Origin of the sequence: Campylobacter sp. CNRCH_2014_2849, assembly GCF_025772845.1 — a bacterium.
Classification (GTDB): Bacteria; Campylobacterota; Campylobacteria; order Campylobacterales; family Campylobacteraceae; genus Campylobacter_D; species Campylobacter_D lari_D.
On record NZ_JAKMSW010000011.1, the window covers coordinates 1 to 40847 of the forward strand.

Here is a 40847-nt window from a genome sequence, read left to right on the forward strand (position 1 = left end):
AGGCAATGTAGTTAATATGGGTAATATTAATGCTAATAATGTATTACTTATAGGGAATAAGGTTTTATTATATGGAACTTTTGATATTGAAAATAAAACTTTTAATCAAATTGCAGCTTTAGATAAAGATAAAAAAACAAATATATATTTAGTTGGGAATGAAACTCATGCTGATATTGCTACCTTAAATAATATAGATAAGTTGCATATAACTGCTAAAGATGAAGGTTCTTTATATTTAGGTGCTACGGGATATTATTACAATCCATCTTCGTTTAAGGATTTTAATTATGAACAACAAGATTATGATAATGCTTTAAATGAAACTGGAAACAAAATAGAAGTAAAGCATAATAATAAAAAATTTTTAAATAATAAATTTATAGGTATAAGTTCTGATGTGGATTGGTGGCATTTTGCTAAAGGATGGAATGAAAATAAAGATAGTTTTAACAAAAATATCGAATATAGACTTACTAATAATATAAATTTTAAAGGCAATCAAGGCAAAGGCGAAGAAGGAAAAGATTGGCAAAACTATGCTAATTATTGTATAGATGGTCTTAATTGTACTTCTATGATGATTGGTGATAATAAAAATCCTTTTACTAAAACATTTGATGGCCAAGGATTTACTTTAAAAAATATTAATATAGAGGATAACAATAAAAATTATGTTGGTATTTTTGGAAATTTAAGTAATGGGGCTAATATAAAGAATTTCAATGTAGATTATATGAATGGTAATGTTAAGGCAAATACGACAAATTCTATTCTTTATGCAGGTGGTGTTGTCGGACTTATAGAGCAAGATGCTAAAGTTGAAGACATTGTTTTAAAAAATATCAATGAAATTATAGGCAATGGTAAAGATTATGCTTATGTTGGAGGTTTTGTTGGGGATATTGTTGATGTAGCTAATATTGATTCTCTACCTATGATAAAAAAGGGCAAAAAATATGAATTACCATCAATACAAAGTAGTAAATTTAAAAATATTACAATTTTAAATATAAACGGTATTCAGGCAGAAGGAATACAAACTTCAAGAGTAGGCGGATTTAGTGGAGCTGTTTATTCCTCTCTATTGAGTCAAAATTCTAGATATGATTTTAATAATATTTTTTTAAATCATATTGGTTATATAGGTGCAGTAACGGATAAAGCAAGTGCTAAATCAGGAGGATTTGTCGGAGAGATTATAAATGTATATAAAGAAAATAACACTCCAACTTATAATAGCTTTACAGATATTTCTTTAAATGATATAGGATTGATTCAATCTTATAACAAAGGAACATATGATCATTATTTAGATAGCTCTCATGATTTTGAGCAGGATGATTCTTTTGCTAGTGGATTTGCTGCAAGTGCTAGTGGAGGGAATTATTTTACTGGTATAACTTTAAATAATATAAAAACAATTCAAAGTATATCCAAAGACAAAGCTGAACTTAGCTATGCGTCAGGTTTTATATCGCATTCTGGTTCAAATTATTTCAACGACATAATTTTAAATGATATACAAAATATTATTTCTGAAGGAACGGGGCATAATAAAAATGGAGCAACAATAGCAACTGGTTTTGTGAGTTTTTATAATCCTAGTTATTTTTATGATATATATGCTTTTTTTAATTCAAAATCACAAATTCAATCAATTGCACCTAAAAATGAAGAAAAGACTATAGTTGGTTATTTTGATATCGGAGGAAAAGATAAAGATGATAAAAGCCATCATAATATCCATGTGTGGATGCCTAAAGATATTTTAAATGGAAAACACTCTCCTGATAAAAAATCTTCTATTGATATAAAAGAATACAGCGATCAAACGCAAGCTTATAAAGAATATAAACAAAAATTGTTAGAATACTCTAGTAAGCAATTTTTAAAAGACAATCATAATTATCTTACTTTTGCTTTAAATGAGAAAAAAGATGAACTTAAAGAAGCTTTAGAATTAGATTTAAATGCTATTTTAAACAAAGAAGCTATGCTTTTCAAAGATGATTCTTTTCAAAGTAGTATTGAAAATTATGCTATTAATGATATTGCAAGTCAATATTATAAATTTTATATTAGCTCGCTAGATGATATGCTTAAAGAAAAAGATTATAAACAGATGAGTGAAGATGAGAAAATTGATTTTGTGTCTAAGTATTTTTTAAAAGATAATGAAAACAATAAAGAAGAAGCTTTGAAGATAGTTCAGAGTTTGGAATTTATAGATGCTTATCAAGAAAATGGTTTAAAGGGTGCTAATAAAGAAAAAATTTATCAAAATGAAACTTTTGAAAAATTGTTAGATAATACTGCTAATGTGATTTCTAAAAAAGATTTTATATTCGCTTTATTAAAGAAAGATTTGAAAGATTTTCTTGATAAATCTATAATACTAACAAATCAACTACAAGAAATAAAAACAAAAATTCAAGAAAATGAAAGAGAATATAATGCTTTAGCTAGTAGTGAAAATATTGATTTCAAAAAAATCAATATTTTGGCAGAAAATATTAGCAAATTAAATCAGCAACAAAAAGATATTGTTTCTCAATTGGATATTAGCCCTATAAAAAATAAAATAGAATATACTATCTCAAAAGGAGGTTTTGAAATAATAGGAGATGTTAAGCAAGATATATATACGCCAAAATTAGCACAGCTTGCATTGCAACACGCGAAAAAAGAAATTCCGTGGACAGAACTTCAACCAAGCACTCCAGTGAAAAAAGAAAAATCTAAAAAAGATTTACCTTTTATAGAAAATAATATTTATTTATCAACTAGCGATAATTTGAAATCAGATGGTGGACTTGTGATAAAAAAAATTAGAAAAGAAAAAGATGTAGATAAGGCTGTCACGAGAAAAAGAGCAGTAACTTGCATAGTTAATGATGGATTTAAAACTATGAATCCTTGTGTAGTAAGTGATATATAAAATATAAATACTAGGTTATCCTAGTATTTATAGTTGTAGATATTATTGAAATTTACTATTGATCAATTCTTAAATTACAATTAATCTAAATCAAGTGTTATTATAAATTAAGGTAAAATCATGAAAAAACTCTCTCTTTGTATTATAGCAATTAGCTCTTTAGTCTATGCTAATAATGGAAGTATTATCATAGCTAAAAATGATATAGAAAAGGTTATAGAATTATCCCCTGATAGAAACCTCCCTCAAAACAAAGCTATCAAAGAAAATCTAAAAACCAAAGATGATTATAAAAAAGCTCAAGAAGCTAAAAAAGACTTTGAAGAAAAAAAGAAAGCCTTAAAAGAAAAACTAAATCAAGAAGATGAAACTAATGAGGAAACTAACAATCAAACTAATAATAACACTACCAACCCAAATAACCAAATTAACACTAACACAAACAATGACAAAACTAACACTAACTCTAGTATAAATAATCAAACAAACAATAATTTTAATTCAACTAATAATAGCTTTAATACCAATAATGCTTCAAACAATCATAGTTTTAATAACAACACTACCAAATTAAACAATCAAACCAATACCAACAATAATACAAGTAATCCAAATAATCAAACAAACAATAGTTCTAATAACAACTCTACTAACTCAAGTAATCAAACTAATACTACCACTACTAAACAAGTAATAACCAAATACAAATTTGTTATCACTAATGAAAACACTAGCTTTGAAAAGCTAGGTATTAAAGAAGAAGATTTACAAATACTCATTAGCGAGTTTAGCACTAGAAAATTTAGTTTGCAAGATTTACAAGATATATCTAATATTATTGCTTATTATTTCCAAGTTAATGGCTATCCTGCTGCAACAGCTTATGTACCCCAACAAGAATTTGAAGATAGTGTGCAAATAAACATAGCCTTAGGAACATTAGGTAAGTATATAATAAAGAATAAAACTACTATAAAAGATTATTTCATAGAAAGTAAGCTTAATGAAAGAATCAAAGGTAAAATCATCTCTACTAAATTAATAGAAGATAGTGTATATAAAGTCAATGAAATGTATGGAGTACAAACCCTAGCAGGCTTACAAGCAGGAGAGAATGTAGGAGAAACTGATATAGTTATAGAAGTAGTTCCTGATACTAAGGCTAATGTATTATTATATGCTGATAATTATGGTATTAAAAGTGCAGGGGATATTAGAGCTGGTATTAGTATGGGATTTAATTCTATACTTAATATGGGAGATTATTATAATTTTTACTTACAATCAAGCAATGAAAAACAAATTAACTATGGAGCAAGTTATACTTTCTTTTTAGGAAATTTAAAAATTACTCCAAGTGTATCAAAAGGAAATTATTCTTTAGGTGGAGATTATCAAGAAGTTGGCTTTAGTGGAATTTCAAAAAGTATAGGTATAGACTTTTCTTATCCTGTATGGATTAATACTAATTCATCTTTATACTTTACTTCTAGTATTTATCATAAAACTTTAAATGATAAAGCTTTCGCTTATACACCATTTTCATATATAGCAAATAAAAATTCTAATGTAGGTAGTATAGGTTTAGAAGGTTTATTTAGAGGATTTGAGAATAATACCTTAAGTTATAGTGCTAAGATAAGTATAGGTAAGGTTAATGATGATGGACTTTTTATAGAAGATAATTATTTTAAAAATGAAAGTAAAGGCTTTGGTTGGTTTAGAAAACTCAATGCTAGTTTGAATAATTATTATAGTATTAATGAGTATATTACTCATACTTTAAATATAAACTATCAAAAGGTATTAGGAAATTTTGAATTAGATTCTTCTGAGAGTTCATCTTTAGGTGGAGCTTATGGAGTAAGAGCTTATGATAATGGAGAGGGAGATGGAGATAATACCATAGTAGCTAACTTTGGTATAAGAATAAATATACCAAATACTAATTTTTATTTTACTCCCTTTTATGATATAGGTTATGCTTGGTATGAAAAAGCTTCAGGGGATAGATTAGCAGATGAGCATTTTTTAGATGCTGTAGGCTTACAAATACTTTATAATAAAGCTAATGAGTATTATATAAAGCTTGATGCAGCAAGAGCAGTTCATCAGTATAAATATGATGATGAACATAGAATGAAATTGTATTTAAGTGGTGGGGTGTATTTTTAACTACACCGCTTTTATAATTAAACACCAAAGAAAATTTCAGGTTTTAATCTAAGCATTAAACAATATGCAGCCAAACTAGCTTGCTCTCTTGTGTAATTTCTATTGCCTTGTATATGAACGCATTCTTGTAAAAAGGTTCCATCTTTATACATAGCTCCTATGTAGATGGTGCCTGCTTTGGTGTTTTTATCATTCTCTTCTCCAGCTACCCCACTAAGCGCTAAAGCAAAATCACAATTTGTGGTTTTGAAAACCCCTTTTAACATAAAATAAATACAACGATCAGAATATTCTCCAACACTTTCTAAAGTATCATTGCTCACCCCAAGCCAAGAATTTTTCAAACGATTAGAATAAGTGATCAAAGAACCCTCAAACACATTAGAAATTCCTGAATTTTCAGCAAATTTTGAAGCACAAAGTCCTGCGGTACAACTTTCTGCAAAGGAAATTTTTAAGTTTTTTTCTAAAAGTTTTTTGGCTATAAATTTAATAGGATCATTTCCTAAAAATACTTTTCCTGCAAAAAGTTTGAAAACCCCTTTTAAAAAGCCTTCTAGTTTTCCATATTGACTAGCGCTTGCTCTAATGCAAATGAGATTATCTAATAATGCACTTGAACAAGTTTGAATTTCAAAAGAAGTAGTAAGTGTGCTAAGTAAGATATTTGCACTCATTTCATCTATATCTAAAAGACAAAAATACGCATAGTCAAGTTCAGGATTTTGCAAAATCAAAGGTAATTTTTGCTCTATATTTATATTTAATAAATTAATATGGCATTGCTCAAAAGAACTTAAAAAGGAATTTTTTTCACGCAAAGCTTTTGAAGGTACTAGGGTATCATTTTCTAAGATTAAAACATCATCATTTAAGGTTGCTATGATTTTAGCTATGGTTGCATAGTATTCGCTAATGCTAAAAATGGTTATATAGCTATATTCTTTAGAAAGTTTTTCAAGTAAAAAAGGAAGTTCTTTATCAGGTTTGTTTATAAATTTTAACTCATGAAGCTCTAAAAACTGCTTTTTGTATTCTTCTTGTATATAACGCATATAATTTTCATTAATAATAATTTCATTGCCTATAATGATGATGAGATGTTTCATGATTTTCCTTTTTTTATTGCGATTATAACAAAAAAATAAGTGCAAATTAAAAGTATTTTAAGTAGAATTTACTATTTTTAAATTTTTCAAGGTGGATTATATGGATTATAAAGATACGCTATTGCTTCCAAATACGACTTTTGCAATGCGTGCAAATTTAGCAGAGCTTGAGCCTAAGCGTTTTAGCAAGTGGTTTGAAAACAACTATGCTTATGAAAAAATGAAACAAAAAAGACAAGGAATAAGCGAGAGTTTTACTTTACATGATGGCCCTCCTTATGCTAATGGACATTTGCATATTGGCCATGCTTTAAATAAAATTTTAAAAGATATCATCATCAAAATGCATTATTTTCAAGGTAAAAAAGTGCGTTTTACTCCTGGTTGGGATTGTCATGGTTTACCGATAGAACAGCAAGTTGAAGTTAAACTTAAAGATAAAAAGCAAAGTTTAAGCAAAAAAGAAATTCGTGAGTTTTGCAGAGAGCATGCGAGAGAATTTGTAAATATCCAAAGAGATGAATTTAAGTCTTTGGGTGTGATTGCTGATTGGGATGAGCCATACTTGACTATGAAAAATGCTTTTGAGGCAGATATTTACAAAGCTTTATGTAAAATCGCTAAAAAAGGACTTTTGCTAGAAAGAAGTAAGCCTGTTTTTTGGAGCTGGGCTGCTAAGAGTGCATTAGCAGAAGCTGAAGTAGAGTATGAAGACAAAGAAGATTATTCTATTTTTGTAGCTTTTGAGCTTGATAAAACTTCCCTTGAAAAGCTAGGTGTAAAAAAAGCTAAAGCAGTCATTTGGACTACCACGCCTTGGACTTTACCGGCAAATCAAGCTATATCTTTAAATCCAAATGAAAAATATGTTATCACTGAAGAAGGTTATATTTTTGCTAAAGCCTTGCTTGAAAATATGATTAATAAAAACTTCACTCAAGGAAAAATTCAAAAAGAACTTTTAGGTTCTGAATTTGAAAATTTAAGTGCTATTAATCCACTTAATCAAAGAAAATCCACTCTTATTTTAGGCGATCATGTTTTAATGGAAGGTGGAACAGGGCTTGTACATACTGCACCAGGTCATGGTGAGGATGATTATTATGTGTGCTTAAAATATGGCATTGAAGTGATTATGCCAGTAGATGATGGTGGGTGTTATGATGAAACACTAAGAGCTAAAGGGCTTTTGCCAGAGCATTTATTAAATGAGTTTATAGGACTTCATATTTTTAAAGCAAATGAGCGTATTTTAGAATTGCTTGGCGAAGCTTTGCTTGAAAGTTCTAAATTTATACATTCTTATCCATTTTGTTGGAGAACACATAAACCGGTTATTTATAGAGCCACAAAACAATGGTTTATCTTAATGGATGAGAAAAAATTAGATGGAAAATCTTTAAGAGAACTAGCACTAGAGCAATTAAATAATGTGAAATTTTACCCAGAAAGTGGGGTAAAAAGACTTAGTTCTATGATAGAAAATCGCCCTGATTGGTGTATATCAAGACAAAGAGATTGGGGTGTGCCTATCGCATTTTTTAGAGATAAAAACACCAAAGAAGTGATTTTTGATGATGATGTTTTAGATCATTTGGTGGGAATTTTTGAAGTAAATGGAGCTGATGCGTGGTGGGATTTAGAAATAAAAGATTTATTACCGCCAAATAGCAAATATGATCCAAATAATTTAGAAAAAGTTTATGATATTTTAGATGTTTGGTTTGATAGTGGTAGCACTTGGGAAGCAGTATTAAACTCAGCAAGATATGATGCAGGAGAATATCAAGCTTCAATGTATCTTGAAGGAAGTGACCAGCACCGTGGATGGTTTCAAAGCTCACTTTTAATTTCTACTGCTATCAATCACAAAACCCCATATAAAAACATACTTACTCATGGCTTTACCGTAGATGAAAAGGGTCAAAAAATGAGTAAATCTAAGGGTAATGTGATTTTACCTCAAAATGTAGCTAAAAATTATGGGGTAGAAATTTTAAGACTTTGGATAATGCTTAGTGATTATTCAACGGACTTAAAAATTTCAGATAATATCTTAAAACAAGTAAGCGAGCAGTATAGAAAGATAAGAAATACTATAAGATTTTTACTTGCAAATACTAATGATATGGAATTTTTAGAAACAAAAAATTTCACACTTTTAGATAAGTGGATTTTAATGCGTGCAAAAGTTGCTTTTGAAGCATGTGAAGCTGCTTTTGAAAAATATGAATTTGCAAAAGGCTTTAGTGTGCTTTTAAATTTCTTAAGTGCGGATTTAAGTGGAATTTACTTAGATGTGTGCAAAGACAGATTATATTGTAATGCAAAAGATGACACAAAGAGAGTAAGCGCGCAAAGTGCCATGGTGTTAATAGCTAGAAAACTTTTTGCGCTTTTAGCTCCAAGTTTAACTTACACTATAGATGAAGCTTTAGAACATGCAAATGTGGCCATTAAAGAAAATGCTAAAGATGTTTTTGATTTGGTATTAAAAAATGGCTTTGATTATGAGTATAAAATCGAAGATGATTTATTTATAAAATCAAGAGAAAAATTCTTTGAACTTGTTGATGTATTAAAAAAAGACAAAATCATCAAATCAACCTTAGAGTTAAGCTTGCAAACAAGTGCAAATGAGCTTTTGAGTGAAGATATTGAAGAAGTAGCTGATTGGTTTATGGTAAGCTCAGTAGAAAGCTTAGATGATAAAGAAACTTTGAGTGAGTTTAAAATAGATGATCATAGTTTTAAAATAGTGCGTTCTTTATTGCACAAGTGTCCAAGATGTTGGAAATTTTTAGCAAAAGAAGAAGAATGTTTATGTCCAAGATGTAATAGTGTGGAAAAAGCAAAAAATGTTTGAGCAAGCTTTACCTTTTAGCGTGGTAGTGATTACTTTATTGAGCTTTTTATTTATCACGCTTTTTTTGTTTTATTTGGTTAAAAAATTTAAGGATAAATAATGGTAACTTTAAAAGAAGCTTTGAAATTTTCAAATGAAGAATTAGAAAATCTAAAAAAAGAATTAAATGAAAAAGCACATCAGCAAAAGCATTTAGGTGCTTATGTAGAGCAGTTTTTAAATAAAGACTTAAGCACTTCAGGTACTGGCGTACCAGTAGCTATAAAAGATAATATTAGTGTAAAAGATTGGGAATTAACTTGTGGTTCTAAAATTTTACAAGGCTATGTGGCTCCTTATGATGCAAGCGCTATTGTAAATTTACGCAAAAATAATTTTACTCCATTTGGAAGATGTAATATGGATGAGTTTGCTATGGGAAGTACAAGTGCAACTTCTTTTTATGGTAAGACTTTAAATCCGCTTGATAATACTAAAGTTCCAGGTGGAAGTAGTGGGGGGAGTGCTGCTGCGGTTGCTGCAGGGATAGCTTTAGCATGTTTGGGTTCAGATACAGGTGGTTCAGTAAGGCAACCTGCTGCTTTTTGTGGTTGTGTTGGGTTTAAGCCAAGTTATGGAAGAGTTAGCAGGTATGGTTTAGCAGCGTATTCTTCAAGCCTTGATCAAATAGGAGTTTTAACGCAAAATGTTGAAGATGCTGCAATTTTATATGATGCTATTGCAGGCTATGATGAAAAAGATAGCACAAGTGCAAACATAGCTTTTGAACCAACTACGCCAAAGCTAAATGCAAATAAAAAGCTAAAAATAGCTGTGATTAAAAACTATATAGAACAAACTAATGATGATGTAAAACAAGCCTTATTAAAAACTATAGATATGTTAAAAGCAAATGGCCATGAGATTGTTTATAAAGACTTAATGGATTCTACATTTGATGTTGCGGCTTATTATATCATAGCAGCAGCTGAAGCAAGTGCAAATTTAAGCCGTTATGATGGTGTAAGATATGGTAGAAGAAGTGAAAAATGTGACAATCTTAGCCAAATGTATGTAAATAGCAGAAGTGAAGGTTTTGGTGAGGAAGTAAAAAGAAGAATTTTACTAGGAACCTTTGTTTTAAGTAGTGGCTATTATGATGCATACTACATCAAAGCACAAAAGGCTAGAAGATTTATCAAGCAAAAATATGAAGAAATTTTAAACGATTGTGATTTGATTTTTATGCCAGTTGCTCCAAGCGTTGCTTTTGGTTTTAACGATATAAAAACTCCAGTGCAAATGTATTTAGAAGATGTATTTACTATTTCAGTGAATTTAGCAGGACTTGGTGGCATTAGTGTGCCAGTAGGAAAAAATGAAAATGGACTTAGTATTTCTGCTCAACTTATATGTAAAGCTTATGATGAGCAAACTTTATTAGATGGTGCTTTGAGCTTGGAAGAAATTATCAAAAACAAATAAAGGAAAAATTATGAAAATCATAAAACGCGCTTTGACTTTTGAAGATGTTTTACTAGTCCCTCAATATTCTGAGGTTTTACCTAAAGAAGTAGATATTAAAACAAGACTTACAAAAAATATCACCTTAAATATGCCTTTGATTTCAGCTGCTATGGATACAGTTACTGAACATAGAGCAGCTATTATGATGGCAAGGCTTGGTGGCATAGGGGTAATCCATAAAAATATGGACATAGCTTCACAAGTTAGAGAGATAAAAAGAGTTAAAAAAAGTGAAAGTGGCGTGATTATGGATCCTATTTATATAGGGCCTAAAGCAAGTGTTAAAGAAGCGCTAGAACTCATGGCTGAATATAGAATTTCAGGCGTTCCTGTGGTAGATGAGAATAAAATTTTAATAGGAATTTTAACTAATCGCGATTTAAGATTTGAAACTAACTTTGATAATTTAGTAGAAAATGTAATGACAAAAATGCCTTTAATCACTGCTAAAAAAGGCTCTACTTTAGATGATGCAGAAAGGATTTTCTCTACTAATAAAGTAGAAAAACTTCCAATCGTAGATGAAAATAATCGCTTAGAAGGTTTAATCACTATAAAAGATTTGAAAAAACGCAAAGAATATCCAAATTCAAATAAAGATGCTTATGGAAGATTAAGAGTGGCTGCAGCCGTGGGTGTGGGTCAGCTTGATCGCGTAAAGGCTTTAGTAGAAGCTGAAGTTGATGTTATAGTAATGGATAGTGCGCATGGACATTCTAAAGGGATTATTGATACATTAAAAGCAATTAAGGCTGAATTTAATGTAGATGTGATAGTAGGAAATGTTGCAAGTGCTAAAGCAGTTAAAGATCTATGTGAAGCAGGTGCAGACGCTGTTAAGATAGGTATAGGACCTGGTAGTATTTGTACCACTCGTATTGTTTCAGGTGTGGGTGTACCTCAAATTTCAGCTATAGATGAATGCGCAATAGAAGCGAGTAAATACAGCGTGCCAGTAATCGCTGATGGGGGTATAAAATACTCAGGCGATATTGCAAAAGCTATCGCAGCAGGAGCAAGTAGTGTGATGATAGGTTCACTTTTGGCAGGAACTGATGAGAGTCCAGGTGAGTTATTTACTTATCAAGGAAGACAATATAAGAGTTATCGTGGCATGGGAAGCTTAGGTGCTATGCAAAAAGGTAGTTCAGATAGATATTTCCAAGAAGGTACAGCTCAAGATAAACTTGTACCTGAAGGTATTGAAGGTAGGGTGCCTTATGTAGGAAGTATAAAAAGTGTAGTACATCAACTTTTAGGTGGGCTTAGATCTTCTATGGGTTATGTAGGTGCAGTAGATATCAAAGCTTTCCAAGAAAGAGCTGAATTTGTAGAAATCACCGTAGCAGGATTAAAAGAAAGCCATGTGCATGATGTAACTATCACTGCTGAAGCACCAAATTATAAGGTGAGTAATTAATGGAATTTGAAGATCATATCAAACAAGCCGAGCTTTCTTTGGAAAAACTTAATGATAAAGATTTGGACCTTAAAACTTGCGTAGAAATTTATAAAGAAGGTTTAAAAAGTATCAAGCAAGCAAGAACTATGCTTGAAAATGCTAAATTAGAAATCGAGCAAGTAGATGAGTAGTGTTGTAGCTTTACAATTTCCCACTTTGGCTTTGAGTGAATCAAGGCTTGATTATTATCTAAAAGCTGCCAAGGAAAGTGGTGCGAATTTGGTGGTTTTGGGTGAGTATGTTTTAAATAGCTTTTTTAGTGAGCTAAAAACTATGCCAAAAAGCATGATCAAAGAACAAAGTCAAAGCAAAAAAGCAAGCTTGATAAAACTTGCTAAAAAATATGATTTAAATATTATTGCACCTTTCATAAGTGTTGAAAATGATGGTTTAAAAAAACTATGCTTAAAAGTAGGTCCACAAAATGTAAAAGTGTATGAGCAACAAATTTTAATGCCTTATGCACACTGGAATGAAGAAAAATTTTTTAACAATAAAAAAGCTGATAAGCTTAAACTTTTTACTTTCACACATGAGGGCTTAAAATGTGCTTTGCTTTTTGGTTTTGAGGCACATTTTGATATCTTTTGGCAAATGATCATGAAAAAAAAGATAGACTTAGTCATCATTCCCACAGCTAGCACCTTTGAAAGTAATCAAAGATGGCTAGAACTTTTAAAAACAAGAGCCTTTTTAAACTCAACAAGCATTTTAAGGGTTAATCGTATAGGTAATTTAAAGCAAGAAAATGAGTGGAAATTTTATGGAGATAGCTTTTTTATTAATGCTTTTGGGGAAGTACAAGAGCAACTTGGCGATCAAGAAGAAATGCTTGTAGTAGAAGTTAGTAAAGCAAATGAAGCTAGAAATTTATGGGGTTTTGATAAGCTTATAAAAAATTACGAAGAATAAAATTTATTTTAGTTTTTTAGAAAGTAAAAACAATGAGTAGATTTTATCTCTAAGGGCTTTTTATATTTTATTTTTAGTAAATAAATGATAGAATTTTGCCTTAAATTTTCAAAAAATTTGAGGCAAGAATGCAAAAAATTCATTTTATAGGTATAGGCGGTATTGGAATTTCAGCTTTGGCGAGATTTTTAAAAGAACAAGACTTTAAGATTAGTGGTTCTGATATCAAAGAAAGTAAAATCACAAAAGAATTAGAAAAAGAAGGTATAAATATAAAAATTCCTCATCATAAAGACAATGTTAAAGATGTGGATTTAGTGGTGTATTCAGCTGCTATCAAAGAAGATAATGAGGAATTAATCAGTGCAAAAAAACAAAACATCACAACGCTTTCAAGAAAAGAAGCCCTGCCTATGATTTTAAAAGACAAAAGAGTTTTTGCGGTTGCGGGAGCCCATGGTAAAAGCACAACTTCAAGCATTTTAGCAAGCTTGATAGAAGCTTCTGTTATTATTGGTGCAGTGTTGAAAGAAAGTGGCACCAATATGCTTTATAAAGAAAGCGAAAATCTCATTTTTGAAGCTGATGAGAGTGACAGTTCTTTTTTGAACTCAAATCCTTATTTAGCTATAGTGACTAATGTTGAAGCAGAACATTTAGATCATTATGGAAATGATCTTTCAAAATTATACAAAGCTTATGAAGACTTTTTGCGTTTGTCTAAAATTCAAGTGATTAATGCTGAAGATGAGTTTTTGTCAAGTTTAAATTTAAATAATGCAAAAAAGCTTTACCCAAGCAAAGATATCACAAATATTTATATGAAAGTAGAAAATTTTAAGCCAAAAACCTATTTTACACTTAAAGATTTAGGTGAATTTAGCGTTTTTGGTATGGGTGAGCATGTGGCGATGGACGCTGCTTTGGCTATTTTGGCTGCGAGTGAATTTATAAATATAGAAGAGCTAAAAACTAAGCTTTTAAAATATCAAGGGATTAAAAAAAGATTTGACATTTTATTTGCAAATGAAAATATGGCTTTGATTGATGATTATGGGCACCATCCAACAGAAATCAAAACAACACTTAAAGCAGCAAATGAGTATGCAAGGCTAGCTGGATATAAAAAAATCATAGCTATTTTTGAGCCTCACCGCTACACGCGTTTAAGTGCAAATATAGAGTATTTTAGCGAGGTTTTAGCAAATGTTGATGAGCTCTATATTTTACCTGTGTATGCAGCAGGGGAAGCTAAAATAGATATTAATATGCAAAAATACTTTCCAAAAGCTAAATTTATAAAAGAAATTAAAAGAGAAGAAAATGCTATTTATCTTGATGATGAGTTGATTGAAAATGGCTTGGTAATTGGTTTTGGTGCAGGAGATATAAGCACAAAGCTTAGGGGCAAGTATGTTTAAGATTTTTTTATATGTCTTAGCTTTTTTTGCGATTTTACTTTTTTTCATTTTTTTGCGTAAAAAAATAGGTAAGATTAGTAATTATCTTTTGATTTTAATGTTGATTTTGATGATTGCCTTTGCGATTAAATTTGAGTTAAGTGCCACAAGAAGTGGTATTTTGAAAAAAGAAACGCTCAATGCATTTTTACAAGGACAAAGTCTAATTTGCAAAGATGTTAATGTCACTAAAGAGTATTTTAACTTTGAACATGGAACGCAAAGTTTTATTTCAAATGGTAAAAATAAACAATTTAAAGCCTATATTTTTGATATAAAAGATTGCAAGGTAGATAAATAATGCAAGAGCAATTTTTTAAAAAGCTAGATTTAGATGGTTATATAGAAGACTTTAGGGGACTTTTTGCAAGAGATAAAGAAATTTTTTTACAAGGTGATAGCAAGCTTCATTATAAAAGAATCAATGAACTTTCGCTGATTGATTTTAATCCTCCGCCTATGATAGAAGAGCTAAATAGTGCTTTAACTCATCTTAGCAAGCAAGGAATTTTACATTTAAGCCAAAGCTTTGAATTTATTAAAATCTGTATGTATTTTAGATACTTAAAGGGCTTAAAAATTGAAGAAAGTTTAAAAGAATGGCTTTTAAAAATAGAAATTCCACAAGCTATTTTAGAACTTTTTGAGTATTTTGATGAAAAGGGTGAGATTAAAGAAAGTGTTGATGAAAGACTTGTTAATCTAAATTTAGCTCTAAAAATGAAAAAAGAAAGCTTGGTAGCTGAGTTTAAAAAACTCACCTATACTAAAAATCTTAGTGCGTATTTAATTGATACTCAAATCCATCTTATCAATGGTATGGAAGCCTTGCTTTTGCGCGGTGGGTTTAATCATGTCTTAAAAGCAAAAATCATAGGTAGAAGTAGTGGTGGTGGATTTTATGTGGTGCCTTTGAGTGTAGAAAAAATCCAAAGTCAAATAGATGAAATCAAAGATGCTAAAGAAGAAATTTTTTATGAGTATGCTAAAAAAATCAGCTTGATTTTTTATAAAAATTTGATGTTTTTGAAATTTATCAATAATGCTTTTGATTTATTTGATCATTATAGCGCTAGAGTTTTGATGGCTAAAAAACATGATTATGAGTTTGTTTTAGCTGATAGTTCTAATAATTTAAGCTTATATAACTTCGCACATCCGGCTTTAAAAAATGCAAAAAGTGTTAATATAGAGTTTAATAAAAAAGTTTTAATCATCACGGGTGTAAATGCAGGTGGTAAGTCTATGCTTTTAAAAGGAATTTTAAGTGCAGCTTTACTTGCAAAGCATTTACTTCCTATGAGAATTAATGCACAAAAAAGCCAAATAGGCAATTTCAAAGAATTTGATGCGATTTTAGAAGATCCACAAAATGTAAAAAATGATATTTCTACTTTTGCAGGAAGAATGTTGCATTTTTCTAAGCTTTTAGGTAAGAAAAATGTTTTATTAGGGGTTGATGAGATAGAGCTTGGAACAGATTTTGAAGAAGCTGCGTGTTTATATACTGAGCTTATTTCTAAGCTTTTAGAACAAGATAATAAAATCATCATTACAACCCACCACAAACGCCTTGCTATGCTTTTAGCTAAAAATTCACAAGTTGAACTCATCGCTGCTTTGTATGATGAGGAATTATCACGCCCAAAATATGAGTTTTTAAAAGGCACTATAGGCAAATCTTATGCATTTGAAACGGCTTTAAGATATGGCATAAGTGCAAATTTAGTGCAAAATGCTAAAAAGCTTTATGGAGAAGATAAAGAAAATTTAGAAGAAATGGTAAGTAAAAATATCAATCTTGAACTTTCTTTACGCAAGAAAAATGAAGAGCTTGAAAAAAAAGAAGTCAAAGTAGATGAAATTTTACTTTCACTTAAAGATCAAAAAGAAAAAAATGAGCAAGAATTTAAAAAGCTTATTTCTAATTTAGAATTTAAATACCACAAAGCCATAGAAGAAGCTAAAAAAACGATAAATCTAAAAGATATTAAAGAAAAACAAAGAAGTTTAAACAAAGCCAATGAACTTAAAAAAAGCATTGTTTTACCAAGTATGGAGCAAAATGAAGAACTTAGAGTTGGGGATTTTGTAAAATATGAAAAAATCAAAGGTAAAATCACTGCAATTTCAAAAAACGATGCGATGATTCAAAGCGATGGTTTGAGTTTGCGTGTGCCATTAAAGCTTCTTAAAAAAAGCAATCAAAACCCTACACAAAAGGTAAAACCAAGTGTCAATATAACCCGTCCAAGTGCTTTAAATATGACTTTAGATTTACACGGCTTAAGAAGTGATGAGGCGCTTGAAAGATTAGATAAATTTATCTCTGATGCTTTGATAGTGGGTTTTGATGAGGTGATAGTTTATCATGGTATAGGCACAGGAAAACTAGCTTTTGCGGTAAAAGAGTTTTTAAAAGCCCACAAAAGTGTAAAAAGCTTTAATGATGCTCCGATTAATCAAGGTGGTTTTGGTGCTAAGGTGGTTAAGCTTTAAGTAAAATTATAGTAAAACCTTTAAACAATAATGAGGTTTAATAATGAAACAAGTGATGATTTTAAGCGGGGCAGGTTTGTCTGCTCCAAGTGGTATAAAGACTTTTAGAGCTAGTGGTGGGCTTTGGGAAGAGCATGATGTGATGGAAGTTTGCTCTGCAACTGGCTTTAGAAAAAATCCTAAAAAAGTTTTGGAATTTTACAATAAAAGAAGAAAAGAACTAGCTAGTGTTAAGCCAAATCACGCACATGAAATCATCGCTTTATTAAAACAAAAATTTCCAAAACAAATTAGCATTTTAACGCAAAATGTAGATGATTTATTAGAGCGAGCAGGTTGTGAAGAAGTGGTGCATTTGCATGGCTTTTTACCTGAGCTTAGGTGTTTAGAGTGTGAAAATATTTTTAACATAGACTATGAAAGTAGTGATGATAAAATTTGTCCTAAATGTCAAAGCAAAAGTGTAAGGCACAATATCGTGATGTTTGAAGAAATGGCACCAAATTATAAAATTTTATATGAAAAATTACAAAATTGTGATTTATTTGTATGTATAGGCACAAGCGGGCAGGTTTTACCCGTGGGAGAGTATGCAAGAGTATGTAAGCAAAGTATATTAAACAATCTTGATGAGGATAAATATTTAGAAAGTAATTTTACTAAAGTTTATATAGAAGATGTTTGCACAGCCATTGATAAAATCAAAACCGATATAGAAAATTTCTTGGAAGCAAAATGTTAGAAGTAATCTTACAAGGCATAGTTTTAGGTATGGGTGTGTCTGTGCCTTTTGGACCTGTGAATATTTTGATCTTAAATACTGCTTTGTCTTCTTTTAAAAATGCTTTTTGCGTTGGGCTCGGTGCTTTAAGTGCTGATATACTTTTTTTGATTTTGATTAATCTTGGGCTTTTAAGCTTTGCAAATAATGAATTTTTTTATAAAATACTAGCGGTTTTTGGTTTTTTCTTTTTGAGTTTTATGGTATTTTTAATGCTAAGAAAAACAAGAAAAGTCGATCTTAACAAGGTAAATAAAACACATCCTTTAAAAGGTTTTAGCAAAGGATTTTTCTTAAATGTTACAAATCCTTATGTTATAGGCTTTTGGGTGAGTGTAGCAGGGCTTAGCATGCAGAGTAAAAACTCTTTTGCCTTGCTTTTTGGTTTGGTGGGTTTTATTGTGTTTTGGATTTTTACTCTATCGTTTTTTGTGTCTAAATTCAAAGCACTTGTAAAAAACAAACATATATTTTACATTAATCTTTTTTCAGCATTTATTTTAGAGTATTTTGCTCTTTCTGTGCTGTATAAAGCTTTTATAGGATAGAACATGCAAGTAGTTGAAATTTTTAAAGAATTGAGCAAATTTAAATCCATCACCCCAGATGATGATGGAGCATTAAATTATATTGCAGTGGAGTTAAGTGATTTTGAAGCTTTTTTTATAGAAAAAGAAGGTGTGAAAAATCTTTTGCTGACTAAAAAATTTAGTGATGATGGCGAGCATTTAGCTTTTGGCGGGCATGTAGATGTAGTGCCTGCAGGAGAGGGTTGGAGCAGTGATCCTTTTGAGCCTTTAGAAAAAGATGGATTTATTTATGCAAGAGGCGCACAAGATATGAAAAGTGGCGTGGCTGCTTTTATGTGTGCAGTTAAGGAGGTAGAAAATTTCAAAGGAAGAATTTCACTGATTTTAACAAGCGATGAAGAAGGCGAGGCTAAATTTGGCACGCTTGAAGTGCTTAAATTTATGCAAGAAAAAGATATGCTACCTGATTTTGCTGTGGTTGCTGAGCCAACCTGTGATAAAAAATTTGGAGATAGTATTAAAATAGGGCGTCGTGGTTCTATCAATGCAAAATTACTCATCAAAGGTAAGCAAGGCCATGTGGCATACCCGCAAAAATGCATTAATCCTGTGCATAATTTTGCTTTTGCTTTGAAATTTTTAGCAGGTTTTGATCTTGATCCAGGCGATGAGGTATTTGCACCATCTAAAATCGTTATTACTGATATACGCGGTGGTATGGAAGTGTGTAATGTAACCCCAAATGATTTAAAATTGATGTTTAATGTAAGAAATTCTCCACAAACTAGCTTAGAAGATGTAAAAGCTTATGTAGAAAAGACTTGTGAAGGACTTGATTATGAGTTGAGCATAAATCAAAGTTCAAAGCCTTTTTTAACACAAAGTGACTCTAAAATCGTACAAAAACTAAATGAGAGTGTGCAAAAAATCACTCAAGTAGTGCCAGAACTTAACACCAAAGGTGGTACAAGTGATGCGAGATATTTTGCTGAGTTTGGTGTGAAGGTGGTAGAATTTGGCGTGTGTAATGATAGAATTCATGCAATTGATGAAAGAGTGAGTATAGAAGAGCTTGAAAAATTGTATTTAGTTTTTAAAGATTTATTAGAGAATTTTAACTAGGAAAAGCATGGATGTAATAGGAATTTAGAGTAGCCTCTCATTTAAGAGTATCTTGCAGCTACCGGCAAGTTAGCCCTCTAAACTTCTAAAATTATATCATTAATTTTTTAAAATGGAGTAATAGGAAGTAAAATGTCTTTTGAGCTTGATGTAAGTAGCTATGAAAAAATAGAAAAGCTATTTATCAATTTTAAATTAAAATGTGATTTTAAATTTAGAACGATAAAAGGGATTAATGTTTTGCATTTTGGATATTTGTGGGGAGCTTGCAAAGAAGCACAAAAGATTTTAGAAAAAAATCAAAAATGTGAAGATTTGTTTGAGCTAATTATGAAAATTTATTCCAAAAGACGCAAAAATCATCAAGCAAATTTTTTACTTTTACAATGTTATGAAAATGCTCTAAGAAGTACTTTAGCAGTAAAAATAGTAAATTTGTATAATAAGTTAGATGATGATTGGTTTAAATCTAGCGAAGAGGTTTTTAATCCTGCTTTAAAAAGTCTTTTAAAAAAAGTTAAAAAGAGATGTCAAAAAATAGATGAATATAATAGCACTTGGCAAATTTTTGATGATTTTTGTCTGATTGATTTAGAAGAGATATTAATAGATCATTGGAGTGAATTTGCTTATATATTTAAAGATAAAAAAATATATAAAAATCAAGTCTTACCAAGTTTTGGCACCAAAGAATACCTTAAAACAAAACTAAGCCAAATAAGAAAAGCTAGAAATGAAACCTATTATAATAAACCTACAAAAATAAAATTTAAAAAAGATTTGGAAATTTTACTTTTGAGATTTGGTTATAATTTAGAAGATGCTATTGATATTGGAGAGATAAAAGAAGCTATTATTTTAAGATTTAATTATAATAATGTAAGTGAGTAAGTATTTTAAGTAAAATAAGTAAAGGTTTTAAATGATTATCAATGGGCAAAAGCTTGAGTTAAAAGAGCTTAGATTTATGGATTATGTTAAAGAAAAGCAATTAAAAATAGAATTTATTGCCTTAGAATTAAACGGAGAAATTATCCCAAGGGATAAATTTGAAAATTTGATTTTAAAAGAAAATGATAAAGTAGAGATTGTTACTTTTGTAGGTGGTGGTTGATGAGAATTAAATTTAATGGTAGTATGATAGACACGCATTTTAAAAACACTTTGGAATTTTTTCAAAGTGTGAGTAAAAATGAAAATGATGTATGGATAGTCAATGGTTTTGCAACAAAAGAAAGTTTGGAGCTAAAAGAAAATGATGAGCTTTTTTGTATAGAAAAAAATACTTTACCACCATATGAAGCTCTTGATGCGATGATGAGGGCAAGACATACTCCAAAACTTCATGATAAGCTTAAAAAGGCAAGTGTGGCAGTGTGTGGACTTGGTGGACTTGGCTCGCATATAGCTATAAATTTAGCAAGAAGTGGGGTTGGTAGGCTTCATTTGATTGATTTTGATGTGGTTGAGCCAAGTAATCTTAACCGTCAAGCTTATATGGTGGAAGATTTAGGTAAATTTAAGGCTGAAGCTTTAAAAGATCAAATCGCTAAAATTAATCCTTTTATAGAAGTATTTGCACAAGTTTTAAAAATAGAAAAAGAAAATATAGCCAAACTTTTTGCAGATGATGATATAGTTTGTGAAGCCTTTGATAGTGCAAAATACAAAGCCCTTTTAGCGCAAAATTTTCACCAATACTATCCTCAAAAAACATTAATTTGTGCTTCTGGCTTAGCAGGATATGGCGATAGCAACAGCATACAAACAAGAAAAATTGCAAAAAACTTTTATGTTTGTGGTGATTTAAAAAACGAGGCAAAGGTAGGCAATGGACTTATGGCACCGCGTGTAAATATTTGTGCAGGACATCAAGCAAATTTAGTTTTAGAACTTTTAGTGAGCGAGTAATGGAAAAATTAAAAATAGGAAAATATGAGTTTAATTCCAGGTTTATTTTAGGTTCTGGAAAATTTTCTTTTGAGCTTATAAAATCAGCCATTGAAGAAGCAAAAGTGGAGATTATCACCTTAGCTTTGCGTAGGGTAAATGATAAAGGTGTAGAAAATATACTTGATTTTATCCCAAAGCACATTAAGCTTTTGCCTAATACTTCAGGTGCAAGAAATGCTAATGAGGCATTGCGTATAGCAAGACTTGCAAGAGAGCTTGGTTGTGGAGATATGATTAAAGTTGAAGTAATTAGCGATAGTAAATATTTATTACCGGATAATTATGAAAGTGTAAAAGCAGTAGAACTTTTAGCAAATGAGGGTTTTACACCTTTAGTTTATATGTATCCTGATTTATATGCAGCGCGTGCTATGGCTAATGCAGGAGCTGCTGCTATAATGCCTCTTGGAGCTCCTATAGGAAGCAATAAAGGCTTAAAAACTAAAGAATTTATACAAATTTTACTTAATGAAATTAGCTTACCTGTTATAGTAGATGCAGGCATAGGAAATCCCGCACAAGCTTGTGAAGCCATGCAAATGGGAGTAAGTGCAGTGATGGCAAATACTGCTATAGCTCAAGCTAAAGATGTAGCAAAAATGGCAAAGGCTTTTGCTTTGGCTATAGAGGCAGGACATAATGCGTATTTAGCAGGTATAGCAAATGAAAGCATGCCAAGTGCAAGCTCGCCTTTGAGTGGTTTTTTAAGAGATTAAAATGCAAAAATATCCTCATATGCAAAGTATTGAAAGTGAAATTTTAACCAAGGTTTTAAAAGAAGTTGAAATTTTTGATGAAAGTAAATTTAGCGCTTTTGATGTAAAACAAGCTTTAGTTAAAGATTATCTTAACATAGAAGATTTGAAAGCTTTGCTTTCAAGCGCAGCAGAAGATTTTATAGAAGATTTAGCACAAAAATCAAGCAAGATTACTCAAAAATATTTTGGAAATTCCATTTCGCTTTTTACACCTTTATATCTTTCTAATTTTTGCAATAGCAAATGCACTTATTGTGGGTTTCAAAAAGGAAATAACATTAAAAGAGCTAAGCTAAATGAGGCTGAAATTCACAAAGAAATGCAAGAGATTAAAAAAAGCGGCTTGGAAGAAATTTTACTCTTAACAGGTGAGGGTAGGGAATATGCTAGCGTAGAATATCTTGCCAAAGCTTGTGAGATAGCAAAAGAGTATTTTAAGGTTGTTGGAATTGAAGTTTATCCTATGAATGTAGATGAGTATACATTGCTTCATGAAAAGGGTTGTGAATATGTAAGTGTTTATCAAGAAACTTATAATCAAAAAACTTATTCTAAAATTCATATTGAAGGTGAAAAAAGTGTATTTGAGTATCGTTTTCATGCACAAGAGCGAGCGTTAAAAGCAGGTATGAGAGGGATTGCTTTTGGAGCTTTACTTGGCGTGGATGATTTTAGAAAAGATGCTTTTGCTACGGCTTTACATGCGTATTTTTTACAGCAAAAATACCCTCATGCTGAAATAGCTTTATCTATCCCTAGATTAAGACCTATTATCAATAATAAAAAAATTCATCCAAAAGATGTAAGTGAAACAAGGCTTTTGCAGGTTTTATGTGCTTATAGATTATTTTTACCTTTTGCAAGTATTACGATTTCTACGCGTGAAAGAGCAGGATTTAGAGACGGGGTTATTAAACTTGGAGCTACTAAAATGAGTGCAGGTGTAAGCGTGGGGGTAGGTGAGCACCAAGGTAATAAAAAAGGTGATGATCAGTTTCAAATTAGTGATATGCGTAGTGTTGATGAGGTTTTAGCTATGTTAAAAAATGCAAATTTACAAGCTATAATGAGCGATAGTATTTATGTGGGATAAAAAAATCATTGCTATTAGCGATAGTCAAAATACCCAAGGAGATTTTTTAAATTTTATTGAAAAACTAAGTCAAAGTAGTATTGATGCTTTAGTGCTTAGAGAAAAACATTTGGATGAGTTAGAATATACTAAATTAGCCAAAGAAGTATTAAAAATTTTTAATAAAACTCAAAAAATTTGCTTTTTGCATTATCATTATGAAGCTTGTTTAAAATTAAATCATCAATTTTTTCATGCTCCCTTAATAATTTTACAAAATTACCCACAAAGTTATAAAAAATTTGAGCTTTTGGGTACTTCTATCCATTCTAAAGAAGAATTAGATTTAGCTTATAAGTTTAAAGTAAATCATGCTTTTTTCGGACATGTATTTGAAAGCTCATGTAAGGCTGATTTAACACCAAAGGGTATAAAAAATTTAAAAGATTTGTTAGAAGTTTCAAAAATACCCATTTATGCTATAGGTGGGATAAATATCCAAACTATAAATCATTTAAAAGATTTAAATTTAGCAGGCGTATGTATAAGAGAAGCTTTGTATAAAAGTAAAGATGTAAAAAACTATGTTTTAAAGTGTAAAGATCTTTTAGTCCAAAAGGACTAAAAGATTATAGCCAGAAAAAGTATGCAATTACTGCAAGTGCGATTGAGCAAAAGATATTTAATATAATCCCAACTTTTACCATTTCTTGTTGTTTAATATGTCCTGTACCAAAAACTATAGCATTTGGTGGTGTAGCAACTGGTAGCATGAAAGCACAAGAAGCACCAATAGCAATGATTAAAGCAAGTCCTAAAGCAGGAACGCCTAAAGTATCTGCTATAGAGATAAATAAAGGCACAAGTAAGGCTGCTGAAGCAGTATTTGAGGTAAATTCAGTTAAAAATACTATAAAAAATGCCACAATTAAACCTATAATAAATAAATGTCCATTTTCTATAAATGAAATGATAGTATCAGCCATTACTTTACTAGCGCCAGAATCTCTTAATACTACACTTAAAGTGATACCTCCACCAAAGAGCATTAATACACCCCAATCGGTATTTTTTTGTATATTTTTCCAATCAATTACTTTAAAAGCACATACTAAAACAGCAGCCAATAAAGCAATAATTGCATCAAGATTTGCTATTTTGTGTCCAAAAATACTTGTGATGATAGGACTGATATTACCACTAAAAATCCAAGATAGTGCAACGACTAAAAAGATTATTAAAGTGATGATTCTAGGTCTTGTAAGTTCTATATTTTCAGTATGTAAATCAACTTGTAGATTAAATTTAGGTTTAAACATAAAGTATAAAATTAAAATCATTGCAGGTAGGAAAATTAAAACAATAGGAATTCCGTATTTTAACCATTGTGCAAAAGTAATGTGTAATTGAGTGGCAACGATTGCATTTGGTGGAGTTCCTACTATGGTGCCTATACCACCTATACTCGCACTAAAAGCTATACCTAAAAGGATGAAAACATAAGTATTTCTATCTTTTTGCGGATCAAGTGAAGCTAACATACCTATAGCAAGCGGAAGCATCATAGCTGCTGTTGCGGTATTACTCATCCACATGGATAAAAATGCAGTAGTGATAAAAATATACAAACTAGAAAGGCCTAAATGCCCTTTTGCTAATGTTAAAATTTTATGTGCAATAAGTTTGTCTAATTTTTGATGATGCATAGCTGCGGCCAAAGCAAAACCACCAAAAAATAAAAAGATATTAGAATCAGCAAAACCTGTTAAAGCTTTAGCGGTGGGTAGTAATCCCAAAATAGCAGCTAAAACAGGTACTAAAATAGCTGTAATAGTAACATGCAAAGCCTCACTAAGCCATAAAACGGCAATAAAAATTAACAAAGATAAACCTTGGTTTACTTTAGTTTCACCAAAAGGGGAAAAATAAAGCAAAGCGATAAATAACACTAAATCAGCAACGACTATAAGTGTTTTTGTATTTGAACTCATTTAACAACTCCTTTAAAATATTGCAGTTTTGTAACATATTCTAAATGAATTTTCTTTTAAATATCAATTTTTGTATAAAATTTTTTCAATAAAATTATTCTTGTGTGAAAAAAAGTAAGTTTTAGTAAAATTTATTTGTTTTTGGTATAATTTTTGCTAATTAAAAATCATAAAATAATAAAGATGATTCTAAGGAAAAAAGATGTTAAAAAAAGTATTTGTATTTGTTTTAGCTTTATTTTTTAGTGCATGTGCTGTAAATTCTAAAAATCAAAGTGTTGCAAAAGTTAATGAGCTTATAAAAATTCAAGCACAATGTTATAATCCTTCTGATTCTAAAGCATATGAAGCAAAAATTAAAGGCCTTGTGTATATTAGTGATGTGGGACTTAAGTATTGCACAAATAAAAGAACAATTGATAAAAGTGCTTCCTTAAAAAAAGTTTATATTCATAGGGTATATGATTTAAATGAGAATTTAAAATATTCTTCTTCTAATGGAAGTAATTATTACATCAATGAAAATTTCAACTATTATTTTTATGTGTTTTTAAAAGAAGAATTAGAAAATAGAGGTATAGTTGTAGTAGAAGATACACAAGATTCTCCTTATGTTTTAAGAGTAGATTTAAGTTTTAATGATTTTTATTCTAAATTTGATTCTAATTCTTTATTTTCAATTATTGCTAGTCAATTGACACTAAAAGATATTAATACCAATAAAACTATTAATATTAAAACCAAACAAGAAGTTAAAGGTTTTTATAATATCAAAGATCTACCTTTTTTCACTCAGCTTCTTATAAAACAAGTGGCTAATAAATCTGCAGATATTATCAGCTCTTTGTGAGGTGTTTTAATTGCCATGGATTTTCCTTTGCGAGTTTTTGTCCAGCTTGCAAGGAAGAGCTTTTAGAATATTCTTTAGGTATAAGAGAACTTGAGGGAAATTTTAAAGTTTATTATTTTTATCAATATGAGCAAATTAAGCATTTGATTTATTTTAAACACAAATTTCAAGGCTATTTTGTTTTAAATGCTTTAGCAAAATTGAGTTTTGCTAAATTTGAGGATTTTTTTCAACCATCTTGTAAAATTAATGCTATAGCTTTAGATGATAAAACATATAAAAATTACTCTCATACTGCTATTTTAACTAAATACTTAAATACTAAATTTATAAAACCTATGTATCACACCTTGCAAGCTAGTTCAGAATTTAAATATAGTGGTAAAAGTTTGAAATTTCGTAAAGATAATAAAAGATCTTATAAGCTTTTAAAGCGTCCAAAATATCCTGTAGTTTTAGTAGATGATGTGATAACTACTGGATTAAGTTTATTAGAGGCAAAAGAGCTTTTAGAAAAAAATAATATTGAAGTGCTTTTTGCTTTAGTTTTGGCTAATGCAAAATTTGATACAATATAGGCATTAATTTTAAGGATTTTTATGGAAAATATTTTTACTAAAGATTCAGATATTGAAAATATAGATATAGAAAGTTCTATAAAAAGTAGTTATTTAGATTATTCTATGAGTGTTATTATAGGCCGCGCCTTGCCTGATGCTAGAGATGGGCTTAAACCTGTTCATAGAAGAATTTTATATGCTATGAATGATTTAGGTGTTGGAAGTCGTAGTGCATACAAAAAATCAGCGCGTATAGTGGGTGATGTAATCGGTAAATATCATCCACATGGTGATACAGCTGTATATGATGCTTTAGTAAGAATGGCGCAAGATTTTTCTATGCGTTATCCAAGCGTAGATGGACAAGGAAACTTCGGTTCTATTGATGGTGATGGCGCTGCTGCGATGCGTTATACTGAAGCTAGGATGACGATTTTAGCTGAAGAGCTTTTGCGCGATATAGAAAAAGATACGGTTGATTTTATACCAAATTATGATGATTCTATGAGTGAGCCCGATGTTTTACCTGCTAGGGTCCCAAATTTATTGCTTAATGGTTCAAGTGGTATTGCAGTAGGTATGGCTACTAATATTCCTCCGCATAGCTTAAATGAGCTTATTGATGGTTTGCTTTATTTAATTGATAATAAAAACGCAAGTTTAGAAGAAATAATGCAATTTATTAAAGGACCTGATTTTCCAACCGGCGGTATTATCTTTGGTAAAAAAGGTATTATAGAAGCATACCGCACAGGTCGTGGTAGGGTAAAAGTAAGAGCAAAGACCCATATAGAAAAAAGAGCTAATAAAGATATTATCGTTATAGATGAACTTCCTTATCAAACTAACAAAGCAAGATTAATAGAGCAAATCGCTGAACTTGCCAAAGAAAAACAAATCGAAGGTATTGCTGAAGTTAGAGATGAGAGTGATAGAGAAGGAATTCGCGTGGTAATTGAGCTAAAACGCGATGCTATGAGTGAGATTGTGTTAAATAATCTTTTTAAATCTACCACTATGGAAAGTACTTTTGGTGTGATTATGCTTGCTATACATAATAAAGAGCCAAAAGTTTTTTCTTTAATTGAGCTTTTAAATTTATTCTTAAATCATAGAAAAACTGTAATTATTAGAAGAACTATTTATGAGTTGCAAAAAGCTAGAGCTAGAGCACATATTTTAGAAGGTTTAAAAATTGCACTAGATAATATTGATGAAGTGATAGCTTTGATTAAAAACTCTCCTGATAACCCAACGGCTAAAAATTTATTAATGCAAAAATTTGGTCTAAGCGAGCTTCAATCTAATGCTATTTTAGATATGAAATTAGGCCGTTTAACAGGTCTTGAGAGAGAAAAAATTGATAATGAATTAAGGGAATTATTAGCAGAAATAGAGAGGCTTGATCAAATTTTAAAAAGCGAAACTTTGCTTGAAAATTTAATCAAAGATGAGTTAAAAGAAATCAGAACAAAATTTGATGTACCAAGAATTACTCAAATTGAAGAAGACTATGATGATATTGATATAGAAGATTTAATACCAAATGAAAATATGGTAGTTACTATCACTCATCGTGGCTATATTAAGCGTGTTCCAAGTAAGCAATATGAAAAACAAAAACGCGGTGGTAAAGGCAAGGTTGCAGTTACAACTTATGATGATGATTTTATAGAAAGTTTCTTTACGGCAAATACACATGATACCTTGATGTTTGTTACTGATCGCGGACAGCTTTATTGGCTTAAGGTTTATAAAATTCCTGAAGGAAGTAGAACCGCTAAAGGCAAAGCCGTGGTTAATCTCATTAATTTACAAGCAGATGAAAAAATCATGGCAATTATTCCAACCACTGATTTTGATGAAAGTAAATCATTATGTTTCTTTACTAAAAATGGTATCGTAAAACGCACAAATTTAAGTGAATATCAAAACATTAGAAGCGTGGGTGTAAAAGCGATTAATCTAGATGAAAATGATGAACTTGTTACTGCAATTATCGTAGCAAGGGATGAAAATGAAACTCAAGAACAAAATTATGAAGAAAATTTAGAAAATGAAATGCTTGAACCTAATGAAGAGCTTGATAATACTATCGTTGGTAAAATGCTTTTTGCGGTTACTAAAAAAGGTATGTGTATTAAATTCCCACTTGCTAAAGTTAGAGAGATTGGCCGTGTAAGTAGAGGGGTAACTGCGATTAAATTTAAAGAAAAAGATGATGAGGTTGTGGGTGCTGTTGTTATAGAAAATGACGCTCAAGAAATCTTAAGCGTAAGTGCAAAAGGTATAGGTAAGCGTACTGATGCTGGAGAATATAGACTTCAAAGTAGAGGTGGTAAGGGTGTTATTTGTATGAAACTTACTGCCAAAACAAAAGATTTAATCGGTATAGTCATAGTTGATGAAAGTATGGATTTAATGGCATTAACAAGTAGTGGTAAGATGATACGCGTTGATATGCAAAGCATTAGAAAAGCAGGTAGAAATACAAGTGGTGTAATTGTTGTTAATGTTGAAAATGATGAGGTTGTAAGCATTGCTAAGTGTCCTAAAGAAGAAGATGAGGAGTTAGATGCTGAAACTAATATGGATTTAAATTTAGAATAGTAAAATTATTGGAATGCTTTTTGCTGTTTTAATAAAATCAAATAAATTGAAGGTGTAAAAAATGAAAAAAGTTATTTTTATGTTTTGTTTAGCTTTGGGTTTTAGTGCTTGTGCACTAGATCAAAGAGGTGTGAATCCAAATCAGACTCAAGCAGCAAATTCTGATGTTGTGGTTCAAAAAGTTGATAAAGATGATGTGCGTAACATCATTAGAGAAGAAAAAATGCTTGCAAATGATACAAGCACAGACAATGATCTAACTTTTACAGCGGTGGGTGAGGGTATTGCTCCTTTAAATACGGTTTCAGTTGGTCAAGCTTTGGCTTTAGCTAAAAGAGCGGCAATTACCGATGCTTATAGACAATTAGCAAGTAAGTTGTATGGTGTCAGAGTTAATGGTAAAGATACAGTAAAAGATGCAATGCTTAAAAGCTCAACTATTACAGCACAGGTAAATGGTTTGATTAAAAATGCAAGTGTTGTAGATCAAGACTTTAAAGATGGTCTTTATAGAGTAAATGTAGAACTTAAAATCGATGCTGACAAGTGGAAAGAATTGTTTGCTTATTAATCCTCATAATTTTTAATGCTACTGCCCAAGATGAATTTATATTTTGGGCAGAACTCTCTAATAAAAATTTTATCCTTTATCATCAAAATGAAACTATTTCTATGGCTATGACTAAAAGCAAAAAAAAGAATTTAGAATATGCTTGTGAGTTAGTTTATACACCAAGTGATTTAAAATCTTTAATACGCAATGATTTTGGTATGGTGGCTGAAGAAAAGATGACAAAGTTAGATAAATTTAACTTTTTAAATAATCATAAAAATGATTTAATTGATTGCTTTTTTAATTCAAAAATAGATGTAAAAGATTTTGTAAAAAGTGAACAAGCAAGCGCACAAAGTGAAACTTATGTGAGAATTTTGCCACTAAGATTTATAGTTGAATTTCATGATAATAGTGCCTTTGTATATTATCTTAAATAAATACAAAGCTTGCTTTTATAAAAATCAAGTTAAAATACTTAAAAAAATATTAAGAGTAAAAGATGTATAAAAGTATCCCTCGTTATTTATTATTTAAATATCTGCGTTTTGATAAAGATCAACCCTTTATTATGCTTTCAAAAATTTTAGCCTTTTTAGGTGTAAGTATAGGACTTTGTGTGCTTTTAGTTGCAATGGCTATTATGAATGGCTTTGATAAAGAATTTGAGAGAAAACTTTTTACTATGAATTACCCTATCACTATATTACCGCGTTTTGGGGCAAATGTAGATGATAAATTATTGCAAGAATTAAGAAGTAAATTTCCAAATTTATTATTTAGCCCTTATATTGCTACTCAGGTTATAGCAAGAAATGATTTAAAATTGGAAGGCGGTATGCTTTTTGGGGTTAATTTTGAAGATGAAAAAAAGATCAATGAGGTAGTAGCTCAAGCTTTAGAAGATAAAAAATTAGATAATTTTGATATTTTAATTGGTAAGGGTTTAAAAGATGAATTTGGACTTGATTATAATGAAAAAATTACCTTAATTTTTTCTAATCTTAATGCAAGTGGACTTTCGCTTATTCCAAAAGTTAAAAGATTTGATGTTATGGCTGATTTTTCTTCAGGTTTGTTAGCTTATGATAAAGCTTATATGTATACAGATGTAAAAGCTTTAGCTAAGATTTTGTCATATCCCCAAGGAAGTTATGATGGGGTACATGTATATTCAAATAAGCCTTTTGAGGATATTAAACAAATTGAAGCTTTCTTGGGTGCAAGATATGCTAGTATAGGTTGGTGGGAGCAAAATGGAAATTTCTTTGCAGCATTAGCTTTAGAAAAAAGAGCTTTGTTTATAGTATTGATGTTGATTATTTTGGTCGCAAGTTTAAATATAGTAAGTTCTTTATTAATGATAGTAATGAATCGTCGTAGCGAGATAGCTTTGTTGCTTTCTTTAGGAGCTAGTAAGTTAGAGATTAAAAAAACATTTTTTTCTTTAGGATTTTTGATAGGTGGAAGTGGTATCGTAGCAGGTGTGATACTTGCAGCTATTGCTTTGTGGGTACTTGGAAATTTTGACATTATTTCTTTACCAAGTGATGTTTATGGCATGAGTAAGCTACCTTTGGAGCTTTCTTTTGTTGATTTTTGTACTACGATTTTTGGTGCTATTATGATTGTAAGCTTGTCTTCTTATTATCCTGCTAAAAAAGCAACACAAGTAGATATTTTAGATACTTTAAGAAACGAATAAATTGAGAAATTTATTCGTTTAAGAATTTTTGAATTTCATTGAAAAAGCTTTCATAACTAATATCTTTAATGGTTTTAATAAATTTTCCATTCTCATCAATCAAATAAAATTCGCCACTATGTGCTATAGAATATCCCATAGCAGAATCTTTAAGATTGATTTTTTCATATACTACGCCATAATTTTTAGTAACTTTTTCTAATTCTTTTTCATCTTTAGCAACCAATGCAGTTGAATTTGGGTAAAAATACTTAACCCATTGGCTAGTTTGAGTTAAGTTGCTATCTCTTGCTGGATCTAGTGAGATAAATATCACATGAGCTTTTTCTTTATTTGGCATTTTTTCTAAAACATTAGCAATCAAGGCAAGCTCACTAGGACAGACATCAGGACAATATGTATAGCCAAAATATACAATTAGTTTTTTACCGATAAAATCTTTTAGACTAAGTATGCCTTTTTCAGAATTTAAGTGAAAATTGTATTTGTTGTTTTCAAAATACTGCACAGATATAAAAAATACTCCAAAAATTACCACAATTAATAAAAAAATATTTATTTTTTTCATATTTTACCTCTTTACATCAAAGTCAAAATAAAAACCTAGTGGAGTTTCATCATCAAAAAGCTCTATTCTAAAACGCATTATATCTAGAGTGCAAGAACTTAAAACTAATTTAGCATGATAAGTATTGTTTATTTTTTTAAATTGTGGAACAATATCTCCCATATACATATTAAGTCCATAAACCCTAGCATTAAGTTTTTTAAACTCACCTAAATTGGTAATATTTAAATCAAGCTCATTTAATGTAGTAATAGGCTTTGGATTTAAATTTACTAAGACTTTTTTATCCTTAAAATTGTATTCACATTCTTGAATGTTTAGATCACATGTTAGAGGTGTTAAAGTGGTAATTAATTCTCTCTTTTTTCCGGTATTTGATGAATTGGTGTAAAAATAAGCCCCGCATATAGCAAAGACTATAGCTAAGGCAAAGACAAGTAGATTTTTCATTATTTTTTAATGCTTCTTGACTCGATATCTTTTAGTTCAATTGTGCTATTATCATCAAAATAAAGAGTTAGATTGGCCTTTGTTTGCGGTGTGATATTTTCTTTGAGATTTAGTATCATAATGTGCATCCCACCAGGTTTAAGTTCAGTGCTTGAATTAGCTTTTATTGTGATTTGAGGAATTTGAACCATCATTTTTTTACCATCCTTCATAATATGATCATGAATTTCAGCTGTATCGCTTAATGAACTTTGAGCTTTTATGAGTTTAATATCTTTGTTTGAGTTGTTTTTAAGTTCTAAAAAAAATGCCGTTGTTTTAGAATTAGGTGGAGTTTGTCTTACATAAGGATCATTTATAGTAATTTGATTTGAAAAAGCAAAAGTGCTTAATATGGCTAAACTAAGTAATTTTTTCATTATTTTTCCTTTTTTTGTTTTTGGTTATTTGTAAACATTATACACGGAAAAAATTAAAAATATATTTATTGTAAAAATATTATAATTAGCTCTTTGTTGTTTTAATTTTTAATAGAAAGGTGAAAATTGTTTAAAATTATATTAGCATTGTTTAGTTTGGCTGTGTTTGCAAATGCAAATAATCTTGCAAAAATTTATCTAAACGAAGGTATTGATGCAGTTGAAAGGGTATTGGAGCAAGAGTTAAGTAAAAAAGATTTTTGGCTTGATGAGATAAAAGACAAAAATATTAGTTTAGGATATTATGAGGAAAATGTTGCAATAGTTTTAACAAATAAAAGTGATAAAATTATTAGAGTTTATCACTACAATGATGGAAAAGTAGAAAAGAAATTTATCCAAAGGGATGTTTTAACAGGTTTAGCTGGAGATAAAGAAGTAGAAGGAGATTTAAAAACTCCAATAGGTTTTTACGAACTTGGAAAGAAATTTTATCCTGGTGATCCATATTATGGCCCATTTGCATTTGCAACAACTTACCCAAATGTTTTAGATAAAACTTTGGGTAAAACAGGTGGTGGTATTTGGATTCATGGCTATCCTTTAGATGGAACACGCTTGGATACTTATAAAACTAGAGGTTGTATTGCTGTGCATAATGATTTATTGGAAGATTTTAATAAATTAGTAGCTGATAGAAAATCTTATGCAATGACAGAAGAGAAAAATAAAGTAAGAGCAACTCATGATGAAATAGCGATTTTACTAGCTAATTTATTTGCCTGGAAAGATAGTTGGCAAAAAAGTGATATAAATAAGTATTTATCTTTTTATGATAAAAAAATTTTTAAACATAATAATAAATCCACTTATGAGCAATTTGCAAAAAATAAAGAAAGAATTTTTGCAAAGAGAGAAAAAAAGAGCATTAAATTTTCAGATCTTAGCATAAGTCCTTATCCAAATGATAAAAATGAGAAAATTTTTAGAATAGGATTTTATGAAGACTATCGTAGCACTAACTATAAATTCAAAGGAGAAAAAGTCCTTTATGTTAAGCTAGTTGAAGATAAAATGCAAATTTTAGCTGAACAATAATGGCATATATAAAAATTGATCGTTTGGCTTATGAGTATAATCTTGACTTAATAGCCTCTAAAGCAGGAGGTTATCAAAAAGTAATATGTGTTTTTAAAGATAATGCTTATGGACATGGAGCTAAGCTTTTAGCTCCTATAGCTAGAGCAAAAGGTATAAATTTTATAGCGGTAAAAAATGAAGCTGAAGCAAAAGAGCTTGAAGATATTTTTGATAATATCTTAATTCTATCCCATCATCCACATGGCAATGAAAGTGAAAAATTTATTTATGCTTTAAATGATAAAAATGATATTAAAAAATTCAAGCAAAATATAAAAATTCATTTAGTTGTAGATACAAATATGCATAGAAATGGAATTATACCTGAAGAAATTCAAGAAGTGATACAAGAACTACAAAGTAATAATTTAATACTTCATGGAGTGATGATGCACTTTGCAGGAAGTGATGAAATAGATGCTAGTTATTTTGTGCAAAAACAAAAATTTAAACAAGCTAAAGAGCTAATATATACTTTGCTTTGTGATGAAGCTAAAAAGCTTATATTTCATTCACATAATTCTGAAGCATTATTTAGAGCAAGCGAGCTTGGGTGCGATGAGTATTGTAGAGTAGGGCTTGTGCAATTTGGCTATGCGCATTTTAATAAAGACTTACGCAAAGTTTTAAGTTTATGGGCTGAAAAATTAAGCCAAAGAGTGTTGAAAAAAGGTCAAAGTGTTGGTTATGGTGGTGTATATAATGCAAAAGAAGATCTTGAAATAGCAACTTATGATTTAGGTTACGCAGATGGGCTTTTGCGTTATGATGGAAAACAAGATTTTTTTCTTCCTAATGGTAAGAAATTGCTTGGAAAAATGTCTATGGATAGTTTTTCTTGTGAGAATGATGAAGATGAAATTTGTGTTTTAAATGATGCAAATATTATGGCTAGTTTTTTTAATACTATCAACTATGAAATTTTAGTCAAACTTTCTCCAAATTTGAAAAGAATTTTAGTTTAAGATAAAAAGAGTGTTAATATATCTAAAGAAAGGGCAAATATGGCATTTTTAAATTGGGCTATTTTAATTTTATTTTTATTTATAGTATTTTTATTGATAAATCGTTACGAGAGAAAAATAAAAATTTTATATAAAAATATTGAAATCTTGAAAAACGAGTGTAAAAAAAATAGTGAAAATATAGAAAAAAATAGAATTTTAATAGAAAAAAATAGATCAAATATCGAAGATATAAAAATTCAAGATTAATTTTTATCTTGAAGTATTTTTGCTATCAATTCTAATGGATGTAAAAAATGCGTGGAGGATTTTTCATGCTCTAATGCATTTGAAATTTGCATTCTACAAGCTGAACATTCTGCACTGATAATTTCCACATTGCTTTTTTGTATATTTTGAGCTTTTCTTATACCAACTTGCAAAGCTTTTTCATAGTGATCAGTTTGCATACTAACACCGCCAAAACCACAGCATTCATTTGAGTTAATAAGTTCTTTGAAAGTATAGTTTTGTTTAAGCAAGGCTCTAGGTTCTTTAAAAACACCTTGCATTTTTCTTGCATGACAAGGATCGTGGTATGCAATTTTTGTCTTTAATTTTTTCTTTGTTTTTAAAAGCTCTTCTAGTTTAGTATATTCATAAAAATATTTTGTTGCAAGTAGTATTTTACTAGAAATATTTTTAGCTCTTATAGCCCATTCTTCATCTTTTTGCATGTGGAAAAAATGTTCATAGTCTATACTAATCATCGCAGAACAGGTTGCTTCGGGGATAATGATATAATCTAGAGTTTTTAATTTTTCTTCAAAATAAACGATATTTTTTTTAGCTAAAATTTCTACACTTTTAAAATCTCCAGTAAAATAATGAGGAGCACCGCAACAAGATTGATCTTTTAATAAATCTACATTGATTTTAAGATGTTTACAAATTTCAAGCAAAGCAAAACCCGTATTTGTATAAGAGTAATTTGACAAGCAGCCTATAAAAAGTCCTATGGTTTTTTCACCTTGATTATTTATGAAATCAGGATTAGAAGCTAGAAAGCTTTTTTTAGCTAAAGAAGGAAGCAAACGATCTTTTTTGATTAAAGGTAGGTTAAATTTAGCTTTCATTCCCAAATTTTTATGTTGTAAACTAAAAGCACAGCTTTGGAAAACATAACCAAATCTTGCTAAAATATCTAGAATTTTTCTGCGTCTTAGAAAAAAGAAAGCAAGTTTTTTGTACCAAGCAATGCCAAATTTTTGTGCTATATCGTAACGCACTTTTTCAATAGCGCTATCCACTCTTAAATGGCTTGGACAAACTTCAACGCAATTTGTACACAAAAAACATGATTCAAATATTTTTTTAAGATTTTTATCAAGCTCTAGTTCTTGGTTTTCATAAGCACTGATTAAATCTAAAAAGCCACGAGGGGAAGTACTCTCATCACGATTTATTTCATGTATGGTGCAAACTGGTATGCATTTTCCACATTTTACGCAAGCATTAGAAATTTCATTAACATTTAACATATTAAACCGTTTTAGAGAAAACTTTTTTATCTTCGCTAATGCGTTTTAAATATTTATCAAAACACATAGCAATATTACGGATTAAAAGTACTCCTGTTTCATTAACTTTGATATGAGTTTTATCTATGTTGATAAATTCATTAAGTTTTTGGAGTTCTTCTAAATCTTGCTTAAAATATTCAAAAAAATCAATCTTAAATTTACTTTCAATATTTTTTATATTAAGAGCAAAATTACTCATAAGTTCCATAATAACAGCTTTTCTTAGTTCATCATCATCATCAAGCATGATACCTTTTTCGCAAGGCAATCGACCTTCATCGATAGCCTTTTCGTAGCTTGGCATATCTTTGAAATTTTGCATATAGTGTCTTTTACCTTCGCCTATACTTGTTAGGCCAATCCCGATTAAATCAGTTCCGCCTTTTGTAGTATAGCCTTGAAAATTTCTATGCAAACTACCATTTTCTAAGGCTTTAAAAAGTTCATCTTGTGGTTTTGCAAAATGATCCATTCCTATCATTTTATAACCATTTTGAGTTAAAAATTTTTCACAATATTCTAAAATTTGAAGTTTTACATCAGGACTTGGTAGAGTGTTTTCGTCAAATTTTCTCATATTTTTTTTAAGCCAAGGCACATGTGCATAATTAAAAATAGCAAAGCGATCGGGATTAATCAGCAGTGCTTTTTCTAAAGTTTGCTTAAAACTTTCTAGACTTTGATAAGGAAGGCCATAAATTAAATCCATATTTACTGAATTTATCCCTTTTTTTCTTACCATATCTACTGCATTTTTGGTAAGTTCAAAAGGTTGAATTCTATGAATTTCCTTTTGAACCTTTTCGTTAAAATCTTGCACACCAAAACTAATGCGATTAAAGCCATTTTGAATTAAAACATCAGCTTGTTCTTCATTTAAGAATCTAGGATCAATTTCACAACTTACTTCACTATCTTGGGTAAAATTTGGAAAAATGCTTTTTATTTTAAAAATCAAACTTTGCAATTGTTTAGCAGAAAAAAAAGTAGGCGTGCCACCACCAAAATGCATTTGAGCTACTTCCCTTTGTGTGTCAATGATATTTGCTAAAAGATCAAGTTCTTTAAAAAGATAATTTAAATATCTTTCTTTACTTTCTTCTTTTGCGGTATATATTACATTACAACCGCAAAAATAACAAGCACTCCTGCAAAAAGGCAAATGAAAATATAAAGATAATTGTGCTGTTTGTTGTTTTAAAATTTTTATATAGTCTTCATATTTAAAATGGGTGTTAAATTCTACTGCAGTAGGATAAGAAGTGTATCTAGGTCCTGCTTTGGAGTATTTAACAAAATTTTTATAATCTCTCATTTTTTGCCTTTTTGCATCATTTCTTTCATGTTTATAAATAAGTTAGGATGTTTTGTATGAATATTGCTGATTAATTGATCTAAATCAATATTAACTTCTTTTATACCTTTGGAAACTTGATGTTTAATCTCATCCATTGCAACTGTCCATACATCATTAAAGTCAATAGGAATTTGTTGATAGATAGCCTTTTCTAGTTTAAGTTCAAAATTATCCTTTTGTATCTTTTTGGCACTTTGTAAAAACTCAATCAGAGTTTTTACAGAAAACATAGTTTTAACTTCATCATTTTCATCTACTATAAACCATGGTTCGGGTGCTAAATTATGGCCATTTTTTAGACTTAACTTTTTTTCTTTATCGTTAATGTGGGTTAGATGAAATATAGTTTGATTGTGTTTTTCTATGCCCAAATGATTAGATAATTCATTGATTACATCTTGAGAGCTTTTTTTGCTTAGACTATTCAATCTCACTCCTTATTTGTTAATAATTTTGCAATTTCTTTTGCATGATAAGTTATGATAAGCTTAGCTCCAGCTCTTTTAAAAGCAAGCATAGTTTCAAGTACTATTTTTTCATAGTCAATCACACCTGCTTTTTGACCTGCTTTTAGCAAAGCATATTCCCCGCTTACATTATACACACAAAGTGGAAGTTTAGAATGATTTGCTATATCTTTTACTACATCTAAATACGCAAGTGCTGGTTTTACCATTAAGATGTCAGCACCTTGTTTTTCATCTTCTAAGCTCTCACATAAGGCTTCTTTACCATTGGTAAAATCCATTTGATAGGTTTTTCTATCTCCATAACTTGGTGCAGAATCAGCCACATCTCTAAAAGGCCCATAATAGGCTGAAGCAAATTTAGTAGAATAAGCCATAATAGGTAAATTTTCAAAACCATTTTCATCTAAAGTTTTTCTTAAAGTTTCAATAATACCATCCATCATGCCGCTTGGTGCTATCATATCTGCACCGTTTTTAGCATGAATTAGAGCTTGTTTGGCTGAAATTTCTAAAGTTAAATCATTATCTACACTTTTACTTTTTGGATCAATAATACCACAATGCCCATGATCAGTATACTCACAAAAACAAAGATCGGTAATTACTACCAAATTAGGAAATTTTGCTTTAATAGCTCTTAGACTTGTAGCAATCAAGCCATCATCGCTTAATGCATCACTTCCACAACTATCTTTTTTGGAACTTTCTAACACGCCAAATAAAATAATCGCTTTAATACCAAGATTAATTAACTCCTCACATTCTTTTAAAATTTCATCTAAGCTCATTTGAAACACACCTGGCATAGACGTGATTTCATTTTTAATATTAGCACCATTGATAACAAAAAGTGGATAGATTAAATCATCTAAATTTAAGGTATTTTCTTTTACTAAGCTTCTAATATTCTCATTAAGTCTTAATCTTCTAAAGCGTTTAAACATAAATTTCCTTTTTGTTTGTTAAAATTGTTTAAATTCTAGCATATTTTTTATAAAAAAGGTAAAGTAAAATAATGACTATTCAAATTTCTGAAATAGCAAAACTCCCCACTCGTTTTGGGGAATTTAATATACAAAGTTTTAAAGAAAATGATAAAGAACATCTTTGTATTTTTAAAGGAAAATTGGAAAAAGAAGTTAATATTAGAATCCATTCAGAATGTTTAACAGGGGATGTTTTGGGAAGCTTAAAATGTGATTGTGGAGAACAGCTTGATTTTTCTTTAAAATACATTCAAGAGCATAGTGGTATGGTGATTTATCTAAGGCAAGAAGGAAGAGGTATAGGACTTTTTAATAAAATTAATGCTTATGCTTTGCAAGATAAGGGTTTTAATACCATAGAAGCAAATCACCAATTAGGTTTTAAGGCGGATGAGCGTAGTTATGAAATAGTAGAATTTATACTTAAGCATTATAAGATTTCTAAAATTAACCTTTTAACTAATAATCCTGAAAAGCTAAATTCATTAAAAGAAAAAATTAATTTAAGAGTACCTATTTTAATAAAAGCAAATCGTTTTAATAAAGATTACTTAGAAATTAAATATACACAAATGGGACATCTAAATTGAAAAAATACGAAGAGCAATTAAATTTTTTAAAAGATTTTGCAAATAAAGATGATTTTTTTAAAAAAATCACGCTCTATAAAGAGTTGTTAGAAAAATTTAATGCTGTGCATAATTTAACTCATTTTGAAAATATAGATGAAAATATTATTGATAGTGTTAAAATTTTAGATTTTTATGATTTGAGTAATAAAAAAAAGATCATTGATATTGGAAGTGGGGCTGGTTTTCCTGCATTATTTTTAGCTTGTATTTTGCAAGATAATGAATTTTTTCTTTTTGAGCCTAGCGCTAAAAAGGCCTCATTTTTAAGGGTGGTTAAAACTGAACTTAATTTGATAAATGTAAATATCATAAAAGAAAAATTACAAAACTATCCACCTTTTAAAGTAGATTTAATTACTTCAAGAGCTTTAATGGATGTAAAACCTTTGGTAGAAATTTCAAATGGTTTTTATGATAAAAATACTTTATTTTTGCTTTATAAAGGAAGTGAAGTTTATGATGAATTGCAAGAATTGAAAGATTATCAAATTTTTAATCAAGGCTTTAGGAATTATTGTCTTTTAAAGATAAAGGAAAAACTATGTTAATTTTTGGACATCCTTTGATAAATATGCAAAAATTTAGTCATTATGAAAATATTTTTATCAAAACAAATGTAAATTGTTTTAACTATAATGAACAAAATATAAAAAGTGCAAAAGAGGAAAAAATAGATTTTGCTATATATGCCAAGAATGAGGAAGAAATTTTACTTTCTAATGCACTAGGAGCAAAATATATTTTAATAGAAGATGAGAGATTAGCAAAAATTGCCTCAAAAATGGCTGAGTTTTATATGTTTGACTCTAAAATTTTATTTTTACTTGATGTTTTAGATAATAATTTAAAAAAAGCTTATGAGTTAAGCGTTGATGGAGTGTGT

The 40847-nt window shown here is 29.9% G+C and carries 39 protein-coding genes and 1 pseudogene; 31 read left to right on the plus strand and 9 right to left on the minus strand.

Annotation, left to right across the window (positions count from 1 at the left end; all coding sequences use genetic code 11):
• Together L8X33_RS07310 and L8X33_RS07315 are read left to right on the plus strand one after the other, a co-directional pair.
• Nucleotides 1-2941, plus strand: a 2941-nt coding sequence (locus L8X33_RS07310) for a hypothetical protein (protein ID WP_263670366.1), incomplete at its 5' end; no start/stop codon positions are given.
• 120 nt (nucleotides 2942-3061) lie between these two features.
• Entirely contained in the window at nucleotides 3062-5116 is a 2055-nt protein-coding gene (locus L8X33_RS07315; RefSeq protein WP_263670368.1) for a ShlB/FhaC/HecB family hemolysin secretion/activation protein, read from the plus strand.
• 17 nt (nucleotides 5117-5133) lie between these two features.
• Here L8X33_RS07315 and L8X33_RS07320 read toward each other — a convergent pair whose 3' ends face one another.
• On the minus strand, nucleotides 5134-6225 hold the full coding sequence (locus tag L8X33_RS07320) for a CinA family protein (RefSeq protein ID WP_263670370.1): 1092 nt from the start codon (nucleotides 6223-6225) through the stop codon (nucleotides 5134-5136).
• A 100-nt stretch (nucleotides 6226-6325) separates the two neighbouring features.
• Between L8X33_RS07320 and ileS the strand changes: the two genes are divergently transcribed.
• The 17 genes from ileS to L8X33_RS07405 all read left to right on the plus strand — a co-directional run bounded on the left by ileS (nucleotide 6326) and on the right by L8X33_RS07405 (nucleotide 23771).
• Nucleotides 6326-9091, plus strand: coding sequence for an isoleucine--tRNA ligase (gene ileS / locus L8X33_RS07325; protein ID WP_263661186.1), 2766 nt, complete (start codon nucleotides 6326-6328; stop codon nucleotides 9089-9091).
• Nucleotides 9092-9190: 99 nt separating this feature from the next.
• Nucleotides 9191-10555: an Asp-tRNA(Asn)/Glu-tRNA(Gln) amidotransferase subunit GatA gene (gene gatA / locus L8X33_RS07330; protein WP_263670371.1), complete on the plus strand. Its 1365-nt coding sequence runs from the start codon at nucleotides 9191-9193 to the stop codon at nucleotides 10553-10555.
• Nucleotides 10556-10565: 10 nt separating this feature from the next.
• Nucleotides 10566-12017: an IMP dehydrogenase gene (gene guaB, locus L8X33_RS07335; RefSeq protein WP_263665049.1), complete on the plus strand. Its 1452-nt coding sequence runs from the start codon at nucleotides 10566-10568 to the stop codon at nucleotides 12015-12017.
• Complete coding sequence (gene xseB, locus L8X33_RS07340) at nucleotides 12017-12190, plus strand: exodeoxyribonuclease VII small subunit (protein ID WP_039628709.1); 174 nt, start codon at nucleotides 12017-12019, stop codon at nucleotides 12188-12190. The genes guaB and xseB overlap by 1 nt, the downstream gene beginning before the upstream one ends.
• Nucleotides 12183-12971 (plus strand): carbon-nitrogen hydrolase family protein, encoded by a 789-nt coding sequence (locus L8X33_RS07345; RefSeq protein WP_263659654.1) that lies wholly within the window; start codon nucleotides 12183-12185, stop codon nucleotides 12969-12971. The genes xseB and L8X33_RS07345 overlap by 8 nt, the downstream gene beginning before the upstream one ends.
• 128 nt (nucleotides 12972-13099) lie before the next feature.
• Entirely contained in the window at nucleotides 13100-14392 is a 1293-nt protein-coding gene (gene murC / locus L8X33_RS07350; RefSeq protein WP_263666839.1) for a UDP-N-acetylmuramate--L-alanine ligase, read from the plus strand.
• Complete coding sequence (locus L8X33_RS07355; RefSeq protein WP_263670372.1) at nucleotides 14385-14732, plus strand: hypothetical protein; 348 nt, start codon at nucleotides 14385-14387, stop codon at nucleotides 14730-14732. The genes murC and L8X33_RS07355 overlap by 8 nt, the downstream gene beginning before the upstream one ends.
• The gene (locus tag L8X33_RS07360) at nucleotides 14732-16930 is read left to right on the plus strand and encodes an endonuclease MutS2 (protein WP_263670373.1); all 2199 of its coding nucleotides are present in this window, start codon (nucleotides 14732-14734) and stop codon (nucleotides 16928-16930) included. Before L8X33_RS07355 ends, L8X33_RS07360 begins: the two co-directional genes overlap by 1 nt.
• A 43-nt stretch (nucleotides 16931-16973) precedes the next feature.
• Nucleotides 16974-17672: an SIR2 family NAD-dependent protein deacylase gene (locus L8X33_RS07365; protein WP_220567304.1), complete on the plus strand. Its 699-nt coding sequence runs from the start codon at nucleotides 16974-16976 to the stop codon at nucleotides 17670-17672.
• On the plus strand, nucleotides 17666-18259 hold the full coding sequence (locus L8X33_RS07370; RefSeq protein ID WP_263670374.1) for a LysE family translocator: 594 nt from the start codon (nucleotides 17666-17668) through the stop codon (nucleotides 18257-18259). The genes L8X33_RS07365 and L8X33_RS07370 overlap by 7 nt, the downstream gene beginning before the upstream one ends.
• A gap of 3 nt (nucleotides 18260-18262) precedes the next feature.
• Nucleotides 18263-19363 (plus strand): succinyl-diaminopimelate desuccinylase, encoded by a 1101-nt coding sequence (gene dapE / locus L8X33_RS07375; protein WP_263670375.1) that lies wholly within the window; start codon nucleotides 18263-18265, stop codon nucleotides 19361-19363.
• A 132-nt stretch (nucleotides 19364-19495) separates the two neighbouring features.
• Nucleotides 19496-20254, plus strand: coding sequence for a hypothetical protein (locus L8X33_RS07380; RefSeq protein ID WP_263670376.1), 759 nt, complete (start codon nucleotides 19496-19498; stop codon nucleotides 20252-20254).
• 31 nt (nucleotides 20255-20285) lie between these two features.
• Nucleotides 20286-20477 carry a sulfur carrier protein ThiS gene (thiS, locus tag L8X33_RS07385; RefSeq protein ID WP_066006795.1) on the plus strand — a complete coding sequence of 64 codons (192 nt, stop codon included), beginning with the start codon at nucleotides 20286-20288 and terminating at the stop codon, nucleotides 20475-20477.
• Complete coding sequence (thiF, locus tag L8X33_RS07390; RefSeq protein WP_263670377.1) at nucleotides 20474-21274, plus strand: thiamine biosynthesis protein ThiF; 801 nt, start codon at nucleotides 20474-20476, stop codon at nucleotides 21272-21274. The genes thiS and thiF overlap by 4 nt, the downstream gene beginning before the upstream one ends.
• Nucleotides 21274-22032 carry a thiazole synthase gene (locus L8X33_RS07395; protein ID WP_263670378.1) on the plus strand — a complete coding sequence of 253 codons (759 nt, stop codon included), beginning with the start codon at nucleotides 21274-21276 and terminating at the stop codon, nucleotides 22030-22032. The genes thiF and L8X33_RS07395 overlap by 1 nt, the downstream gene beginning before the upstream one ends.
• Nucleotide 22033: 1 nt before the next feature.
• Nucleotides 22034-23167, plus strand: a complete 1134-nt coding sequence (thiH, locus tag L8X33_RS07400) for a 2-iminoacetate synthase ThiH (RefSeq protein WP_263670379.1) — start codon at nucleotides 22034-22036, stop codon at nucleotides 23165-23167.
• Nucleotides 23157-23771 (plus strand): thiamine phosphate synthase, encoded by a 615-nt coding sequence (locus tag L8X33_RS07405; protein WP_263662965.1) that lies wholly within the window; start codon nucleotides 23157-23159, stop codon nucleotides 23769-23771. The genes thiH and L8X33_RS07405 overlap by 11 nt, the downstream gene beginning before the upstream one ends.
• Before the next feature lie 4 nt (nucleotides 23772-23775).
• On the opposite strand, the gene L8X33_RS07410 is transcribed toward L8X33_RS07405, so the two are convergent.
• Nucleotides 23776-25137 carry a DASS family sodium-coupled anion symporter gene (locus tag L8X33_RS07410; RefSeq protein ID WP_133319807.1) on the minus strand — a complete coding sequence of 454 codons (1362 nt, stop codon included), beginning with the start codon at nucleotides 25135-25137 and terminating at the stop codon, nucleotides 23776-23778.
• Nucleotides 25138-25339: 202 nt separating this feature from the next.
• Here L8X33_RS07410 and mapA point away from each other — a divergent pair, with 202 nt between their 5' ends.
• The 6 genes from mapA (at nucleotide 25340) to L8X33_RS07440 (ending at nucleotide 31415) form a co-directional block, all read left to right on the plus strand.
• Nucleotides 25340-25987 carry an outer membrane lipoprotein MapA gene (gene mapA, locus L8X33_RS07415; protein ID WP_263662964.1) on the plus strand — a complete coding sequence of 216 codons (648 nt, stop codon included), beginning with the start codon at nucleotides 25340-25342 and terminating at the stop codon, nucleotides 25985-25987.
• The gene (locus L8X33_RS07420; protein ID WP_263670380.1) at nucleotides 25984-26565 is read left to right on the plus strand and encodes a ComF family protein; all 582 of its coding nucleotides are present in this window, start codon (nucleotides 25984-25986) and stop codon (nucleotides 26563-26565) included. The genes mapA and L8X33_RS07420 overlap by 4 nt, the downstream gene beginning before the upstream one ends.
• 21 nt (nucleotides 26566-26586) lie before the next feature.
• On the plus strand, nucleotides 26587-29157 hold the full coding sequence (gyrA, locus tag L8X33_RS07425) for a DNA gyrase subunit A (RefSeq protein WP_263662962.1): 2571 nt from the start codon (nucleotides 26587-26589) through the stop codon (nucleotides 29155-29157).
• 61 nt (nucleotides 29158-29218) lie between these two features.
• Entirely contained in the window at nucleotides 29219-29728 is a 510-nt protein-coding gene (locus L8X33_RS07430) for an LPP20 family lipoprotein (RefSeq protein WP_133319811.1), read from the plus strand.
• Entirely contained in the window at nucleotides 29704-30150 is a 447-nt protein-coding gene (locus tag L8X33_RS07435) for a hypothetical protein (RefSeq protein ID WP_263659639.1), read from the plus strand. Before L8X33_RS07430 ends, L8X33_RS07435 begins: the two co-directional genes overlap by 25 nt.
• A gap of 62 nt (nucleotides 30151-30212) precedes the next feature.
• On the plus strand, nucleotides 30213-31415 hold the full coding sequence (locus L8X33_RS07440) for an ABC transporter permease (RefSeq protein ID WP_263659638.1): 1203 nt from the start codon (nucleotides 30213-30215) through the stop codon (nucleotides 31413-31415).
• Between the two features lie 10 nt (nucleotides 31416-31425).
• Here L8X33_RS07440 and L8X33_RS07445 read toward each other — a convergent pair whose 3' ends face one another.
• The 3 genes from L8X33_RS07445 to L8X33_RS07455 are packed head-to-tail and all read right to left on the minus strand — an operon-like array spanning nucleotide 31426 to nucleotide 32852.
• Nucleotides 31426-31983, minus strand: a complete 558-nt coding sequence (locus L8X33_RS07445; RefSeq protein ID WP_263659637.1) for an SCO family protein — start codon at nucleotides 31981-31983, stop codon at nucleotides 31426-31428.
• Nucleotides 31984-31986: 3 nt separating this feature from the next.
• Entirely contained in the window at nucleotides 31987-32433 is a 447-nt protein-coding gene (locus L8X33_RS07450) for a hypothetical protein (protein ID WP_133319815.1), read from the minus strand.
• On the minus strand, nucleotides 32433-32852 hold the full coding sequence (locus L8X33_RS07455) for a copper chaperone PCu(A)C (RefSeq protein WP_263659636.1): 420 nt from the start codon (nucleotides 32850-32852) through the stop codon (nucleotides 32433-32435). The genes L8X33_RS07450 and L8X33_RS07455 overlap by 1 nt, the downstream gene beginning before the upstream one ends.
• Nucleotides 32853-32978: 126 nt before the next feature.
• Here L8X33_RS07455 and L8X33_RS07460 point away from each other — a divergent pair, with 126 nt between their 5' ends.
• The 3 genes from L8X33_RS07460 to L8X33_RS07470 are packed head-to-tail and all read left to right on the plus strand — an operon-like array spanning nucleotide 32979 to nucleotide 35206.
• On the plus strand, nucleotides 32979-33950 hold the full coding sequence (locus L8X33_RS07460; protein WP_133319817.1) for a L,D-transpeptidase family protein: 972 nt from the start codon (nucleotides 32979-32981) through the stop codon (nucleotides 33948-33950).
• A complete protein-coding gene (locus tag L8X33_RS07465) occupies nucleotides 33950-34957 on the plus strand; it encodes an alanine racemase (protein WP_263662959.1) in 1008 nt (335 codons plus the stop codon). The genes L8X33_RS07460 and L8X33_RS07465 overlap by 1 nt, the downstream gene beginning before the upstream one ends.
• Nucleotides 34958-34996: 39 nt before the next feature.
• Complete coding sequence (locus L8X33_RS07470) at nucleotides 34997-35206, plus strand: hypothetical protein (protein ID WP_133319819.1); 210 nt, start codon at nucleotides 34997-34999, stop codon at nucleotides 35204-35206.
• Here L8X33_RS07470 and L8X33_RS07475 read toward each other — a convergent pair.
• The 4 genes and pseudogenes from L8X33_RS07475 to hemB form a co-directional block, all read right to left on the minus strand.
• Nucleotides 35203-36477 (minus strand): (Fe-S)-binding protein, encoded by a 1275-nt coding sequence (locus L8X33_RS07475; RefSeq protein ID WP_263666828.1) that lies wholly within the window; start codon nucleotides 36475-36477, stop codon nucleotides 35203-35205. The two genes, L8X33_RS07470 and L8X33_RS07475, sit on opposite strands and share 4 nt — an antisense overlap.
• Nucleotide 36478: 1 nt before the next feature.
• Nucleotides 36479-37834, minus strand: a complete 1356-nt coding sequence (gene hemN, locus L8X33_RS07480; protein ID WP_133319821.1) for an oxygen-independent coproporphyrinogen III oxidase — start codon at nucleotides 37832-37834, stop codon at nucleotides 36479-36481.
• Nucleotides 37821-38304 (minus strand): annotated as a pseudogene (locus tag L8X33_RS07485) (DUF2603 domain-containing protein). Before L8X33_RS07485 ends, hemN begins: the two are co-directional and overlap by 14 nt.
• Before the next feature lie 2 nt (nucleotides 38305-38306).
• On the minus strand, nucleotides 38307-39290 hold the full coding sequence (hemB, locus tag L8X33_RS07490) for a porphobilinogen synthase (protein WP_263666827.1): 984 nt from the start codon (nucleotides 39288-39290) through the stop codon (nucleotides 38307-38309).
• A 71-nt stretch (nucleotides 39291-39361) separates the two neighbouring features.
• On the opposite strand from hemB, the gene ribA reads away from it, so the two are divergent.
• From ribA to L8X33_RS07505, 3 genes are all read left to right on the plus strand, one after another.
• Complete coding sequence (gene ribA, locus L8X33_RS07495) at nucleotides 39362-39922, plus strand: GTP cyclohydrolase II (protein WP_263662270.1); 561 nt, start codon at nucleotides 39362-39364, stop codon at nucleotides 39920-39922.
• Entirely contained in the window at nucleotides 39919-40512 is a 594-nt protein-coding gene (gene rsmG, locus L8X33_RS07500; RefSeq protein WP_133319825.1) for a 16S rRNA (guanine(527)-N(7))-methyltransferase RsmG, read from the plus strand. The genes ribA and rsmG overlap by 4 nt, the downstream gene beginning before the upstream one ends.
• Nucleotides 40506-40847: hypothetical protein (locus L8X33_RS07505; RefSeq protein WP_263670381.1), on the plus strand; the 342-nt coding region annotated here is incomplete at its 3' end. The genes rsmG and L8X33_RS07505, both read left to right, overlap by 7 nt.

What these genes read in the sequence shown, in the direction of transcription:
- L8X33_RS07315 (WP_263670368.1), top strand. Translation starts at nt 3,062, where the DNA reads ATGAAAAAACTCTCTCTTTGTATTATAGCAATTAGCTCTTTAGTCTAT.
- L8X33_RS07320 (WP_263670370.1), bottom strand. Translation starts at nt 6,225, where the DNA reads ATGAAACATCTCATCATCATTATAGGCAATGAAATTATTATTAATGAA.
- ileS (WP_263661186.1), top strand. Translation starts at nt 6,326, where the DNA reads ATGGATTATAAAGATACGCTATTGCTTCCAAATACGACTTTTGCAATG.
- gatA (WP_263670371.1), top strand. Translation starts at nt 9,191, where the DNA reads ATGGTAACTTTAAAAGAAGCTTTGAAATTTTCAAATGAAGAATTAGAA.
- guaB (WP_263665049.1), top strand. Translation starts at nt 10,566, where the DNA reads ATGAAAATCATAAAACGCGCTTTGACTTTTGAAGATGTTTTACTAGTC.
- xseB (WP_039628709.1), top strand. Translation starts at nt 12,017, where the DNA reads ATGGAATTTGAAGATCATATCAAACAAGCCGAGCTTTCTTTGGAAAAA.
- L8X33_RS07345 (WP_263659654.1), top strand. Translation starts at nt 12,183, where the DNA reads ATGAGTAGTGTTGTAGCTTTACAATTTCCCACTTTGGCTTTGAGTGAA.
- murC (WP_263666839.1), top strand. Translation starts at nt 13,100, where the DNA reads ATGCAAAAAATTCATTTTATAGGTATAGGCGGTATTGGAATTTCAGCT.
- L8X33_RS07355 (WP_263670372.1), top strand. Translation starts at nt 14,385, where the DNA reads ATGTTTAAGATTTTTTTATATGTCTTAGCTTTTTTTGCGATTTTACTT.
- L8X33_RS07360 (WP_263670373.1), top strand. Translation starts at nt 14,732, where the DNA reads ATGCAAGAGCAATTTTTTAAAAAGCTAGATTTAGATGGTTATATAGAA.
- L8X33_RS07365 (WP_220567304.1), top strand. Translation starts at nt 16,974, where the DNA reads ATGAAACAAGTGATGATTTTAAGCGGGGCAGGTTTGTCTGCTCCAAGT.
- L8X33_RS07370 (WP_263670374.1), top strand. Translation starts at nt 17,666, where the DNA reads ATGTTAGAAGTAATCTTACAAGGCATAGTTTTAGGTATGGGTGTGTCT.
- dapE (WP_263670375.1), top strand. Translation starts at nt 18,263, where the DNA reads ATGCAAGTAGTTGAAATTTTTAAAGAATTGAGCAAATTTAAATCCATC.
- L8X33_RS07380 (WP_263670376.1), top strand. Translation starts at nt 19,496, where the DNA reads ATGTCTTTTGAGCTTGATGTAAGTAGCTATGAAAAAATAGAAAAGCTA.
- thiS (WP_066006795.1), top strand. Translation starts at nt 20,286, where the DNA reads ATGATTATCAATGGGCAAAAGCTTGAGTTAAAAGAGCTTAGATTTATG.
- L8X33_RS07395 (WP_263670378.1), top strand. Translation starts at nt 21,274, where the DNA reads ATGGAAAAATTAAAAATAGGAAAATATGAGTTTAATTCCAGGTTTATT.
- thiH (WP_263670379.1), top strand. Translation starts at nt 22,034, where the DNA reads ATGCAAAAATATCCTCATATGCAAAGTATTGAAAGTGAAATTTTAACC.
- L8X33_RS07405 (WP_263662965.1), top strand. Translation starts at nt 23,157, where the DNA reads ATGTGGGATAAAAAAATCATTGCTATTAGCGATAGTCAAAATACCCAA.
- L8X33_RS07410 (WP_133319807.1), bottom strand. Translation starts at nt 25,137, where the DNA reads ATGAGTTCAAATACAAAAACACTTATAGTCGTTGCTGATTTAGTGTTA.
- mapA (WP_263662964.1), top strand. Translation starts at nt 25,340, where the DNA reads ATGTTAAAAAAAGTATTTGTATTTGTTTTAGCTTTATTTTTTAGTGCA.
- gyrA (WP_263662962.1), top strand. Translation starts at nt 26,587, where the DNA reads ATGGAAAATATTTTTACTAAAGATTCAGATATTGAAAATATAGATATA.
- L8X33_RS07430 (WP_133319811.1), top strand. Translation starts at nt 29,219, where the DNA reads ATGAAAAAAGTTATTTTTATGTTTTGTTTAGCTTTGGGTTTTAGTGCT.
- L8X33_RS07440 (WP_263659638.1), top strand. Translation starts at nt 30,213, where the DNA reads ATGTATAAAAGTATCCCTCGTTATTTATTATTTAAATATCTGCGTTTT.
- L8X33_RS07445 (WP_263659637.1), bottom strand. Translation starts at nt 31,983, where the DNA reads ATGAAAAAAATAAATATTTTTTTATTAATTGTGGTAATTTTTGGAGTA.
- L8X33_RS07450 (WP_133319815.1), bottom strand. Translation starts at nt 32,433, where the DNA reads ATGAAAAATCTACTTGTCTTTGCCTTAGCTATAGTCTTTGCTATATGC.
- L8X33_RS07455 (WP_263659636.1), bottom strand. Translation starts at nt 32,852, where the DNA reads ATGAAAAAATTACTTAGTTTAGCCATATTAAGCACTTTTGCTTTTTCA.
- L8X33_RS07465 (WP_263662959.1), top strand. Translation starts at nt 33,950, where the DNA reads ATGGCATATATAAAAATTGATCGTTTGGCTTATGAGTATAATCTTGAC.
- L8X33_RS07470 (WP_133319819.1), top strand. Translation starts at nt 34,997, where the DNA reads ATGGCATTTTTAAATTGGGCTATTTTAATTTTATTTTTATTTATAGTA.
- L8X33_RS07475 (WP_263666828.1), bottom strand. Translation starts at nt 36,477, where the DNA reads ATGTTAAATGTTAATGAAATTTCTAATGCTTGCGTAAAATGTGGAAAA.
- hemN (WP_133319821.1), bottom strand. Translation starts at nt 37,834, where the DNA reads ATGAGAGATTATAAAAATTTTGTTAAATACTCCAAAGCAGGACCTAGA.
- hemB (WP_263666827.1), bottom strand. Translation starts at nt 39,290, where the DNA reads ATGTTTAAACGCTTTAGAAGATTAAGACTTAATGAGAATATTAGAAGC.
- ribA (WP_263662270.1), top strand. Translation starts at nt 39,362, where the DNA reads ATGACTATTCAAATTTCTGAAATAGCAAAACTCCCCACTCGTTTTGGG.